The following is a 54,510-nucleotide window of genomic DNA, read 5'->3' as shown; positions in this document are numbered from 1 at the left end:
GATCATGAAGTTAGCGGCGTTCGGCGTCCGATTTGTCGCCGCCAACTTCATGATCGACGGAGCTGTCCAGGGCGGGCTGACGCGGGGCGCGCTCGGCGCGCCCAGCCGGCGGGGGTGGGGGCCGCTGAGCCTGGGCGATCATGAAGTTGGCGGTGTTTGGTGTCCGGTTTGTCGCCGCTAACCTCATGATCGACGAGGCCGGGCCGGGCTGGGCTGGGGTGGGTGCGTCCGTCGCGCGAGGGCTGGGGAGATCTTGGTACGGGGTGGCCCCTCTGGGGGCGCGATTCTTCCAAGATCTCTTCCGCGGGGCGGCTCGGAGCCGCTTGGGGCGTGGGAATTGCGAGGGCTGATGCCTTCTGCAAGATCGCGGTCTGTGTCATTCTCCCTACGGCGAGCCACGGGGCGGGCCGCTCGCCGCCGGTGGCCGAGGGAGGGTCGGTGGCTGAGGACGACGTCGCACGGAGCGGGATCCGAGTCGGGGGCTGGCTGCCCACGCCGGACGAACCGGCCGACGCCCCGGAGCGGCCCGCAGGTCCACGTCGCCTGCCCGGTGACACCGATCCCACCGTGCCCCGCACGGTGACCCGCCGGAACGCGGACCGTCAACCGGCCGATCTGGACGATCTGGTGCCTGCGGGGAACCTGGAACCGCCCGGTACCGCTGTCTGGCCGCCTCCGCGCAATTCCGGCCCGGCGAACCACGATCTCCCCGCCGCAGGCGCACTCGCGGCTGGTCCCGTAGCGCACGACCCCCTGGGGGCGGCTACCGTCGCACCCGATCCCCTCGGGCCCGGCGCATTCCCGGCTGATCCCGTCGCACCCGGCTCGCTCGCGCCGGCGCCGCCCGCCCCGGGCTCGCTCGCGCCGGGGGCGCTCGACCCAGGCCCGCTCGCCTCCGGGACGTCCGCGCCGGTGCCCGAGCCGCGTCCGAGTCTGCCCGACGGCCGGGTTCCGCTGGTCGGGCCGGCCCCGATCGGCCTGCACCTGTCCGGTCCGTCGCCGGCCCGGCCGGTCACCGCCCACAAGCCGGGCGATCCGGTCGACCTCGGGCCGCTGCAAGAGACGGGTGCGGAGGCGAGACCGGGTCGTCACTCCGCCCGGGAGAGTCTCCGGGCACGTCTGACCGGCCTGACCGGCCTGACCGGTGGGCTCGGCGTCCGGCTGCGCTCCGCAACCCGGGCGGCGAAGACCCGGCTGAGCCGGATCCTCGCCCCGATCGCCGGCCCGCTGCGACCCCCGCCCGATGCCCCGGCCACCCGGGTCGCCACCGCACGGGCCCGCCGTCGGCGCCGGCGCGCCGTGCTGACGGCAATCACGCTGACCGGGCTGGTGGCGGCGCTGGCATACGCGGTCCGGTCACCCACGCAACCCCCGCTGACCGGGGGAACCGCGCCGGTGGCAGCACCAAGCGAACAGGCACCCGGCGGGCAAGCCCCAAACAACCAAGCCCCGAACGAGCAATCGCCAAACAACCAAGCCCCGAACAACCAAGGCCCGAACGAGCAAGCCCCGAGCGGGCAGCCATCGAGCGACCAAGCACCGAGCGATCAGTCGCCGGCCACCGGCGACCCGGTCGCACCCGGCGTACCGCTGCTCGACGTGGACCTGGCACCGTTGCCGGGGGCGCTGTCGCTCACCGCGCTCGGTACGCGGGACTGGCGGCACTGGGGCGGCGCCGGCGCGGACAGCTTCCACCGCAAGGCGAGCGGTACCGGCGAGATCCAGGACCCGGGCGGCGAGCGGCTGGAGCACAACGCGGGCGCCTGTGATCTCCGGTGGACCGACGGCACACCGACGGCGCGTCAGGACGGCACCCGGGCGGGTGTCTTCCAGCGCGGCGCCGGGAAGAGCTTCACGCTCGGGGTTGCCGGGAGCGGGGATCTGCGGACGGTCCGGTTGTTCGTCGGCACGTTCTCGGCCGGTGCGCGGCTCGACCTGTCGCTGTCAAGCGGTGGCGATCCCGCCGTCCGCGAGGTCGCCCTCGCCGCGGGCGACCGCTTCTACCAGTACGTCATCCGCTTCCGGGCGGCCCCGGGGGAGCGGTTGCTGATCAGGTGGCACGCCCTGACGGTGACCGGCGGGCAGAACGACGGGGTGGCGTTGCAGGCGATCACGGTAAGCTGAGCGACCGGTCCGGCGAGCGGTCGTCAGGTAACGAACTGGAAACGCCCGTCACTCGACATATGGCGCAAAGGGCCGTGCGGTGACACCGTGAAGCCCGTCGCACACCTGTCGTATCCAGCGGTGTCGTGACCGAAGTGGAGGGTGTGGTGGGCCAGGAGGACCGTCCGCGTACCGGCCCCGGCTCGCACCGGCACGGCCTTCCGCGTACCCGGTCCGCGTTGCGCCGACTGCGCCGCCGGCGGCGGCTGGTGCTGGAAGGGCTGGCCGCGTTCCTCTGCCTGGCGATGCTGGCGGTCTACCTCGGCGTCGAACGGCACGACACGCCTGGCGAGGAGCACGCCGGAGTGCCGGTGGCGCCGCCCGGCCGGGTCGGGCTGCCGAACGAGGCCGACGACACAGTGGTCAATCCGGGGCTGCGTCCCCGGCAGAGGCCACCGTCGCCGAGTCCGACGCCGTCCACGCCGTCGCCGTCACCGACGCCCGCGCCGCCGCCGACCGTCGCCGTGACCCGCGCCGAGGTGCCCGCCACCGTGGACCTCACCGCCGCCGGCCCCACCGACTGGGTCCACTGGGGCCTGACCGGCGCGGACCGGACGGTCCGCAAGCGGGGTGGCTCCGGCGAGATCCGCGACGAGGGCGGCCGGGGGCGGCGGGAGAGCTTCAAGAACAACCCCGAGGCGTACGCCTGGCGTGACGGCAACCCGGTCGCGTCGGCGAGCGGAACCATGACCGGCGTCTACACCTGTCACCGGGGCAGCGGGTTCAACCTGTCGGTGGCCGCCGACGGGCAGCAGCGCACGGTGCGTCTGTACGCCGGGCTCTGGATGGCCCGTGGCCGCCTCGACGTGCGTGTCTCCGGCGGCGGCCCGGTGACCACGCTCCGGATGGAGGACCCGCACACCGCGCTCACCACCGAGTTCACGGTCAGGTTCCGCGCCCCGCGCGGCGCGAAGCTGCTGCTGAACTGGACGGTGGAGGAGTCGCTGGGCGACTGCGGCAACGTGAGCCTCCAGGCGGTGGCGTTGCGCTGAGCGGGGACAGTTTGTCCGTCGCGTGCCGGGCGGGGCGTCGTACGTTTCGGATGTCCCGTCCGACCATCCTCTGTGGAGGCCCGACCGATGACCGGCCCTGCCCCCGTCGCCCCCGCCCGTCCGCGCACCGACTGTGACGTGCTGCGCGAGATCCCGATGCCGCCGTACGTCACGGTCGAGGACGTCCAGTTCGCGGTGCGGGCGGTGGTGGTGCACGCGCCGCGGGCCTGGTCGGGCGGGACGATCTGCCGCAACGACGCCAGCCCGCACCCGTGCCGGCTGCACGTGTGGGGCCGCCGGGTGCTCACGCTGCGCGGACTGCCGTCGGCCGAGATCGACGCGCTGGTCGAGCGCGGTGACCCCGCGGCCGACCCGCGTCCGTACCGCCCCGGCGCCTGAGCACCGGGGCGGCCGGGCCGGTCAGCAGAGCGCGGGCTTCACCCAGGAGCACTCCCGCCCCTCCGGTACGCGCGGCGACTCGGGCGCGGCGGGCACGGTCCGCCGGGCGGTCGCCGTCTCCTTCTCGGTGTACGAGGCGAGCGCGATCGCGATCTGGTCCTCCAGCCCCTTCACCGACGAGGTGAGGTAGTTGTTCAGCACGATCGAGAAGGCGAGCAGCCGCCCGTTGGCGTCGGTGACGTAGCCGGAGAGCGCCGACGCGCCGGTCAGGCTGCCGGTCTTGGCGTGCACGTTGTTCGCGGCGGCGGTGCCGCCCATCCGGCTGCGCAGCGTCCCGCCCACGAACCGGTCCGGGTTGCCGGCCACCGGCAGCGCGGCGTACCAGGTGTCGAACCACGGTTCGGCGCGGACCGCCGAGAGCAGCGTGACGAACTGGGCCGGCGGGACGAGGTTGCGCCGGGACAGCCCGGACCCGTCGCGCTGGCGCAGCGTGCCGGTGTCCACGCCGGCGTCGCCCACGTACCCGCTGATCGCGGACAGCCCGGCGGCCCAGGTGCCGGATCCGGAGAGCTGCCGGCCCAGTTCCTTGGTGAGCACCTCGGCGTGCCCGTTGTTGGAGAGCTTGAGGAACGGCACCATCAGGTCGGCCAGCGGCATCGAGTCGTGCCGGGCGAGCGGCTTGGCGGTATCAGGGGTGGCGGTGCCGAGCACGGTCCGGCCGAGCACCCGTACGCCGTGGCGGCGCAGCGCGGAGCGGAACACGTCGGCGGCGTACCCGGTCGGCTCCCACACGGTCACCCAGTCGCTCTCGGCGGCCTGGCCGACCGCGATCTGGCCGGTGACGACCACCGTGTTGCCGCCGTGCTCACGTTCGAAGGAGATGGTGGTCTCGCCGTCGGCGACCGTCTCGGCCCGGTTGTCGATCCGCAGCCAACCGTTGTCCGGGGTCATGGTGATCTTCGGCCGGGTGCCGGCCCGGGTGCCCGGGGCGGCGTGCACGATCACGGTGCCGGCGTCGTAGTCGGTGTCCGGGGCGACCGTCAGCGCCGACACCTGGGCGGCGTAGTAGTAGGGCTCGTCGTCCCAGGTCCAGTCCGGACCGAGCCGGCCCTTGTCGTACCGGGTGTCGTCGGCGACCAGGTCGCCCGCGACCACGCGTACGCCCGCCGCGGCGACCTGCTCGGCGAGCCGGTCGTAGTCGGCGGCGAGGATGGTGGGGTCGCCGCCGCCGCGCAGGTAGAGGTCGCTGGAGAGGATCCCGGCGCGGCGCGGCCCGTCGGCGCTCACCTCGGTGGTGAAGCGGTGACCCGGTCCGAGCAGTTCCATCGCCGCCGCCGAGGTGAACAGCTTGGTGTTGGAGGCGGGGATGAGCCGCCGGGTGCCGTTGCGGTCGTAGAGCGTGCGGCCGGTGGCGGTGTCGACGACGACCACGCCCGCCTGCGCCCCGTCGAGACGGCTGTCGGCGAGGACCGCGTCGATTGTGGCGTTCAGCCGGGTCTGCGCCGGGGTGGGCGCTTCGGCCGTGGCGGTGGTGGTGCCGGCGGCGGCCGCGGTGGCGACCAGCGCCAGCACCGCGAGTGCCCGGGGAAATAGGCGACGATGCATGGGAAGATGCTGCCACGGAGATTTCCTGCGGAAAAGACTCCGGAGTGAAAGGTTATTTGCGGCCACCGGCGGGGGTGCCGCAAACCCGCGGTGTTCCCGCTTCGGGCCGGGGAAAACTCCTGCTCACCGAGGAGCGGCCGATCATCGGGTTCCGTTTGACGGATGACCGGGCAGCGGGCACGGTGGGGGTGAGGGCCGTGCAACAGCCCTGCTTCCAGTGCGGCGAGATGGTGTCTCGCCCGCTTCCGGGTCGCGAGCCGACCGCGTGGGCCGTGTCGCCCGCGAAACCCGACACCCAGCCATGAGGAGTTCAGCCATGCTGACCATGACCGACAACGCCGTCCTGGTGATCCGTGACCTCGCCGCCCAGCAGGACGTCGCCGACGCGGGTGGGCTGCGCATCGCCGCCGACACCGACGCCGGTTCGCTCTCGATCGAGCTGGTGCCGCAGCCGGTGCAGGGCGACCAGGTGGTGGACACCGAGGGTGCGCGCATCTTCCTCGACTCGGACGCGGCCGAGCTGCTCAACGACACGTCGGTGGACGCGATGGTCGACGAGGAGGGCGTGGTCCAGTTCGGCTTCACCGAGAAGGAGTGAGTTCAGCCGGCGCGCTGGTCCGGTTCCGGCCGGACCAGCGCGGCCAGCACGTGCGCCAGGTGGTGCGACGTGCTCCACGCGATCCAGTTGGCCGGTGAGCCCGCGCCGGCGCCCCGCCGGGCCCGCCGGACGATCTCGTGGTCGCCCCAGGAGAAGCCGGCCCCGGCCGGCGACCAGTGCGGCGCGGCGGTGAGCGTGCGGCACAGGTCGGCGAACCGCTCGTCGCCCCGCCCGCCCCGCCGCGACCAGCGGTAGACCCACCACGCGTCGTCGGCGGCCCAGCGCAGCGTCGGTGTCCGGTCGCCGGGCTCGTCCGCGTCCCGCACCGCGCAGCCCACGCCGTAGTCGCCGTACCCGAGGCGCAGGTCGGCCAGACGCCGCCAGAGCGACCAGTCGTAGCGGTCCACGCGGACCGGTTCGTCCACCGGCAGCCGGGACAGGGCCGGCGGCATCCCACCGGCCGCCGTCGTCACCGATCGCCAGGCGTGCCGCCGGGCCCACTGCGCCGCACGCCGGATCCGTGGCTCGGCCAGCCGGACGTCGGCCCGGCAGCACACGTCCCCGGCATCGAGCAGCAGGTCGCACTGCTCGGGCAGCAGACCCGTCACCCGCCACACCCGTTCCGCCGCCGCCGTGGCGGCGTCCGGCCCGGCCCGGTCCGGGCCGAGGCGCAGCCGGACGACCGCGTGGTGCGCCCAGGCCCGGGCCGCCGCGCCGTGCGCGGCCAGCCGCCGGTCGCTGTCCGCGAGACCGATCACCGGCACCAGCGGTACGCCCCAGCGGACCGGGTCGTGTTCGGTGGCGTCCGGCAGGGCCGACACGTCGACGGCGGGCAGCAGCCCGGCCGGAAGGCGTCTCAGGGCGTCCACGATGGACGGTGTGTCGGCCGGGACGTCGAGGACCGGTGCGAGCAGCGCGGTCGAGGTGTCGTCGAGCCGGGTCAGCGCCTCCAGCTCTCCGCGCCGTGCGGCCAGCACCGGGCGGTAGACCGGCGGTCGACCTCGGAGCGGCTGCACCATACTTCAATGTAGCCAGATGATTGCGCTGCGTCATGACTTCCGGGCGGCTCCGGTGTGACGAGCGGCCGCCCCAACCCGCGGTCAATCGATGATCAGGTAGACGTTTCCGCAGCTCAGAGCCGTCCAATGTCCTTGATCGGACAGTTCTTCGGGTGGTTGCCGGGCGGTGCGCCGACATAGCGTCGGAATCATCGAGGGTGATCGCCGACGATCGCCCGGAAGCGTACGAACGCCTCCGGCCGGCGTAACCGGCGGGAGAGAGGATCACCATGCCCAGCCGTAGAGCAAGGAGGGAAACCACCGGCCAGCCGATCCCGAGCATGCGGGAGGCCGCGCGCGCCGACACCGAGATCAACTCGTGTTCGCCGGTCGGGCTGCCGGCCACCGCGCGCATGCTGTTCGCCGTGGTCGACGCCAACGGAAGGCTCGTCCGCGGCCTCGGCGCCACCTCGGCCACCCGGCTCGCCGTCGGGATGTACCAGGTCGCGTTCGACCAGGACGTGGCCGGAGCGGCGTACGTCGGGACGGTCGGCCCCGCGACGGCCAACGGGCTGGTCCCGCAGGGTGTCATCACGGTGGCGCCGCGCTCGGGCATCGCCAACGCGGTGTTCGTCGAGACGCACGGCACGAGCGGGCACGCGGACCGCCCGTTCCACCTGGCCGTGCTGGCCTGACCGGACCCGCAGACGAGCGCACGGCGCCGCACGACCTCCGGTCGTAACGTCGCCGCGCTCCGGCCGTCTCCCACCACCGCAGCCGTACGGCGGTACGCCGGCGGGGACCTGGCTCGACCGGCCCAGCAGTGCGCCGGTCTTGTCGGCAGCACATGCCCCTTCCGAGGGCATCCAAACCGGATCGGCGTGGGGAATTCCACCATCTGCGACTCCCGGCGTGGCGGGCGCGTGATCGGGGTATGAGCGGGCCATGGAGCATTTCACGATCGCGACAGTCGCCGAGAAGAGTCCCGACTTCCGCCGCGTGCTCTGGACCGGGGAGCACACCCAGCTGGTCATCATGACCATTCCGCCGGGCGGCGAGATCGGCGAGGAGGTCCACGAGGGCATCGACCAGATCCTCACGTTCGTCAGCGGCACCGGCGAGGCGCGGGTGGCCGGGGAGAAGAAGGAGGTCGTCTCCGGCGACCTGGTGGTCGTGCCGGCCGGCACGAAGCACAACTTCGTCAACACCGGGCCGAACCCGCTGGTGCTCTACACGGTCTACGGCCCGCCCGAGCACGCCGACGGCGCGGTGCACAAGACGAAGGAGGAGGCGGACGCCGCCGAGGAGGCGGGCGAGGACGAGCCGCCCACCTCCTGACCTCCGGTCGAGCGGGGCGCCACGACCTCGCCTGTCACACGGGCGCCCCGCTGTGCACCAGGCCCGGATACTTGACGCCGGCTCCGGTGTTGAGCACCACCACGCGCTCACCCGGCCGGATCCACCCGCCCGCGCGCAGGTGCCGGGCCGCGGTCAGGCAGGCCGCGCCCTCCGGGCAGAGCAACAGCCCCTCCCGGGCGGCGAAGTCGCGCAGGTCGGTGAGGATCTCCGCGTCGTCCACAGCGATCGCGGTGCCGGCGCTGTCCCGCAGCGCCGACAGGATCAGCTCGTCGCCGAGCGGGGCGGGCACCGTGATGCCGAACGCGACGGTGCGCGCGTCCTCCCACGGGGTGGCGCGGTCCTCGCCGGCCGCGAACGCCCGCACGATCGGCGCGCACCCGGTGGACTGCACCGCGACCAGCCGGGGCAGCCGGTCCTCCACCCAGCCCAGCTCGCGCAGCTCGTGCAGCGCCTTGTGGATGCCGATCAGCCCGACGCCCCCGCCGGTGGGATAGACGATCACGTCGGGCACCTGCCAGCCGAGCTGCTCGACGATCTCGTACCCCATGGTCTTCTTGCCCTCCAGGCGGTACGGCTCGCGCAGCGTGCCGGCGTCGAAGATCCCGCCGTCCGACCCGGCGATCAGCTCGGCGATCTCCCGGCCCGCGTCGTTGATCAGGCCGTCGATCAGCCGCAGGTCGGCGCCGGCGGCCAGGCACTCCTCGCGACAGATGGTCGGCGCGGCCAGCGGCATGGCGATGGTCGCGCCCATCCCGGCCCGCGCCGCGTACGTGGCCCAGGCCGCGCCGGCGTTGCCGTTCGTGGGCATGGCGATCCGCCGCACGCCCAGCTCCCGGGCCCGGCTCACGCCCACCGACGCGCCGCGCGCCTTGAACGACCCGGTCGGGGTCAGCCCCTCGTCCTTGACGATCAGGTCCGCGATGCCGATCTCGTGCCCGTACGCGGGCGCGCGCCACATCGGCGTCCAGCCCTCGCCCAGCGTGGTGACGAACCGGGGGTCGGCCACCGGCAGCAGCTCCCGGTAGCGCCACAGGTCGGCCGGGCGCAGCCCGAACTGCTCCGGGGCGACCGTGGCGGCCACTGCGGCGAGGTCGTAGCGGGCCAGCAGCGGCGAGCCGCAGCCGCACAGGTTCTGCAACACGTCGGCCGGGTGTTCACGGCCGCAGCGCGGGCACTCCAGGTGCGTCAGGTGCACGGTGGTCCTCAGCTCGCGTCGATGCTCAGCCAGTGCCGGCTGCGCCGGCCCGGCTCGTACGGGGAGTCGAGGCGTTTCGCCACCACTCCCGGGAGCCCCTGCTCACGGGCGGCCCGCAGGGCGTCCGCACCGACTCCCGGGAACCACGGCGGAGTCTGCCAGTGCGGACCGGCGAGCGCCAGACCGTCGAGCAGGTCACGGCGTTGCGCGTACGGCACGTCGAGGCTGGACACGCCCTCCAGCCAGAGCAGGTCGACGGCGAGGAACTGCCCGTCGCGCCGGGTCGGCGGACGGACCCGCCCGGCCGGGTCGATCCGCACCAGCACGCCGTCGAGCACCGCCTCGGCCGGGGCCAGCGCCTCGGCCATCGCCCGCGCCCACGGATACTCCCCGGTGATCTCCGTGTCGTCGCCGTCGAGCAGCCGCAGCCGGCCGCCCGAGACGTACGCCATCGCGCGCACGCCCGCCCAGCGCAGCTCGTACCCCCAGGCGGCGGCGTCGCGCGGCAGCCGCCCGCCGTCGGCGGGCCGCATCGGGCGGACCAGCTCGGGCATCGGCGTCCAGCCCTCCGGCGCCGGGTCGGTGCGCCTGATCATCCAGTCCCGGCCCCGGCCGCCGGTGGCGAACAGCACGTACCGGCCCTTCGTGCGCTCGCCGTCGAGCACCACGATCACCTCGTCGTCGCGCCACTTCTCCGCGCGGTAGGTGCCGGTGTCGTGCACGGTCATCCGCCCGCCGCCGTACTCCCCGGCGGGGATCTCCCCGTGGAACGTCAGGTACTCCATCGGGTGGTCCTCGGTGTGCACGGCCAGGTGGTTGCGGCCCGGGTCGCGGGGCAGGCCGCGCGGCACCGCCCAGGAGGCCAGCACGCCGTCGTGCTCCAGCCGCAGGTCCCAGTGCAGGCTGCGGGCGTGGTGCTGCTGGATGACGAAGCGGGGCGCGCGCCGCGCGGACCGCTTCCGCCCGGCAGCCCGCTCGGGCACCGGTTCCGGCGTACGCGCGGCGTCCCGTTTCCGCCGGTACTCCTCCAGCCGGTCCGCCATCCCCGCATCCTCCCCCAGACCCGCCGTGCGCGCCGGGATGCCGGTGTGTGTGCGGCGAACCGGGGTAGAACGGGGGACATGGACAGCGACCAGCCCACCCTCCCGCTCACCGGCGACGTCCGGATCCCGCTGCTCGGCTTCGGCACGTGGCAGGCCACCGGCGAGGCCGGGTTCCAGGCGGTGCTCGCCGCGCTGGACGCCGGCTACCGGCACATCGACACGGCCACCATGTACGGCAACGAGAAGGAGGTCGGGCGGGCGGTCAGGGAGAGCGGGCTGCGCCGCGAGGACGTCTTCATCACCACCAAGCTGCCGCCGGACCGGGTGGGCCGGGAGCGGGAGACCATCGAGGCCAGCCTGGCCGCCCTGGACACCGACTACGTCGACCTGTGGCTGGTGCACTGGCCGCCGTCCGCGCCGGGCGACAGCATCCCGGTGTGGCGGGAGATGCTCGCCGCGCGGGACGAGAACATGGCGCGCACGGTCGGCGTGAGCAACTACTCGATCGGGCAGATCGACGAGCTGATCCAGGCCACCGAGGAGACGCCGGCGGTCAACCAGATCCGGTGGAGCCCGTCGCTGTACGACAGGCAGACGTACGCCGCGCACCGGGACCGGGGCGTGGCGCTGGAGGGGTACAGCCCGTTCAAGACCAGCGACCTGTCCGACCCGGTGCTGGTCCGGATCGCCCAGGCGCACGACGTGTCGCCGGCCCAGGTGGTGCTGCGCTGGCACATCGACCACGAGATCATCGTCATCCCGAAGTCGGTCACGCCGGAGCGGATCCGGGCCAACGTCGACGTGTTCGGGTTCTCGCTCACCGCCGAGGAGATGCGCGACATCGACGCCCTCGCCGTGTGCGGTGGTCAGCCCCGGGCGCAGGTGGAGCCGTTGAGCGTGAAGCTGCTCGGCGCGGAGTAGCTGCCGTTCAGCGTCGCCTGGTAGCCGAAGCTGGTCGACGCCCCGGGCGCCAGCGTGCCGTTGTAGCTGGCGTTGCGGGCGGTCACCGCCGAGCCGCTCTGGCTGACAGTGGCGTTCCACGCGTTGGTGACGGTCTGCCCGGAGGGCAGGTTGTAGTTCAGCGTCCAGCCGTTGATCGTGCCGGAGCCGGTGTTCTTGACCGTCACGTCGGCGGTGAAGCCGTTGTTCCACACGTTCGCCGCCTTGTAGGTGACGGTGCAGGACGCGCCGCCCGACGGCGGGGGCGTGGTCGGGGCCGACGTGGTCGGCGGTGCCGACGTGGGCGGCGGGTTCGAGCCGGTGTTGACGCTCTGCGAGAACGAGTTCACCGCCAGCCCGACGCCGCCCTGCCACGGCTCGAAACCGGCCTGGATGCTGGTCAGATACCAGTCGTTGGTGATCGCACCCCGGTTACGGGTGTCGTTGATGAACGCCAGCGCGTCGAAGCTGAGGCTGGGGATGGCCGACGGCGACAGGTACGAGATGACGTTGTTGGAGCCGTTGCTGCCGCGCCAGACCTCCCAGGTGCGGCCCGCGATGCTGGCGGTGCCGACCGGCGAGCCGATGGGCTGGATCGAGCCCTGCCGGTTGAGCCAGATCATGATCTCCATCTGGTTCACGCCGTCGCGCTTGGGCGACGGGTCGAGCCAGATGTCGTACGACGCGTTGAAGATCGCGCCGCTGACGTAGTTGTAGCTGATGCTGGACGGCGCGCTGCTGATGTTCTTCACCTGCACCGGCAGGTTCGTGCCGGGTGAGCAGTTGGTGTAGTGGCAGCCCACGAAGATCGACGGGTACGCGACCGGCGCCCCGTTGGTCGGCGCGGAGCCGTCCGCCCGGGTGATGGAGAAGCCGGTCGAGGTGACGTTGATGCACTGCTGGGCGGTGGTGCCCCAGCGGTTGTTCTGCACCACGTACTTGCCGCCGATGGTGGTCGAGCCGTACTGCTCGCAGATCTGGGTGTCGGCGGAGGCGGTGCCGCCGAGCGCGACGGCGACGAGGGTGCCGGCGGCGAGCAGTCCGGCCGCCGCGAGGGCCCTGAGTGGACGCTTCATGATGCTCCTTGGCTCGGCGCGGGGACGGCGCCGGTTCGGTCGGTGGTACGGGCGGGAGCGCTCCCACGATGCAAGGAATACATTTACATGCCTCGAATCATTGCGCAAATGCGCCGGGCTCGTTAACGCTCCGCGTCCGGCCGGTGGCGCCAGGGGTCGCCGCGAGCGTCCCCTTCCCCCAGATGGAGGCGGGATTCCTGCCGGTGGGACGGGGTGCGCCGCCGACCGGCGTCCCGCGCCGGGGCGCACGGGCACTTCCGCCACCTGGTTGCGGCGAGTAATGTCTTGCCTCCAACGCGTTCCGATCCCCCTCCGGAGGCGTACCCCGTGATGGGTGGTTCCCCCCTGCGCATCCTCGTCGTCGGCGCGGGCATCGCCGGCCTCGCCGTGGCCCGGGCGCTGCGCCTGGCGGGGTTCCGGCCCGACGTCACCGAGCGGCTGCCACCCACCGAGTCGATCGACTCCGGCCTCTACCTGCCGGGCAACGCCGCCCGCGCGATGCGCCGGCTCGACCTGGACGGGCCGCTGCGCCCGCTCGGCCAGGTGATCCGCCGCCAGCGCTTCCTCGACGCCGCCGGAGCGCCGCTGTGCGAGGTCGACCTCGACGCGCTCTGGGCCGGTGTGGGGGAGTGCCGGGCGCTGCCCCGGGCCGAACTGCACCGGGTGCTGCTCACCGGCGCCGGCGGCGCGGTGCGCCACGGCGCCGAGGTGAGCACAGTCGACCCGCTGCCCGGCCGGGTCGCCGTCGGCTTCACCGACGGCACCAGCAGCGAGTACGACCTGGTCGTCGGCGCCGACGGGCCCCGCTCGGCGGTACGGACGCTCGCCGCGCTCGGCGGACCGCCACGCCCCGCCGGGCAGGTGGTCTACCGCGCCCTGGTGCGCGGCGGCCCCCGCATCGCGGACTGGACCGCCCTGCTCGGCCAGCGGGCCGGGTTCCTGGTGGTGCCGCTCGGCGCCGGGAGGCTCTACTGCTACGCCGACGAGGCCGGCACCGACCTGCCCGCCGACCCGCTCGCCCGCCTGCACGAACTGTTCGGCTCCTACGGCGGGCCGGTGCCCGAGGTGCTGGCCGCGCTGGAGACCGTGTCCGTCGAGCGCACCGAGGAGGTCGAGCTGGGACGCTGGTTCCACGGCCGGGTGCTGCTCGTCGGTGATGCCGCTCACGCCACCGCGCCGACCCTGTCCCAGGGCGCGGCCATGGCGCTGGAGGACGCCGTCGTGCTCGCCGAGTCGCTGCGGGCCGCCGGCAGCGTCGACGCCGCGCTGATCGCGTACGAGAGCCGTCGCCGCCCGCGTACCCGCTGGGTGCGGGACCGGACCCGGGACCGCAACCGCACCCGCGACGTCCCGCCGGCGCTGCGCGACCCGTTGCTGCGCGGACGCGGCGGGCGGATCTTCCGGGAGCACTACCGGCTCCTGACCGGCCCCCTCTGAAGGGCGGGAGATCGTAGCCGCCCACCCCACGCGGCGGGGCCACCTACCGGGGACTATCCTCCTTGCGGATGACGGCTGCGCCGATGACCAGCGCGCCGAGCGGGACAACCAGAACCGGAGGCCACTCGTGACCACCGTCGCACCCAAGCCGGTCGTGACCCGGCCCTGGCCGGTCCGCGAGCCGGTCAAGGGGTCGGCCATCGCGCGGCTGCTGCGCACCACGGACGCGAAGCAGATCGGGATCATGTACATGGTCACCGCGTTCGTGTTCTTCATGATCGGTGGCCTGATGGCCCTGATCATGCGCGCCGAACTCGCGCGACCGGGCCTGCAGTTCCTGTCGCCCGAGCAGTACAACCAGCTCTTCACGATGCACGGCACGATCATGCTGCTGTTCTTCGCGACGCCGATCGTGTTCGCCTTCGCGAACTACGTGGTGCCGCTGCAGATCGGCGCGCCGGACGTGTCGTTCCCCCGCCTCAACGCGTTCGCCTACTGGCTGTACCTGTTCGGCGGCACGCTCGCCACCGCGGGCTTCATCGCCCCGGGCGGCGCGGCCGACTTCGGCTGGACCGCGTACACGCCGCTGAGCACCGCCGACCACGCCCCGGGCGTTGGCGCCAACATGTGGGTCGTCGGTCTGGCCATCTCCGGTCTGGGCACGATCCTCGGCGCGGTCAACCTGATCACCACGATCCTGACCCTGCGCGCGCCCGGCATGACCATGTTCCGGATGCCGATCTTCACCTGGAACATGCTGGTCACCAGCCTGCTGGCGATCCTGGTCTTCCCGCTGCTGGCCGCCGCGCTGTTCGCGCTCGCCGCGGACCGCCTGATGGGCGCCCACGTGTACGACCCGGCGACCGGCGGGCCGATGCTGTGGCAGCACCTGTTCTGGTTCTTCGGTCACCCCGAGGTGTACATCATCGCGCTGCCGTTCTTCGGCATCATCAGCGAGATCATCCCGGTGTTCTCCCGGAAGCCGATCTTCGGCTACAAGGGCCTGGTGGCCGCCACCATCGCCATCGCCGCCCTGTCGATGAGCGTCTGGGCGCACCACATGTTCGCCACCGGCCAGGTGCTGCTGCCGTTCTTCAGCTTCCTGAGCTACCTGATCGCCGTGCCCACCGGTATGAAGTTCTTCAACTGGATCGGCACCATGTGGCGGGGCCAGATCACGTTCGAGACGCCGATGCTGTTCTCCATCGGCTTCCTGGTGACCTTCCTCTTCGGTGGTCTCACCGGTGTGCTGCTGGCCAGCCCGCCGCTCGACTTCCACCTGCACGACTCGTACTTCGTGGTGGCGCACTTCCACTACGTGCTCTTCGGCACGATCGTGTTCGCCGTGTTCGCCGGCATCTACTTCTGGTTCCCGAAGATGTTCGGCCGGATGCTCGACGAGCGGCTCGGCAAGATCCACTTCTGGCTGACCATGATCGGCTTCCACACCACGTTCCTGGTGCAGCACTGGCTGGGCAACGAGGGCATGCCGCGCCGGTACGCCGACTACCAGGCCGCCGACGGCTTCACCACGCTGAACACGATCTCCACGATCGGCGCGTTCATCACCGGTATCTCGACGCTGCCGTTCATCTGGAACTGCTGGAAGTCGTACAAGACCGGCCCGGTCGTCGAGGTCGACGACCCGTGGGGCCACGGCAACTCGCTCGAGTGGGCCACCAGCTCCCCGCCCCCGCTGCGCAACTTCGACCGCATGCCGCGCATCCGCTCCGAGCGGCCGGCGTTCGACGCGAAGTTCCCCGAGCTGGCCGCCGGTCAGAGCCTGGCCGGTCCGCCCGAGGGTGGTGCCAAGCCGCTGACCAGCGAGGTCAACGGTGGCGCCAGCTACCAGGAGGACACCGCAGGCAACCTCGACCAGCGCTGACGCACCAGTTCAAGGCCGGGCGCCGCACTCCCTAACGGGGGCGCGGCGCCCGCCCTTTTCCCCTCCCGCCCTGCCCTGTCCCCGGTGAGGGCGGGGGCGCGGCACCAGTTCGGGGAAGTGGTGGTGTCCGGGGTGCGTGGACCTAGCCACTTCCCCGTTCTGGTTTCGCCCCGCCTCGGGCGCTCCGGTGATCAAGGGGTTTGGGTCGTCTTGGCCTGACTGAGGGGACGTCAACTCCTTGGTCAACTTCCGGGAGCGTGGGGTTCCGGCCGGGGCCGTCGCGCGAAGCCAGCTCGGGGGAGTGGTGGTGTCCGGGGTGCGTGGACCTAGCCACTTCCCCGTACTGGCTTCGCCCCGCCTCGGGAGGACACGGACTCCTTGATCACGCCGGGCGGGGGTCAGCGGGAGGCGAGGGCCAGGTCGGGGTCCACGGGCGGGGCGTCGACCGGGGTGCGGCGGTGGCGCAGCTCGATCGGGAGCACCGCCAGCGCCACCAGCGCGCCGATCGCGCCAGTGACCACGAAGCCCCACACGGGCGCCGTCGCGTCGATCACCGCGCCGGCCAGCGGTGCGCCGAGCGCGATGCCCACTGTCACGGCCGAGCCGTGCAGGCCCATGGCCAGGCCCCGGACCGAGGGCGGGGCCAGTCGGCTGACCGCGTCGGAGGTGGACGCGATGGTGGGGGCGCAGAGCGCACCGGCCGGGATCAGCGCGAGGCAGAGCAGCCACCAGTGCGACCCGCCCAGCCCGACCGGGATGGTGGTGAGGCTCAGCGCGGCCATCAGTGCCAGCGGGGAGAACGAGCGGCGTACCGCGCCGTAGGCGAAGCCACCTGCCAGCGACGCGACCGCCCAGGCGGCCAGCACGGCGCCGGTCCAGCCGACCTCGCCACCGGACCGGAGCACGGCGACCACCGCGACGTCGGTGCCGCCGAGCACCAGCGTGGCGGCGAGACTGACCGCCAGTACGGCGAGCAGGCGCGGGGTGAGCCACTCGCGGCGGTGCACCGGGCGCGGCGGCCCGGCGGGCTCGTCGGCGGCCCGGATCGGCGGGTTGAGCAGCCAGAAGCAGATGCCGGAGGCGACGATCCCGGCGCCGACCGCCCAGAGGGTCAGGCGCGGCGTGACGGCGGTGGCCAGGGCCACGGCGAGCGCCGGGCCGACCATGAACGACAACTCCACCGCCATCGAGTCCAGCGCGTACGCGGGGCGGCGCTTCTCGACCGGCACGAGCGCGGCGATCGACTGGCGGACCATCGAGAAGATCGGCAGGGCGAGCAGCCCGGCGAGGAACGCGGCGGGGAGCAGCACCGGGTACGGCAGCGTGGGCGCGGCGGACCAGAACAGCGCCTCGGCGACGGTGGTGAGCACCAGGACCGGCCGCAGCCCTCGGCGGTCGATGAGCCGACCGAGCAGCGGGGCGCCGAGTGCCGCGCCGATCGTGGACGCGGCGCCGACCAGGCCGGCGGCGCCGTAGCCGCGGCCCAGGTCGAGCACCACGTAGAAGGTGAGCGTCACCCCGGTGGCGGTCAGCGGCACACGGGCCAGCACCGACACCAGCAGCAACGATCGGAGACCGGGCAGCGCGAGCGCTTCCCGGTAAGGCTTCAGATTCACGACGGACCGTACCTCCGGCGCCATCCTGGGGCCGGGGTACGACACCCGCAACCGATTACCCGGTCAAGCGGTCCTGATCACAGGCTCGCCCACCATGGTCACCCCGGCGCCGTCGAGCGCCCGCAGCGCCACGTCGAGCGTGTCCGGCGCGACAGCGGCGGTCAGGTCGAGCAGCACCGTGGTCCGGAAGCCCTCCCGGGCGGCGTCCAGGGCGGTGGCGCGCACGCAGTGGTCGGTGGCGATGCCGACCACGTCGACCCGGTCCACGTCGTGCCGGCGCAGCCAGTCGGCCAGGCACTCGCCGTCGGGGGCGTGCCCCTCGAAACCGGAGTACGCGGCCGCGTGCTCGCCCTTGTGGAAGATCGTCTCCACCCGGTCGGTCGCCAGTTCGGGGTGGAACTCGGAACCGGAGGTGCCGACCACGCAGTGCCGGGGCCAGGAGTCGACGTAGTCCGGCGGGTCGCCGAAGTGCGCGCCCGGGTCGACGTGGTAGTCCTTCGTCGCGACCACGTGGTCCCACCGGTCCGGCTCGGCGGCGAGCAGCCGGGAGATGCCGGCGGCCACGCCGGCTCCGCCACCGACCGCGAGGGAGCCGCCCTCACAGAAGTCGTTCTGCACGTCCACGATGATCAGGGCGTTCGCCATCTGACGGGTTCCTCCTCAGCTCGCGGGTACGACGGTCACCGGTACGGCCGGATCCCCGGCGGAGAGCTTGAGCCCCTCCCATGGGATGGAGATCAGGCACTGGCGCAGGTGGTCCCGGGACTCCTCCAGCGTGGGCAGCGTCTCCGGCTCGCCGGACACCACGTACGAGTGCTGGAGCAACCGGTCGTTGGGCTGCCGGTCCGGCACGCCCTGCGGCACGATGACCTCCTCGGTGGCGGTGCCGGTCGGCTTGTGCCGGCGGACCGCGACCTTCCGGCCGCCGATGGTGGCCTTGTGCTCGGAGCGCTTGACCACCGGCCGCCCCTCCACCTCGACCAGCTTGTAGACCAGGCCGGCGGTGGGCGCCCCGGAGCCGGTCACCACGGCGGTGCCGGCGCCGTACATGTCCACCGGTTCGGCGGCGAGCGCGGCGATGGCGTACTCGTCGAGGTCGCCGGAGACGATGATCTTCGTCTCGGTGGCGCCGAGCGAGTCGAGCAGCTCGCGGGACTGCTGGGCGATCACCGCGAGGTCGCCGGAGTCGATCCGGACCGCCCGCAGCTCCGGCCCGGCCACCGCGATGGCGTTGCGGATGCCCTGGGCGATGTCGTACGTGTCGACGAGCAGCGTGGTGTCCTTGCCCAGCGTGGCGACCTGGGAGGCGAACGCGGCCCGCTCGTCGTCGTGCAGCAGCGTGAAGGCGTGCGCGGCGGTGCCCGCGGTGGGGATGCCGTAGCGCTGCCCGGCGGCCAGGTTGGAGGTGAACCGGAACCCGGCCAGGTACGCGGACCGCGCCGCGGCGACGGCGGCCTCCTCGTGCGCCCGGCGGGAGCCCATCTCGATCAGCGCCCGGCCCCGGGCGGCGGTGACCATCCGGGCCGCGGCGGCGGCGACCGCGCAGTCGTGGTTGAGCACCGACAGCACGAGCGTCTCCAGCACCACGCACTCGGCGAACGTGCCCGACACGGTGAGGATCGGGGAGCCGGGGAAGAACAGCTCGCCCTCGGCGTAGCCGTCGATGTCGCCGGTGAACCGGTAGTCGGCCAGCCACTGCGCGGCCGGCTCGTCCACCACTCCGGTACGGCGCAGGAAGTCGATCTCCGCCGGGTCGAACCGGAAGTCGCGGATCATCTCGATCAGCCGGCCGGTCCCGGCGACCACGCCGTACCGGCGCCCGGCCGGCAGCCGCCGGCTGAACACCTCGAAGACGCAGCGTCGGTCGGCCGTGCCGTCACGCAGGGCCGCGCTGACCATGGTCAGCTCGTAGTGGTCGGTCAGCAGCGCGGGACGAAGGGTGCTCACCGCCCCAGCCTAGAGTTCAGCCCGGGTCCGCGCCGTCGTGCCCCGGCATGGACCGCAGTGCGGCCCGCAACTCGCCGCGCCCGGCGACGCCGAGTTTGCTGTAGACGCGCTGGAGGTGGTTCTCCACCGTGCGCGTGGACAGGAACAGCCGTTCGGCGATGGCGCGGCTGGTCACGCCGTCCGCGGCGAGGCGGGCGATCTCCCACTCCCGTTCGCTGAGCGTGGGGCGCAGCAGCCGCAGCGCCGGGGTGGAGATCTCGTCGCAGCGGCGCAGCAGATCGGCCAGGCGTTCCCGGATCGGCCCGGTGGCGCCGCCCCGGACGTGTCGTGTCCGGTGCAGCGCCAGGGCGGTCGCCTCGGCCGCGTACACGGTCAGTTCCCGGTCGGCGAAGCCGTCGGCGACGGCGAGCAGCGCGTCCGGGGAGCCGTCGACTGCGGCCCGGCCGAACCGGGCGACGAGGGGCGGCAGCACGCCGTCGACCTGCTCGGAGAGTTCGGCCAGGCGCTGCGCCACGGTGCGCCGGCCACCGTCGGTGCAGGTCGGGCCGACCGGCGCGGCGGCCTGGTCCAGCCGGACCAGGTCGAGCAGGACGAGCAGCTCGTGCCCGGCCAGGCCGTCCTCGCGCAGCCGGTCGGCGAGCGCGCACAGGTGTTTGGTCGCGGCCGGCAGGTCACCCGTGGCGGCCTGGACCGCGCCCCGGGCCTGCTCCAGCCACGGGTAGAGCACGGCCATCCCGGGCGCGTGCGTCCGGTCCGCCTCGGCCATCGCCTCGGCCGCGTGCGTCGCGTCGCCGCGCAGCGCGGCGGCCTGGGCGCGCTCGGCGTGCGCGAGGCCCGCGTACACCCGGCTGGTGGCGAGCACCGCGCACGCCTCCAGGCTGGTCCGCAGCGCGTCGTCGCCGCGCCCGCGCAGCCGCGCCGCGTACGCCTGGAGGATGGCCAGGTAGCCGGTGCCGAGCCGGAAGTCGCCGGCCCCGGCCAGGTCGGCGAACTCGTCGGCGACGATCGCGTCGATGCCGGGCAGGTCGCCGGAGAGCGTCAGCCGGGTGCCCCGGGCCAGTTCCATGGCGAGCTGGAGGTAGGGCATGTCGGCCCGCCAGCACGCGGCCTCGGCCTGCACCCGGGCGATCGCGGTGGCACTGAGCTGGTATTGCCCCTGCGCGGCCTGCAGGTGGGCGAGTGTGCAGCGGGCCAGCTCCCGCGCTGCCATCGGGGCGGCGGGCCGGTCCAGCACCTCCTGGGCCAGCCGGACCGCGACGTCGACGTCGAGCCGGTGCAGCCGCATGATGGCCTCGAAGGCGCGTACGCGGGCGCGGTCGGCGGGGTCGCTCAGCTCCTCGCCGCGCGCGGCGATCTCCTCCACAGTGGACTCGCGGTTGAGTCCCCAGTAGCTGACCATGCCCCGGACGGTCAGCCACCGGCTGCGCCGCCGTTCGTCGTGGATCTCACCGGCGACCTGGTCGAGCACGCCGAGCGCCTCGTCCGGCCGGTCGCCGAACATCAGGATGGTGGCGAGCAGTTCGGCCGCGTCCGTGCCGCCGCCGGCCTCCAGCGCGGCCCGGGCCAGCCGGGTGGCCAGCGGCACGTCGTACCGGCCGAACGCCTGCACCGCCGCTTCGAGCAGCAGGGCCACGTCCTGCGCCGTACCCGAGTCGAGCCGCCACACCGCGACGCGCAGCAGGTCCTCCCGGCGGCGCTTGCCGACCTGTTCGAGCAGCCCGGCCAGGGTGGCCTGGAGCCGGCGGGTGCGGCTGACCGGGCAGTGCCGGCGCATCACCTCGCCGTAGAGCGGGTGCGCCAGGCGGACGTTGAGCCGCCGGTCGTCGTGGACCAGCGCGATGAGCCCGCGTTCCTCGGCGGTCTCCACGTCCGCCGGGTCGACCGCGCGTTCCAGCAGTTGCAGGCCCAGCGGCTCGCCGAAGGCGACCAGCTCGACGACCGCACGGACGCCGGGGGTGAGCTGGCCGATCCGGGTGTCGATCAGTTCGGTGAGGCTGGGCGCCAGTTCCAGCCGGCCGGTCCACGTCCAGATCCCGTACCTGCGGTTCAGCTCGTCGTCGGCGGCCAGCACCAGCTCCCGCAGCAGCAGCGGGTTGCCCGCGGAGAGCTGGAACAGCCGGTCCGAGGAGCCGGCGTCGACGGGACCGCCCAGGATGGCGGCGAGCAGCCCGGTGGTCTCGCTGCGGCACAGCGGGGCCAGCTCGACCAGGTCGGCCAGGTCGTCGGTCCAGAGTGCGCGGATCGGCAGCGGGACCTGTTCGCCGTTGCGCAGCGTCCCGATGACGTACGCGTTCTCCGAGCGGGCGACCAGGTGCACGAGCGCCGCCGAGGGCGGGTCGAGCAGATGCGCGTCGTCGATGGCGAGCACGATGGGCCGGCCGGCGGCCTGTTCCTGGAGCACGTCCATGGCCCAGCGCAGGATCCCGGCGGGGGACAGGCCCTGCGGCTGCGAGGCGGGCAGCACCTGGACCAGCCCGCCGAACGGCAACGCGGCGGGGGTGGCGCTGGCCGCGATGGACCAGATCGCGTACCGCTCGGGGGAGAGCGCGGCCACCCCCTCGCGCAGCAGCCGGCTCTTGCCGACCCCGGCGTCGCCGCTGAAGAGCAACCCGCGCCCCTCCGGGCCGCCGACCGCCGACAACAGACGGTTGAGTTCATCAGTACGGCCGACGAACTCCCACCTACTCATCGATGCAGCATATCGACCGTGTTCCGTCCGCGTCCGCACCGTCACGCAGTGAAGTTGAGTAATCTGTTCATTACCCGTGAGTACCGGATGTGTTGGTTGTCGGATGGCCGACACCCGTACTCTTCCGGCAGTCCCTGCAACCAGGGAAAATCTGCGACCGGTACCCCGGTCGCCCGACCGGGAGGCCCACCTGATGACACCAGGTCCGCTCCCTTCGGTCGACGTGCCCGACCCAGGCCGGCAGGCCGAGCCACCCGGATCCGCCTCGCTGCCGACCCGGCTCGGGGTGACCGCGCCCGGGCCGGACGAGCCGATGGCGGTGGTCGTCGCCGGTCCGGCCGGCGCGAACCGGCGTGAGCTGATCGCCGGCCTGCTCGGGGTCGAGGCCGCGACGCTCGCCGTGCCGCCGGGAAGCAACCTGCTGGTCCAGCACGCCGCCACCGCGACCCGCGCCGCGTACGTCCCGGGCTACCGCCAGCCGCACGCCTACGGTGCCGACCCGCTCGCCGCCGGTCCGGCGCTCGCCCGGGCGCCGCGCCGGGTCGAACTGAGCCTGCCCGATCCGCTGCTGCGCCACTTCGCGGTGCTCGACACGCCGGACACCGGCACGCTCGGCGTGGCCGGCGGCCGGGTGCTGCGCGACGCCGTCGGCCGGGCCGGCGCGCTGCTCTTCGTGATCTCCGCCGACCAGGCGTTCAGCGCGGCCGAGCTGCACCTGCTCGCCGAGGTGGCGCGTGCCCGGGTCGAGGTGTTCTTCGCCGTCACGCCCGGCGTGACCGGCCCGGCCGCGCCGGGCGACGGCGCGCGGGCCCAGGACCGGGCGGCGTCCGGCCCGAACGGGTCGGCCCGCCGGCTCGACCCGGTGTCGGTCTCCATCGAGGCGCACCGCGCGGCGCTGCTGGCCGCGGTGCCGGCGCTCACCCCGGCCCGGTGGTTCCCGGCCCGCCGCGCCGAGCTGCCGCAGCTGCGCCGCGCGCTGGTGGGCTGGGCCGCCGACGAGGTGCTGCGTCGCGGCAGCGCCCGCCCGCCGGTGCCGGCCGGCGCGCACGGCCGGGTGCCGGTGCTCGCCGGCGTCGAGCCGGGCGAGCTGGCCGACCGGATCGACCGTCAGGCCCGCGCCTGCGCCCGCCGGATCCGCCAGCACCTCGCCCTGGAGCTCGCCAACATCCACCTGCGGGTGGTGCAGGAGATCGTCTTCGGGGTCGGCTGCGCCGGCCTGCCGCAGATGCTCGACCGCGAGCTGGAGGCGCTGTCGCTGCTCGCCACCGCCCAGTGCGACGAGGCGGTGCGGGGCCTGGTCGACGAGGCCGCCGCCCGGGTCTTCGGCGCGCCGCTGGCCGAGGGCGTACGCCGGCGGATCATCCACGCGGTGCGCTGGGGCCTGGCCGACCACCCGGACGCCCCCGAGCTGGACCGGGTGCTCCTGGTGACCAGCACTGCCGGGGTCGCCGGGCTGACCGGCGCCGGCGCCCTGGACGCGCTGGCCGGGCTGCCCGGCGCGCAGCGCGACGAGGTGCTCCCACCGGTCGGCGTCGCCCTCAACGGCGGCTGCTGGCAGCACTGGCGGGCACCCGGCAACAACGACCCGAACGCCGCTCGCTCCTGGGCCCAGCGCGCGTTGCGCGAGGTCGAACTCGAACTGTCCCGCGAGGTGTCCCGCCGCTTCGAGGTGATCCGTCTCTCGCTGGGCGCGGTGCTCGCCGATGCGGTCGACCACGGCATCCTGCTTGCCTGACCACGGCGCCGGCACAGGGCGACCCGGGCTCGCGTACGCGGCCCGGGCGGGTGACGACGACCCGCGCGCGGTTCCGGTTCATCGGTTCCCCGGATCCGGTGGCACGATGGGGGGCATGGCGGCTCCACAGGTTGCGCCGGTCGAGACGCCGGACACCGAAGAGGTGCCGGTCTCCGACCGGCCATGGGTGACCATCGTCTGGGACGATCCGGTCAACCTGATGACGTATGTGACCTGGGTGTTCCAGAAGCTCTTCGGGTACAGCCGGGAGAAGGCGGAGCGGCTCATGCTGGACGTGCACCACAAGGGCAAGGCCGTGGTCTCCAGCGGCGCCCGGGAACGGATGGAGCACGACGCGGCGCAACTGCACGCGTACGGGCTCTGGGCGACGGTGGACCGCTCATGAGCATGTTCCGCCGCCGGGGCGACCACTACGTGGCCACGTTCGCGGTCGACGAGGTCCGGGTGCTGCGCAAGGTCGCCAACGAGGTGGTCGGTCTGCTGACCGACGGCTTCGACCACGGCGACCCGGTGGTCGGGCGGCTGTTCCCCGACGTCTACCCGGACGACGACGCCGGCACGGCCGAGTTCCGCCGCTACACCGAGGGTGACCTGAAGACCGGCAAGATCGACCAGGCGGGCGCGGTCCTCGCCGCGCTGCCCGACGGGGACGCCGGCGGCGAGGTGCGGCTGGACGCGGAGGCGGCCGAGGCGTGGCTGCGGGCGCTGAACGACGCCCGGCTGGCGATGGGCGTACGCCTGGAGATCAAGGACGGCACCGACCTGGGCGAGGAGCTCGACGACGCGGTGGCCGCGGACCCGGGTTCGTCCCGGGTGTTCCAACTGTCGGTCTACGCCTATCTCGGATATCTCCAGGAATCCCTGCTCAACGCGCTCATCGACTGAGTGGTGACGGTTGCCACCTCGCCGCCCGGGAGGGCCAGGCGCTAGGCTTGGCGGCGTGCTGAGCATCGACCGGTCGATCATCGACGCGATCGTCGCCCACGCGCGCCGGGACCACCCGGACGAGGCGTGCGGCGTGGTCGCCGGTCCCGTCGGCAGCGACACCCCGACCCGGCACATCCCGATGGACAACGCCGCCCGCTCCATGACGTTCTACGAGTTCGACTCGATGGAGCAGTTGCGGGTGTGGCGCGAGATGGACGACCGCGACGAGGAGCCGGTCGTCATCTACCACTCGCACACCGCGACGGAGGCCTACCCGTCGCGTACGGACGTCTCCTTCGCCGGCGAGCCGGGCGCGCACTACCTGCTCGTCTCGACCCGCGAGCCCGACACCGAGGAGATCCGCTCCTTCCGGATCGTCGACGGCGTGGTCACCGAGGAACCGGTGGAGATCGTGGATGCCGCCGTGGACCCGAACGCCGTCCAGTCCTACATGTTCGGGCAGAGCCCGGCGACGGTCGACTACGAGTGTTCCGACCGCTGACCTTCAGCGCCGGCACCTTCCTTTTCCCGTCACCTGGCACGATCCCGAACGAGGAGCACGAGACACCATGGCCATCGAGGTTCGCATCCCCACCATCCTGCGCAGCTACACCGGCGGCGCGAAGGTCGTCGAGGGCAGCGGCGACACGCTCGCCGACCTGATCGCCGACCTGGACTCCCGGCACGGCGGCCTGAAGGCCCGCCTGGTCACCGACGCGGGCGCGCTGCACCGGTTCGTCAACGTCTACGTCAACGACGAGGACGTCCGTTTCCTGGGCGCGCTCGACGCCAAGCTCAACGACGGCGACAGCGTGACCATCCTGCCGGCCGTCGCCGGTGGCGCGTTCGGCTTCGCGGCCGCCGCGGCGATCGCCTCGCACGCGGTCTCCACGCGCGCCGCCCGCTGAGGGGGCCCGCGATGGCGCGGTACGACAGCCTGCTCGACGCCTGCGGCGGCACACCGCTGGTCGGGTTGCCCCGGCTCTCGCCGACGGTGCCCGAGGGCGCGCCGCCGGTGCGGCTCTGGGCCAAGCTGGAGGACCGGAACCCGACCGGCAGCATCAAGGACCGCGCGGCCCTGTTCATGGTCCGCGCGGCCGAGGAGTCCGGCCGGCTGCGTCCGGGTGACACGATCCTGGAGCCGACCAGCGGCAACACCGGCATCTCGCTGGCCATGGTGGCGAAGCTGCGCGGCTACCGGCTGGTCTGCGTGATGCCGGAGAACGTCTCCACCGAGCGGGTGCAGCTGCTCCGCATGTACGGCGCGGAGATCATCTTCTCGCCGGCCGCGGGCGGCTCGAACCAGGCGGTCGCGACCGCGAAGCAGATCTCCGCCGAGCACCCGGACTGGGTGATGCTCTACCAGTACGGCAACGAGGCGAACGCCCGGGCGCACTACGAGACGACCGGGCCGGAGCTGCTCCAGGACCTGCCGGGCATCACCCACTTCGTGGCCGGGCTGGGCACCACCGGCACGCTCATGGGCACCGGGCGCTACCTGCGGGAGAAGGTCGAAGGTATCCAGATCGTGGCGGCCGAGCCGCGCTACGGCGAGCTGGTCTACGGTCTGCGCAACATCGACGAGGGCTACGTGCCCGAGCTGTACGACGCCGGGGTGCTGTCCCGCCGCTTCTCCGTGGGCACCCGGGACGCGGTGCTGCGTACCCGGCAGCTCGTCGAGGTGGAGGGCATCTTCGCCGGGTTCTCCACCGGCGCCATCCTGCACGCCGCGCTCGCGGTGGCGCACGAGGCGGTCCGCGACGGCCGCCGCGCGGACGTGGCGTTCGTGGTCTGCGACGGCGGCTGGAAGTACCTGTCGACCGGCGCGTACGGCGGCACCCTCGCCGACGCGGAGGAGGCCCTGGACGGTCAGCTCTGGGCCTGACGGACCGATGGCCGGTCCGGTCGGTGGCGTGCCCGCCGGCCGGACCGCCGGTCTCGTCCGGAGCGGACGTGTATGGGTGTCACGTTGATGACAACTTCCGGCAGATGATTCTTGCTCGACCGGGGCGACGCGTAGGCTGCGCAGCGTGGCGAGCGCGTCGGTAGAGATCATCGGCGGGGCCGCCGCCGGCGCATCGACTACTCATCGTGAGATCGAGGCCACCGGATGAGACTGACCGTCCTCGGCTGCGCGGGCAGCTTCCCGGGGCCCGAATCCCCCTGTTCGGCCTATCTCATGGAAGCCGACGGCTTCCGGCTTCTGATCGACTTCGGGGCGGGGTCGCTCTCCACGCTCCAGCGTTACGTCGGGCTGCACGCCCCCGACGCCATCCTCCTCACCCATCTGCACTGCGACCACATGTTCGACGCCGTGTCCTACGTGGTGGTACGCCGGTACGCGCCGGACGGCCCGTACCCGCCCCTGCCGATGTACGCCCCCTCCGGCGCGCCCGACCGGCTTGCTGCCGCGTACGGGCAGGAGGAGGGCTCGGTGGAGGACGTCTACCAGTTCTACGGCCTCCAGCCGGGCACGTTCCCGATCGGCCCGTTCTCCGTCACCGTCGACCGGATGAACCACCCGGTCGAGACGTACGGGGTGCGGCTGGAGCACGGCGGCCGGGTGTTCTGCTACTCCGCGGACACCGCGCCCTGCGAGGCGCTGCTGCGCCTGGCCCACGACGCCGACGTGTTCCTCTGCGAGGCGAGCTACATGGACGGCGTGGAGAACCCGCCGGACCTGCACCTGACCGGCCGGGAGGCCGGCGAGGCGGCCACCAAGGCGGGCGTGGGACGGCTCCTGCTCACCCACCTCGTACCGGCCTGGGGCAGCGAGTCGCAGACCGTGGAGGCGGCGGCCGGGGCGTACGCCGGGCCGCTGGACGTGGTCCGGCCCGGCGCCTGCTACGACGTCTGAGCCCGGCGGCGGCCGGGTCGTGTCGGCGGGCACCGGCGGGCGGTGCGATCACCGCACCGCATAGGGTGCAGGCATGGCGCGACCTGACGGGCGGCGGCCCGACCAACTCCGACCGGTGACCCTGACCCGGAGCTGGAGCACCCACCCGGAGGGCTCGGTGCTCGTCGAGTTCGGTGCGACCCGGGTCCTCTGCACGGCGAGCGTCACCGAGGGCGTGCCCCGCTGGCGCAAGGGCTCCGGGCTGGGCTGGGTGACCGCGGAGTACGCGATGCTGCCCCGGGCCACGAACACCCGATCGGACCGGGAGAGCGTCCGCGGCAAGGTCGGCGGGCGCACGCATGAGATCTCCCGGCTGATCGGCCGCAGCCTGCGCGCCTGCGTCGACCTGAAGGCGCTGGGCGAGAACTCGATCGTGCTGGACTGCGACGTGCTCCAGGCCGACGGCGGCACCCGTACCGCCGCGATCACCGGCGCGTACGTCGCACTGCATGACGCGGTGACCTGGCTGGCCGAGCGCAAGGCGCTGGCCGGCAAGGTGGAGAAGGTGATGCACCGCTCGGTGGCCGCGGTGAGCGTCGGCGTGATCGGCGGCGAGCCGATGCTCGACCTCTGCTACGCCGAGGACGTCACCGCCGAGGTCGACATGAACGTGGTCTGCACCGGCACCGGCGACTTCGTCGAGGTGCAGGGTACGGGCGAGGCGGGCGTCTTCGCCCGCGACCAGCTCGACGCGCTGCTCGACCTGGGCGTGGCGGGCTGTCTGGAACTGGCCGACGCGCAGCGGAAGGCGCTCTCGTGAACAAGGTCCTGCTCGCCACCCGGAACCGGAAGAAGCTGGTCGAACTCCAGCGGATCCTGGACGGCGCGCTCGGCGCGCACCGGATCGCCCTGCTCGGCCTCGACGACGTCGAGGAGTACCCGGAGCTGCCGGAGACCGGCCTCACGTTCGGCGAGAACGCGCTGATCAAGGCGCGGGAGGGCTGCCGGCGTACCGGCCTGCCGACCATCGCGGACGACTCCGGGCTGGCGGTGGATGCGCTCAACGGCATGCCGGGTGTGTTCAGCGCCCGCTGGTCCGGCCGGCACGGCGACGACCACGCCAACCTCCAGCTCGTGCTGGACCAGGTCGCCGACGTGCCGGACGAGCATCGGGGCGCGGCGTTCGTCTGCACCGTCGCGCTGGTGCTGCCCGGCGGCAAGGAGCACCTGGTCGACGGCCGTCAGTCCGGCCGGCTGCTGCGCGCGCCGCGCGGCGACGGCGGCTTCGGCTACGACCCGATCTTCCTGGGCGACGGCCAGGAGCGGACGAACGCGGAGTTGACGCCGGAGGAGAAGGACGCGGTCAGCCACCGCGGCAAGGCGCTGCGGGAGCTGGCCAAGCTGGTCGCGAAGGTGCTTCCGCCCGCCGCCTGACCCGCTCCCGGACGCCGGCCGGGCACCGCTTGGACGCCCGGCCGGAGGGTCGGTATCGGCCGGCTCAGCCGAGCGGGCCGATCTCCCGTTCGATCGCCGCGCGCAGCTCCGGGCCGCGCACCACGTCCCGCGCGGCCTCCATCAGCGGCGCGAGGAACACGTCCGGCCCCGGCTCGCCGATGGTGCCGCCGAGCGCGTCGAGCGCCGCCCGCCCGGCCGGTGACGGCGTCAGCGGCGCGCGGAGCTGGAGTCCGCGTACGGCCGCCAGCAGTTCCACCGCGAGCAGGCTGGTCAGGTTGTCCAGCACGGTGCGGAGCTTCTTGGTGGCCGCCCAGCCCATCGAGACGTGGTCCTCCTGCATGCCGCTGGTCGGCAGCGAGTCGATCGAGGCGGGCGCGGCGAGCCGGCGGTTCTCCGCCACGATCCCGGCGGCGGTGTACTGGGCGATCATCAGCCCGGAGTTCACCCCGGGGTCCGGGGAGAGGAACGCCGGCAGGTCACGGTTGCGGGCCACGTCGAGCAGCCGGTCCACCCGGCGCTCGGCGATCGCGCCCACCTCGGCGGCGGCGATGGCCAGGTAGTCGGCGGCGAAGCCGAGCGGCGCGCCGTGGAAGTTGCCGGTCGACTCGACCCGCCCGTCCGGCAGCACCACGGGGTTGTCCACCACCGACAGCAGCTCCCGGCCGGCCACCACCTCGACGAAGTCGAGCGTGTCCCGGGCCGCGCCGGCCACCTGCGGGGCGCAGCGCATCGAGTACGCGTCCTGCACCGCGTGCGCCAGGTCGTCGCGGTGCGAGTCCATCACCGCCGAGCCCTGCAACAGCCGGTGGATGTTCGCCGCCGACGCGGCCTGGCCGGGGTGCGGGCGGATCGCGTGCAGCTCGGGCAGGAACGGCCGCTCCGACCCGAGCATCGCCTCGATGGCCAGCGCCGCCGTCACGTCCGCCATGGCGAACAGGTGCCGGGCGTCGGAGACGGCGAGCAGCAGCATGCCGAGCATGCCGTCGGTGCCGTTGATCAGCGCCAGCCCTTCCTTGGCGGCGAGCGACACCGGCTTCAGCCCGACCCGGTGCAGCGCGTCGGCGGCCGGGATGCGGTCCCCGGCCGGGCCGAGCACCCAGCCCTCGCCGAGCAGCACCAGCGCGCAGTGCGCCAGCGGCGCCAGGTCGCCGGACGCGCCGAGCGAGCCGTGCTCGGGCACCCACGGGGTGACCTCGTGGTTGAGCAGGTCCACGAGCGCCTCGGCGACCAGCGGGCGGACCCCGGAGCGGCCGAGCGCCAGCGAGCGGACCCGCAGCAGCATCATGGCGCGTACCACCTCGCGCGGCATCGGCGCGCCCACCCCGGCGGCGTGCGAGCGGATCAGCGCGTGCTGAAGCTCGGCCCGGCGCTCCGGGGCGACGAACGTGTTGGCGAGCGCGCCGAAGCCGGTGGAGACGCCGTACACCGGGCGGCCGGCCGCCTCGATTCCGTCCACGATGGACCGGGAGGTGGCCATCGCCTCGGTGGCGGCCGGGTCGAGCACGACCTTGGCGGTGCCGCGGGCCACCGCGAGCACGTCGGCGGCTGTGACGCCGGTGGACAGGATGGTCACTGTGGTCATCGCGGTACTCCGTTGTGCAGGACCTGGCGGATCAGTGGCACGCCCGGCCGGTAGGCCAGGTGCAGGTGGGACGGGGCGTCGAGGATGATCAGGTCGGCCCGCGCCCCCGGGGTCAGTCGCCCCACGTCGGTGCGGCGCAGCGCCGCCGCCCCGCCGGCGGTCGCGGCCCACACCGCCTCCGCCGGGGTCATCCGCATCTCGCGTACGGCGAGCGCGACGCAGAACGGCATCGACGACGTGTACGACGAACCGGGGTTGCAGTCGGTGGCCAGCGCGACCGTGACGCCCGCATCGAGCAGCCGCCGGGCGTCCGGGTACGGCGACCGGGTGGAGAACTCGGCGCCGGGCAGCAGCGTGGCGACAGTCTCCGAACCGGCCAGCGCGTCGACGTCGGCGTCGGTCAGGTGGGTGCAGTGGTCGACGCTGGCCGCTCCCAGCTCCACGCCGAGCCGCACGCCCGGCCCGGGACCGAGCTGGTTGGCGTGCAGCCGTACGCCCAGACCGGCGGCCTGCCCGCAGGCGAGGATGGCCCGCGCGTGGTCGGCGTCGAACGCGCCCCGCTCGCAGAACACGTCGATCCAGCGGGCGTACGGCGCGGCGGCGGCCAGCATCGGCCCGCACACCAGGCCCACGTAGTCGTCGGGACGGTCGGCGTACTCGGCGGGGACGACGTGCGCGCCGAGGAACGTGGTGTCGCCGGTGAACTCGGCGGCGATCCGCAGCGAGCGGGCCTCGTCGGCGACGTTGAGGCCGTACCCGCTCTTGATCTCGACGGTGGTGGTGCCCTGCCGCAGCATCTCCGCGCGCAGCCGGCCCACAGTGGCGCGCAGGTCGTCGTCGGAGGCGGCGCGGGTGGCGCCGACGGTGGTGCGGATGCCGCCGCCGGTGTACCGCTCACCGGCCATCCGGGCGGCGAACTCGGCCGCCCGGTCCCCGGCGAAGACCAGGTGGGCGTGGCTGTCCACGAAGCCGGGCAGCACCGCGGCGCCGCCGGCGTCGATCCGCCGGTCGGCGGCGGGCGCGTGCCGGGCCGGACCGGTCCAGACCACCTCGCCGTCCTCGACGAGCAGGGCGGCGTCGCGGCGGACGCCGAGCGGGTCGCCGTCGCGACCGTCGTTGGTGACCAGCTCGCCGATGTGGTCGACGAGCAGGCTGCCGCGCGTCACGAGTCCTCCTTCGCGGTCACCGCCGCGATCGCGTCGCGCAGCTCGGTGGGCACGTCCACGGTGAGGTGCCGGCCGCCGTCCACCACGGGCCGGCCGTCGACCACGACGCTCGTCACGTCGGCGGCGGTGGCGGCGAAGAACGCGCCGACCGGCGGCACCCCGGCGGTGCGGGCGCTGTCCAGCCGTACCGTGACCAGGTCGGCGCGCTGCCCGACGGCGAGCCGGCCGGCGTCGCCCCAGCCCAGCGCGGCGTGCCCGCCGACGGTGGCGGCGGTGACCAGCTCGACCGGCTTGAAGTGCCCCCGCCGCCGGGTACGCAGCCGCTCGTCCATTTCGACCGCGCGGGCCTCCTCGAACAGGTCCACCACGGCGTGGCTGTCGCTGCCGAGGCTGAGCGGGCTGCCCGCGTCGGCCATCCGGCGTACCGGGCCGATCCCGTCGGCCAGGTCGCGTTCGGTGGTGGGGCAGACGCAGACCCGGGTACGGCTGTCGCCGAGCAGCGCCACGTCGGCGGCGGTCGGGTGGGTGGCGTGCACGGCCGTGGTGTGCGGGCCGAGCACGCCGTGGTCGGCCAGCAGCCGCGTCGGCGTGCACCCGTGCACGGCCCGGCAGGCGTCGTTCTCGGCCGGCTGCTCGGACAGGTGCACGTGCAGCGGCAGCCCGTTGCGGTCGGCCCAGCCGGCCACGGTGGCGAGCTGCTCGGCCGGGACCGCGCGCACCGAGTGGATGGCCGCGCCGAGCCGGACGTGCTCGTCGGCCGGGCGGAACGCGTCCACCCGCTGCGCCCAGCGCAGCGCGTCGCCGTCGCCGAACCGGCGTTGCGGCCCGGCCAGCGGAGTGCCGTCCACGCCCCCGGCCAGGTACGCGGTGTCCAGCAGCGTGAGCCGGATCCCGGCGTGCGCGGCGGCCTCCACGAGCGCGGCGGACATGGCGTTCGGGTCGTCGTACGGGGTGCCGCCGGGACCGTGGTGCAGGTAGTGGAACTCGCCCACGCAGGTGATCCCGGACAGCGCCATCTCCGCGTACACGGCGCGGGCCAGCGCCAGGTAGGAGTCCGGGTCGAGCCGGATCGCGACGGCGTACATCAGGCTGCGCCAGGACCAGAAGTCGCCGCGCCCGTCGTGGGTGCGCCCGCGCAGCGCCCGGTGGAACGCGTGCGAGTGGGCGTTGGCCAGGCCGGGCAGCGTCAGCCCGGGCAGCCGGACCGCGTCGGCGAGCACCTCGACCCCGGCGCTCGGTGGACCGTCCACGGTCAGCGGGGTGACAGCGGTGAGCCGCCCGTCGGTCGCCTCGATCAGCACGTCCCGGGTGGGCTCGGCGCGGTCGGGCAGCCAGGCGTACTCGGCCAGCCAGCGGGTCAGCGGCATGCCAGCTCCTCCAGCACCCGGGCCAGGGCGGCCACCCCGGCGGCGCAGTCGGCGTCGGTGGCCGCCTCGGCGGGGGAGTGCGACACCCCGGTCGGGTTGCGCACGAACAGCATCGCGGTGGGCAGGTGCGCCGCCAGCACACCCGCGTCGTGCCCGGCGCCGGTGGGCAGCACCGGCGCGCCGAGCAGCGCGGCCAGCCGGTCGGCCAGCCCGTGGTCGAACGCGACGAGCGGGGTCGCCGACTCCTGCGTGCAGGTCAGCGCGGTCCCGTCGCGGCCGGCCCGGTCGGCGGCCTTGGTGCGGACCGCCTCGACCAGACCGTACAGCGTCTCCGCCTCGGCCGCCCGCGCGTCCAGCCAGCCGGTGACCCGGGACGGGATCGCGTTCGTGGCGTTCGGCTCGACCGACACCCGGCCCACCGTGGCGTGCGCGTCGCGCAGCCGGGCCTCCTTGTTCGCCGCCAGCACGGTGAACGCGTAGGTGAGCATCGGGTCGCGGCGGTCCGCCATCCGGGTCGTACCCGCGTGGTTGCCCTCGCCGGTGAAGTCGAACCGCCACCGGCCGTGCGGCCAGATCGCCGACGCCACAGCGACCGGCGCGTCCAGGTCGACGAGCGCGCGGCCCTGCTCGACGTGCAGCTCCACGAAGGCCGCGAAGCGGCCGAGCAGCGCCGGGTCGGCGCCCGCCGGCCGCTCGCCCAGCGCCTCGGCGAAGGTCGTCCCGGCCTGGTCGCGCAGCCCGGCCGCGCGGTCGACGTCGATCTCGTCGGTGAGCAGCCTCGACCCCAGGCAGGGTACGCCGAACCGCGCGCCCTCCTCCTCCACGAACGCGGCCACCACCACCGGCCGGTCCGGGGTGACGCCCGCGGCCCGCAGCTCGTCCACGGCGAGGAACGCGCTGACGATGCCGAGCGGACCGTCGTACGCGCCGCCGTGCGGCACCGAGTCGAAGTGGCTGCCGGTCAGCACCGCGTCCCCGGCCGCCGGGTCGCCCCACCAGCCGAACAGGTTGCCGTTGCCGTCCTGCGACACCGGCATGCCCCGCCGGTCGGCCTGCTCCCGGAACCAGGCGCGCAGCGTGCGCTCCGGCTCGGTGAGCGCGTAGCGCAGGTAGCCGCCGCTGCCGGCGTCCCGCCCGACCGGGGCGATCTCGTCCCACAGCACGCGGAACCGCTCCGCCAGGTCGGTCACAGGTCACCCTCGGTCATGGGAACGCGCACGCCGGTGCGCTCGGCGACCTCGCGGGCGTCGTCGTAGCCGGCGTCGACGTGCCGGATCACGCCCATCGCCGGGTCGTTGGTGAGCACCCGCTCGATCTTCTGCCCGGCCAGCGCGGTCCCGTCGGCCACGCAGACCTGGCCGGCGTGGATGGACCGGCCGATGCCCACGCCGCCGCCGTGGTGGATGGACACCCAGGACGCGCCGCTCGCGGTGTTGACCAGCGCGTTCAGCAGCGGCCAGTCGGCGATCGCGTCGGAGCCGTCAGCCATCGCCTCGGTCTCCCGGTAGGGGCTGGCCACGCTGCCGCAGTCCAGGTGGTCCCGCCCGATCACCACGGGCGCGCTCAGCTCGCCGGAGGCCACCATCTCGTTGAACCGCACCCCGGCGCGGTCGCGCTCGCCGTAGCCGAGCCAGCAGATCCGCGCCGGCAGGCCCTGGAACGCGACCCGCTCGCCGGCCATCCGGATCCACCGGGCGAGGGACTCGTTCTCCGGGAACAGGTCGAGGATGGCCCGGTCGGTGGCCGCGATGTCCTTCGGGTCGCCGGAGAGCGCGGCCCAGCGGAACGGGCCCCTGCCCTCGCAGAACAGCGGCCGGATGTACGCGGGCACGAACCCGGGGAAGTCGAACGCCCGCTCGTACCCGCTGAGCTTGGCCTCGCCCCGGATCGAGTTGCCGTAGTCGAAGACCTCCGCGCCGGCGTCCAGGAAGCCGACCATCGCCTCCACGTGCTTCGCCATCGACGCCCGCGCCCGGTCGGTGAACTCGGCCGGCTTGGCCGCCGCGTAGTCCCGCGCGTCGGCCGGCTCCACGCCCTCCGGCAGGTACGACAGCGGGTCGTGCGCGCTGGTCTGGTCGGTCACGATGTCGATGGCCACACCCCGGCGCAGCAGCTCCGGGAAGACGGTGGCCGCGTTGCCGACCACTCCGACGCTGAGCGCCCGCCGGTCCCGCTTCGCGGCCAGCGCCCGCTCCACCGCGTCGTCGAGCGAATCGGCGATCTCGTCCAGGTAGCGGTCGTGCGCCCGCCGCTCCAGCCGGGCCCGGTCCACGTCCACGATCAGGCAGGCGCCGCCGTTCATGGTGACCGCGAGCGGCTGCGCCCCACCCATCCCGCCGCACCCGGCGGTGAGCGTCAACGTGCCGGCGAGCGTGCCCTCGAAGCGCTTGGCCGCGACCGCGGCGAACGTCTCGTACGTGCCCTGGAGGATGCCCTGGGTGCCGATGTAGATCCAGGAACCGGCGGTCATCTGCCCGTACATGGTCAGGCCCAGCGACTCCAGCCGGCGGAACTCCGGCCAGGTGGCCCAGTCGCCGACCAGGTTGGAGTTGGCCAGCAGCACACGCGGCGCCCACTCGTGGGTGCGCATCACCCCGACCGGGCGGCCCGACTGCACGAGCATCGTCTCGTCGTCGCGCAGGTCGGTCAGCGTCCGCACCAGCGCGTGGTACGACGGCCAGTCCCGGGCCGCCCTGCCGGTGCCCCCGTAGACCACCAGGTCCTCGGGGCGCTCGGCCACCTCCGGGTCGAGATTGTTCATCAGCATCCGCAGGGCGGCCTCCTGCGGCCACCCCTTCGCGGTGCGTGCGGTGCCGCGGGCGGCGCGGACGGGCTGGTGCATCTCGTACTCCTCTCAGCCGAGGAACAACTGGCGGCGGGCGGCGGACGACTCGAACGCCTCGAGCCGGTTCTGGGTCTCGGCCGGTGCGGCGTCGCAGATCGCCTGGAGCACCACCATGGCCAACGTCATCGGTGCGGTGTGCAGGTCGAAGACCAGGTCGGCGCCGACGGCGGCGGGCAGCACCACCTCGGCGTGCTCGGTGGCCGGACTCACCGGCGAGTCGGTGATCGCCACGACGGTCAGCCCGGCGTCCCGGGCCTCGCGCAGCGCGTCGAGGGTCTCCCGGGGGTAGCGGGGCAGCACGAACGCGAGCATCGCCGTGGCGCCGGCCGCGACGGCCTGGTCCAGGCGGTCGACCAGCATGCTGCCGCCGTCGTCGAGCACCCGCACGTCCGGGTGCACCTTCGCGGCGAAGTACGCGAAGTACGCGGCCAGCGGCGCGGCGGCGCGCAGCCCGAGCACCGGCAGCGGGCGGCTCGCCGCGAGCAGCTTGCCCACCTCGGCGACCCGGCCGGCGTCGGCGAGCTGCGCGGCGAGCCGGTCGAGATTGTCCCGCTCGGCGTGTACCGCCCGTTGCAGGGCGTTGCCGCCGGCCGGTCCGGCCGACCCGGTGACCGTGAGTTCCCGCAGGCGGCGGCGCAGCGCGGGGTAGCCGTCGTGCCCGAGCGCCATGGCGAACCGGGTCACCGACGGCTGGCTGACGCCCGCCAGCTCGGCCACCTCGGCGGCGGACAGGTACGCCGCCGCGCCCGCGTGCCGCACCAGGCAGTGGGCGATGCGGCGCTGGGTCGGGGTGAGCCGTACGCCGTGGAACAGGTCGAGCAGGCGGTCGGGGGAGGCCGCACCGCTTTCATTCACCCCGCGACTCTATGCATGAAAACTTTCAGAGCGCAAGAGTGGCCCGACCGCAGGGAGATCCGATGAGCGTGCTCTCTGTACTATCCGCACGGCGGGTGAGCAGAGGAGTGGGGCATGCAGCCGGAAGGTCCGTACAGGTTCACCGAGGTGCTGGGCGAGTGCCAGGTCGGCAGGGCCTGGGCCGCGCTCGACGGGCAGGACCGCGCGCTCACCGTGGCGGTCCTGGACGGTGCCGCGGCCGGCGACCAGCGCTGGCGCGAGGCGTTCACCAACGCCGCGAACGTGCTGGCCCAGACGCCCGGTGGCCACCGGTACGTCAACTCCGACTTCGCCGCCGGTCAGCCCTGGGTGGCGTATCCGTCCGAAGAGGACGGCGCGGCCGAGCGGCTGTTCCGCAGCTTGGGCATGGACTACCAGCGCATCGCCACCGCCGAGATCCTCCCGCCGCCCCCGCCGGTGTCCGCGCCGCCGCAACAGGTCTCGTCGCCGCCGCAGTTGCCGTGGAGCCCGCAGCCGTGGGCGATGACGCCGCAGCAGCCGGTCTCCGGCGCGCCCGTCTCGTCCGGCGCGCCCGTGTCACCCGGTGTGCCGGTGTCGCCGGGCATGCCGGTGCCGGCGATCCCGGCCCAGGCCAGCGCCCCGGATCCGCTCGTGCCCACCGGCGGTCCCCGGATCGCACCGGTCGCCCGCCCGCCGAAGAGCCGTACCGGACTGTGGATCGGGGGCCTGGTCATGGCGGCCGTGCTGGCCGGTGGCGCCGGCCTGCTGGCCGGGCGGTCGCTCGCCGACGGCGGCGAACCGTCCACTCCGGCGGCCAGCGCCTCCCCGGCGCTCTACGAGGCCACCCAGCAGTCGCTGAACAAGGCGAAGTTCGACGCCACGCTCATGCCGATCGCCGAGCCGTGGCTCGACGGGGTGGGCGGCTGCGCGATCAACACGGAGAAGAGCGGGCCCGGGCTCGCCGCGGGCGAGAAGCAGCACGTCTTCTGCCGCTACCTGGGCGTGTCGGTGCACTTCGCCGAGTACGAGTCGGCCGAGAAGAAGGAGGCGGCGCGCGCCTTCCGCCAGCAGATGGGCATCATCGGCCGCGCGCTCGCGCCGGGCATGCGGGAGGCCGGGCCGGCCACCGGCGGTGTCAGCGGGGCGCAGGGCAGCTACGTCGAGTACGCCGGCAACGGCCAGGACGGCCGCCCGGTCTGCGGCATCTGGTGGGGTCGCGACGACAACACCAGCGCGATCTACATGGAGACGCCGTGCGGGGCCGGGCTCGGCGGCAACTGGGACGCCCTGCGCGACCTCTGGCAGCGGCACAGCTAACGGACGCGGGCGCCGTTCGGCGGTGACACCAGGCAGACGTCGCTGCCCTTGGCGACGCCCGCCGCCAGGTCGAAGCGGACCACGCGCGCCCCGCTGAACTGCCGCTCGGTGACCGCCACGCCGCTGCCGCCGAGCCGGACGATGACGTCCCGGTTCGCCCCGTCGGCCCAGTCGGTGGCCTGGAACAACCAGACCCGGGACCGTCCGGGCAGGAGCGTCGACACGGTCTGCTTCGGACACCCGCCGGGGCCGGCGGCGACCACGTAGGCGTCTGCCGCCGGGCCGTACCAGGCCTGGGCGTTCCACGAGACGGTGGTGGCCAGCACCAGGTCGCCCGGGCGGCGCTTGTCCTCCAGGTAGCTCAGCGCGCCCCGGTAGTCGACCGCGTTGGCGCCGCCCCCCTGGGCGAAGGCCCGCGCCGGATGCACTGTCGCCACCACGGCGGTGGCCAGCTGCGGAACGGCGAGCGCGAGCACCAGCACCACCCCGACCGCCCACCTGATCCGGGCGGGCAGGCCGGCCCGCAGCGGCGGCGGCGCGACCGCGAGCGCGGCGAGCAGCAGGCACGCGGGCACCGCGTAGAGCGCCAGCCGGCCGTTGAACGGGTAGACCGACACGGCCGCGCCGGCCAGCCCGGCCGCCAGCGGCGTGAGCAGCACCAGCACGGCCACTGTGGAGAGCCGGCGCAGCCCGGCGGCCGTGCCCAGCACCAGCAGCGGTACGACGACCCACGCCGACCAGGCGACGAACGGCACCGTGGCGAGACTCCGGTACGTCGCCACGAGCCATTCCACAGTGGCGGCCAGGTCGGTGAGCGAGTGCGCCGGATAGATCGACTTCGCCCGCCAGTACGCGGCGAGCTGCGGATCGGCCAGTCCCGGCGCCAGGAAAAGCACGTACACCACGAGCGCCACCACGCCCCAGGCCGGCGCCGGAGCGAGGAACCGGCCCACCTCACGCCCCCTGCTCGCCCACTGGCGGTCCGGGCGGCACAGCGCGTACCCGGCCAGCAGCACGCCGAGCGCGCCGGTGACCGGAATGGACAAGGTGCTGACGAACGCCATGACCGCCGCGGCCGACCAGAACACCGCCGACCCGGCCCAGGTCGGGCCGGTCCGGACGAGCAGCAGCGCCAGCCCGATCACGAGCGTGACGCCGAACGCCTCGGCGCTGTACTGCTTCAGCTCGTTGGAGTAGCCGATCAGGAACGGGGCGACGGCGACCAGCAGCAGCGCCGCCAGTGCGGCGAGCGGCGGCAGGAGTGCCCGGCCGAGCCACGCCACGAGCGGCAGCAGCGCCAGCCCGAACAGCAGCGGCACCAGCCGGAGCGCCCGCTCACCGTCGCCGAACTGCTCGAACGCGAACCGTTCCAGCCACAGCCAGCCGGGCGGCGCCGACTGGCTGAACGCCAGCGGCTGTAACAGGTCCAGGTAGCCGCGCTCCCGGATGTTGTGCGCGACGTACAGCTCGTCGCTCCAGAAGCTGCGCGCGTACGCCCACTGCCGGATCCGCAGCACGGCGCCGAAGGCGACCAGCAGGCCCGCGACGGACCAGTACGGGGACCGGCTGAGCCGCTCCCACGCGAGCGCGACGAACGCCGCCGGCGTGCCCGGCCGCGACGGCACCGGCGTCGCCGACGCGGGCGCCATCGAGGGGGAGAAGGCCGGGCGTGTCACGGACACGGCGAGACGGTATCAAAGCGTCATTCACGTCAGCGGCCCCGCGACCGGCTCCGATCACCCGCTGCGGTCCGGGACGGACGGAACAGGGCTGCCGACCAGTCCGGCGGCCCGGCGGTGCCGGCGCGCCGGTCGCGGCAGGCCGACCAGGAACTCCGGGAACATGCCGAAGAACGTGCGGGCGCTGCGCAGCTCCAGCGTGTGCGCGCGGGACCAGCGCACCGAGTTGGTCGCGCGGGCCCAGTGGTGGGTCCACCGCACGTCACCCAGCACCGCCACCGGCATCCCGTGCCGCCAGGCGCGCAGCCCCAGCTCGTGGTCCTCGTAGTAGAGGAAGAACTCCTCGTTCCATCCGCCCAGCCCGGTGACGTCGGCGGTGCGGCCGGCCACCGCCGCGCCCATCACCCAGGCGACGTGGCGCGTCTCGCCGGGCGCGGCCACCAGCCGGTACGAGGCGTGCAGCCGGGACAGCGGCCACACCTTCCGGTTGCCGAGCTTCGCCGTCGCGTACGGGAAGCCGCGTCCGTTGGCCTGCGGTGTGCCGTCGGTGCCCAGCAGTTGCGGCGCGACCAGTCCGCCGTGCGTGTCCAGGTGCCGGGCCAGCGCGTCCAGGCCGTCGGGGTGTACCTCCAGGTCCGGGTTGGCGAACAGCACGTACCGGCCGGTCGCCTGGCGCAACGCGACGTTGTTGGCGCGGGAGAAGCCGACGTTCTCCGGCAGCCGGATCACCCGCGCGCCCAGCTCCTCGGCGACCGCCGCCGAGTCGTCGGCCGAGGCGTTGTCGACCACCAGCCACTCGTACGGCTTCGGGCCGCGCCAGCAGCGGCGCAGCGTGTCCGCCGAGTGGTAGGTGACCGTCACCACGGTCCACGGCTGTGCCGTCATCACGCCCTCCGAGCGGTCAGGTAGCCGAGCAGGGACGCGAACCCGAACCGCGACCCGGTCCAGCGGCGGCGGGCCGCCGGGCCTTCGGCCAGCCCGCGTCCGATGCCGCGCAGGAACGGGCCCAGCAGGCCCTGCCGGGCGCGCCGGGCGGCGAGCGCGAGGTGCGCCAGCGCCAGCACCGGCACCGCGACGAGCAGCAGCGGCCAGGTGAACGTGCGGGACGCGACCAGCAGCCGGTTGCGGGCCAGCAGGAACGCACGGAAGCCCTGCAACCGGGTGTCGCCGTCCACGCTGTGCCCGCCCGCGTGCGGCAGCACCACGTCCAGCCCGCGCGTGCGCAGCCCGGAGGCGTAGAGCCGGAACGCCAGGTCGGCGTCCTCGCCCCAGGCGAACAGGTGCTCGTCGAATCCGCCGAACCGCCGGTACAGCGCGGCCGGGAAGACCGCCGCGCCGCCGGACGGGCCGAGCGGGGCACGGCCCGCCGTGGCCCGCCTGTCGATGAACAGCGACACCGGGTTCAGGTCGATGCCCACGTACTCGCCGCCGTGCATGGCCAGACCGACCGCGATCGGGGCGTCCGGGTCGGCGGCGACGGCGGCGCAGATCCGGTCCAGCGCGCCGTCGGGCAGCCACACGTCCGGGTTGAGCAGCAGCAGGTGACTCGTGGTGACCGTCGCCGCCGCCCGGTTGCAGCCGGCCGCGAAGCCCGGGTTCGTGGCGTCGGGCAGGTACGCGTACCGGTCGGCGGGCAGGTGCCCGGCGATCACCTCGGCGCACCCGTCGGACGGCCAGTTGTCCGCGAAGACGAACCGGACCGGCAGGTCACCGGCGCTGCGTACCCAGGTCGGCAGCGTCTCGGCGAGCATGCCGGCGGACCGGTAGAGGACGGTGACCACGGTGAGGCCGTCGAACGTCATGCCGCGCTCCTGCCCAGCCGGTGCAGCACCCAGAGGCCGGGCACCAGGCTCAGCCAGGTCGGATAGATCAGCGGATACAGCTCGTAGACGCCGAACAGCGCGAAGTAGACGACGAACGCCCGCGCCAGCTGCCCGGCCGGCGCGCGGGAGAACTCGAACCACCGTTCGGTCGCGCCCACCGCCAGCCCCAGCGCGGCCAGGAAGAACACCGCGCCCAGCGGGCCGTAGTCGAGCAGCGGGATGGCCACGAACGTGGCCGTGTTCATCAGGTACGGCTGGCTGAGCTGGGACGTCAGCCCGTACAGGTCCGCCTTGCCGACGATCGGCTCGACGCGGGAGCCGAGGAACGTCAGCGAGTACGTGCCGTACCGGGGTTCCAGGTGCTCCCGCTGCGACCACACCCGCCCGAACGTCTCGGTGGACGAACTCAGCGACAGGTCCAGCGATCCGGCGCTGCTGGTCAGCGCGTTGCTGCCGTAGCGGGCCCGGAACTCGGTCTCGAACGCGCCGGTGCCGGCCATGGTGCGCTGCCCGCCGAGGAACACCGCCGCGCCGAGCGCCACCGCGCCGATCAGCAGCACCACCGGCGTACGCGCGGCCAGGAACGACGCGGCCCGTCCCCGGGTACGCCGGACCGACAGCGCCGCGATCAGCGCGGGCGCGATACCCACCAGCACCGAGTTCTTGCTCGCGCCGAGCGCCGCCCCGACGGTGAAGACGGCGGTCAGCGCGTAGTAGACCGGCAGCGCCCGGCCGCGCGCGGACAACGCGCGCAGCAGCGACACCGCCATGCCGAGCGTCCACGCCTCGGACAGCAGCCCGATGACCAGGTTCGACTGCTCGCGCAGCACCTGCCGGGCGGCGTCCGGGTTGTCGGCGAGCAGCGGCGGCACCGTCCCCCGGAACCGGATGGCCGCGGTCACCACCGCGACACCGAGCAGCACGGACAGGTACGTCAGCAGGCGCCGCTCGGAGGGCCAGGACAGCGCCGGGCGGGACCGGTCGCCGTCCTCGTCCCGCCTGTCGATCAGCCGCCGGCCCACCGCCCAGGCCAGCAGGAAGACCGTCACGTAACCGGCGAGCACCGGCAGCACGCCGCGACCGGCCCAGGAGTCGTACGGGCCGGGCAGCACCCGCACGGCGAGCAGCGCGGCGGTCCAGACGGCGGCGCAGGCGGCGAGCGCCCACATCCGCAGGCGCGCGGCGAGCAGCGTGCCGACCGCCAGCGCGAGCGCGACGGCGATCCCGGCGTCCACAGTCGCCAGCAGCACTGCCGCGCCCAGCGCGAACGGGATCCCGACCGACCAGAGGCGTCGCTCAGCGGGTGGCACGGGCGACCGTCCGGTACAGGTCGTGCCAGTCGTCCACGCATCCGTCGAACGAGTGCCGGTCCGCGTACTGCCGGGCCAGCTCGCGCCGCCGCTCGTCCCACGCGGCCGGGTCGGTGGCCGTCCGCACGGCGGCGGCCAGCGCCTGCGGCGTCAGCTCCGCCCGGTACGCGAGCACGCCGTCACCGGCGGCTGTCACCTCGGTCAGCCCGCCCGCGCCGGAGTGCACCACCGGCACACCCAGCGACATCGCCTCCAGCGCGCTGCGCCCGAACGCCTCCACCCGGGACGGCACCAGCAGGCAGTGCAGCCGTTGCAGGAACGGCGCGGCGTCGACGCGGCCGACCAGGTGCAGGTTCGGCCGCTCCTCGACCTCCACGGTGCCCGCGCCGGCGACCAGGAACTCCACGTCCGGCAGCGCCGCGGCGACGTCCGCCAGCAGGTCGGCGCCCTTCTCCCGTTCCAGCCGGCCGAGGAAGCCGACCCGGACCGGGCCGTCCGGCGCGAGGCCGCCGGTGTCGGTCACCTGCGGCCAGATGGCGGGCAGCGGATTCGGGATCACCCGCACGTCGCGGATCCGCCCGCGTACCCGGAGCTCGTGGGCCTCGAAGCCGGAGACCGCGACAGTCGCGTGCGGCCGCAGCCGCCGGAACATCAGGTCGGTGCTGATGTTGGCCTGCACCGCGGCCTTCGCGCGCAGCGTCTCCGCCGTGTCGCGGTACTGCCAGAGGCTGTTGTGCAGCGTCACCACGAGCGGCGTGCGGCGGCCCCGCACGCCCAGGCCGGCGCGGGCGTGCATCGCGGCGGAGAGCAGGTGCGCGCTCACCACGTCCGGCCGCAGTTCCTCGACGAGCGCGCGGATGCCGCGCGCGTACCCGAGGTCCACCCGCTTGGCCGCGCCCAGCGGACGCCACGGCACGCCCGCCTCCCGCAACCCCGCCGCCACCTCGTCGTCCGGGGTCGCGGCGACCACGTCGACGCCGCGGGACGCGAGCGCCGGCAGCATCTCGATCAGGAAGCGCTCGGCGCCGCCGAGCTGCCGCCGCCCCGACCCGCCGGTGGTGCAGACGAACAGCACCCTCATCGGACGCCCATGCCTTCCAGGGCGCCGCGGGCGATCGCCCGCCGCGCCGCCCCGCCGCCCACCGCCGCCCGGGCGAGCACCCCCAGCGTGTACGCGGAGCAGGCCACGGTGCCCCGCCACCCGGCCAGTTCACGGCTGGCCCGGATGAACTCCCGGGTCTGCCGGCGGGAGATCTCCTCGGCCGCCCACCGGCGCTTCGCGCTCGCGTCGTCCTCGTGCGTGACCACCGCGTCCGGCAGGTACGCCAGGCGCAGCCCCAGCCGGCGCACCGCCCAGCACAGCCGCAGATCCTCGGAGTAGAAGAACGACGACTCGTCGACCCCGCCGATCCGGTCCAGCGTCTCCCGCCGGATCGCCACGAACGGCCCGGAGAGCCAGTCGCCCCGCTCCGGCGGGGCCACGATCCGCAGCCGCGGGAACACCAGGCTGAGCCCGGTGGCGTGCGCGACGCCGGTGCCCACCGTGAGGAACCGGCCGGCGGCGGTCTGGTCCCGGCCGGTCGCGTCCAGGACCTTCGGGAACGCCGCACCTACAGCCGGGTCGTCCAGCTCGGCCACCAGCCGCTCGATCGCGCCCGGCCGCACCAGGATGTCGTTGTTGGACAGCACCACCCGGGACCGGGTGCTGTGCCGGACACCGAGGTTCATGCCCTTGGCGTAGCCGAGGTTCGTCTCCGAGCGCACGTACCGGGCGCCGGTCTCGGCGCACATGGCCCGCAGCCGGTCGCTGATCTCGGCGGCGCTGCCGTTGTCCACCACGACGGCTTCCACGCCGTCGGGCAGCGAGCGGACGCAGCCGTCGGTGCGCTCGAAGTCTTCCCAGGTCAACACGACGATTGAGACGTCCACCGCTAGGCCATCCGATTGACGAGGAGGTGCGTGGACCGCTGGAGTCGCTGCCGGGTGCGCAACGCGTAGACGCCGTAGGCGACAGACGACGCGACCGCGGCGCCGAGCGCGCCGGCCCACGGGATGAGCAGAACGTACAGCACCACCGACACCGACATGGTGACGAGGGCCACGGCGGTGGTGGCCTGCTCGCCCGCGCGCTTGAGCAGCGCCGCGCTCCACGTCTTGCCGGCCGACAACGCCAGCGTCCCGGGCAGCAGGAGCAGCCCGAAGAGCCAGGCGTCGCGGTAGTCGGGCGCCAGCACGCCGAGCACCGCCAGGCCGATCACGGCGAGCGCGGCGATCGGCAGCGCCGACCTGACGACCTCGCGGCCGTGGTCGCCGATGGCGTCCGGATCACGCTCGGCCAGGATCCGCTGCGCCCGTACCACCGCGCCGGACTGCGCGAACTCCAGCGCCGCCACCGCCAGCGCGAACACGCCGAGCGCGCCCGCGCCGGCGAAGCGGGCCACCAGGACCTGGCTCAGCCGGTACGTGAGCATCTGCGCGCACACCCCGACGTGCAGCCGGCCCACCGCGAGCAGGTCGGCGCGGTACTCGGTGCGCCCGGCCGTCGCCGCCGGCACCGGCCCGAACCGCCGCGCCCAGCCCAGCACCGCCACCCCGAGCACAGTGGCGGTGGCGACCTGGACGCCCAGCCACAGCACGCTCCACAGGCCGCCGTCGAGCCGGTGGCCCAGCCAGAGCAGCCCGTACCCGGCGACCAGCACCGCGCCGCCGAGCGCCCGCATGGTGTAGACGAACCAGAACCGCTTGAGGCGCAGGCCGAGCGACGCAGCCGTGTTGAACACGGTGAGCGCGCAGCCCGCGCCGATGCCCACCGGGTGGCTGCCCAGCCCGGCCAGCGTGGTCAGCAGCGCCGCGGCCAGCGCGGTGAGGCCGAGCGAGACGGTGAGGATGCCGGCGATCCACACGCGACCGCGCGACATGATCCAGCCGGCCGGACGGGACAGCAGGAACGTGTCCACGGACAGGCCGCCGAGCGCCGCGCCCACTGTGGCGCTCACCATGTTCGCCGCGAGTTCACCGCGTTCGGCAGCGGGCAGCGTCACCGACACCAGCGCGGCGAGCCCGGTCAGGCCCAGGGCGACCAGATAGAGACGCTCGGGGGAGACGATCCGCCGGACCCGGCCTAACACCCGGCGCCCAGGCGCCGGCGCCGGCCGCGAGCCGGCCACGCGGAATCCACTCGTCTTCCCCCAAGATGCGCGGATGTGTGCGGGCCTGTTCTACCCGACATGAGCGCCGTTGCGCAATGGATCCGGCGGGCGGGTACGCCCGTGGCGTCCCGCCGCCGGTAGGGTGACGCGTCGTGGACCTCGCCCACTTCCGTGACACGATCGGCAGGCGGTGGCCGATCGTGCTGGCGCTGACGCTGCTGTGCGGCGCGTTCACCGGGGTCCTCGCCGAACGCCGGCCGCCGGTATACCGGGCCGAGACCCAGATGGTCGTCACGTTCGCCGCCGAGAAGTCGGCCGCCCCGCAGCCCCGCCCGCCGGCCGACGAGGCGGGCCGGTTGATGCAGCGGCGGGTCAAGACGTACGCCACCATGATGAACACGCCCCGGCTGACCCGCCCGGTGATCGACTCGCTCGGACTGCCGTACACCACCGACGACCTGGCCGGCCGTGTCGTCGCCTCGTCCACTGTCGACTCCCTGGCGATCGACGTGGCGGTCACCGACCGGTCCGCCGGCACCGCCGCGGCGATCGCCGCAGCGCTCGCCGCCGAACTGCAACGGATCGCCGAACGCGACCTGCCGCCCGCCGGGCTCGGGCTCAAGGCGCAGGTCGAGGTGGTACGGGCCGCCGCGCCGCCGCCGCGTCCCGAGCCGGTGCGGTGGCAGTGGTACGCGGCCGGCGGCGCGCTCGGCGGCCTCGCCGTCGGGGTAGGGATCGCCCTGGTGCTCGGCTACCGCCGGGCGGGCACGCCGGTGGGCGAGGACGTCCGGACGCTCTGGGCGACAGTGGCCCGCCGCCGCCCGCCGGCTCCGGCGGCTTCGGACGTGGTGGCCTCGGACACGGCGGCTTCGGAGGCGGTGGCTCCGGACACGGTGGCTCCGGACACGGCGACCTCGGACACGGCGGCTTCGGGCGCGGCGGCTTCGGGCGCGGTGGCCGATGACTCGGCCGGGGTGCCGGGTCAGAGTGACGGCCGCGTGGCCGACGCTTCCGTGAAGGAGCGGCAGGCGTCGTAGCCGGGCAGCAGCCCCGCGTCGCGCGCCTGCGCCAGGCGCGGTGCCGCCGCGTCCCGCTCGGACAGCAGCAGCGGCGTCGCCGCCGGCCAGTCGATCCCGAGATCCGGGTCCAGCGGATGCACTGTGTGCTCGGCCGCCGGGTTGTACGTGGCGGAACAGAGGTAACTGAGCGTCGCGTCGTCGGTGAGCGCGCAGAACCCGTGCCCCAGCCCTTCGGCCAGGTAGACGGCCCGCCGGTCGGTGTCGTCGAGGCGTACCGCCTCCCACCGGCCGTACGTCGGCGAGCCGACCCGCACGTCCACCACCACGTCCAGCACCGCCCCGCGTACGCAGGTGACGTACTTGGCCTGGCCGGGCGGTACGTCGGCGAAGTGGATGCCGCGCACCACGTCCCGCGCCGACACGGAGAGGTTGGCCTGCGCGAGCCGCAGCGGATGGCCGACCGCCTCGGCGAGCCGGTCGAAGCGGTACCACTCCAGGAACAGGCCCCGCGGGTCGCCGTGCTGGCGCGGGGTCACCTCCCAGGCGCCCTCGATGCTCAGCGGACGGATCTTCACGACGCGCTCCCCGAAGCGGACCGCTCGGCCAGCAGACCCAGCAGGTATTCACCGTAACCGCTGCGCGTCAGCGGGTGGGCCAGCATCCGCAGCCGCTCGTCGTCGATCAGCCCGGACCGCCAGGCGACCTCCTCGACGCAGCCGATCTTCATGCCCTGGCGTTCCTCGATCACCCGGACGAACTCGGCGGCCTGCATCATCGACGTGAACGTGCCCGTGTCCAGCCACGCGGTGCCCCGGTCGAGCACCGTCACTGTCAGCTCGCCCCACACCCGGTACGTCTCGTTGATCGCGGTGATCTCCAGCTCGCCCCGGGCGCTCGGGGTCAGCTTGCGGGCGATGTCGACCACCCGGTTGTCGTAGAAGTAGAGGCCCGGCACCGCGTACCGGGACCGGGGGTGCTCCGGCTTCTCCTCGATCGACAGCACCCGGCCGGCGTCGTCGAACTCCACCACGCCGTAGTCCTGCGGGTTCGCCACCGGGTACGCGAAGACCCGCCCACCGGCCGGTTCGCCGTGCTGGGCGAGCTGCCGGCCGAGCCCGACGCCGTGGAAGATGTTGTCGCCGAGGACCAGCGCCACCGACTCGTCGCCGATGAAGTCGGCGCCGAGCAGGAACGCCTGCGCGATGCCCTCCGGCCGGGGCTGCTCGGCGTACGCCAGGCTCAGCCCCCACTGGCTGCCGTCGCCGAGCAGCCGCTCGAACTGGGCCCGGTCGTCCGGCGTGGTCACCACCAGGATCTCCCGTACCCCGGCCATCACCAGAGTGGAGAGCGGGTAGTAGACCATCGGCTTGTCGAACACCGGCATCAGTTGCTTGGAGACGGCCCGGGTGATCGGCCAGAGCCGGGATCCGGTGCCGCCGGCGAGAAGGATTCCACGCACCCGCGGAGACTACCCGCGGGGCCACCGCCCCCGTGGCCCGTCGACGTTCCGCCCGGCCTGCCCGTACGGCGTAGACTCCACGACCCGTGAGGATCCTCGTCACCGGCGGCGCCGGCTTCATCGGGTCGGAGTACGTGCGGATGCTGCTGGGCGTCCCCGGTGGCGACGCGGCCGGGGTGCCGGTGGAGGGCCCCGACGCGCTCACGGTGCTGGACAAGCTGACCTACTCCGGCAACCTGGCGAACCTGGCCCCGGTACGCGACGACCCCCGGCTGCGCTTCGTCCGCGGCGACATCTGCGATCCGGCACTGGTCGACGAGGTGGTGCCCGGGCACGACGTGATCGTCCACTTCGCGGCCGAGTCGCACGTGGACCGCTCGATCACCGGCGCCGCTCCGTTCGTCACCACGAACGTGCTCGGCACCCAGACACTGCTGGACGCCGCGCTGCGGCACGGCGTGCGCCGGTTCGTGCACGTCTCCACCGACGAGGTGTACGGCTCGATCGACTCCGGCTCGTGGACGGAGAGCTGGCCGCTGGCGCCGAACTCGCCGTACTCCGCCTCGAAGGCGGGGTCGGACCTGCTGGCGCTGTCCTACCACCGCACTCACGGCCTGGACGTCGTGGTGACGCGCTGCTCCAACAACTACGGGCCGTACCAGTTCCCGGAGAAGGTCGTCCCGCTGTTTGTGACCAACCTGCTCGACGGCGGCACCGTGCCGCTCTACGGCGACGGCGGCAACGTCCGCGACTGGCTGCACGTGCACGACCACTGCCGGGGTGTGGCGATGGTGCAGGAGAAGGGGCGGGCCGGCGAGGTCTACCACATCGGCGGCGGCACCGAGCTGACCAACCGGCAGCTCACCGAGCGGCTCCTGGCGGCGTGCGGGTCCGGCTGGGACCGGGTCGTGCCGGTCACCGACCGCAAGGGCCACGACCGCCGCTACTCGCTGGACATCAGCAAGATCAGCAACGAGCTGGGGTACGCCCCGAGCATCGACCTCGACCGGGGCCTGGCCGAGACGGTCCGCTGGTACCGGGACAACCGGGCCTGGTGGGAGCCGCTGAAGACGGCCGGCCACTGATGACCCGGGTGCTCGTCACCGGCGCGGGCGGGATGCTCGGGCGGGACCTGCTCGCCGTGCTGCGGACCCGGCCGGACCTGTCGGTCACCGCCGCCGCCCGCGCCGACCTCGACGTCACCGACGCCAACGCGGTCCGGGACGCGGTCGGCGGGCACGACGTCGTGCTCAACGCCGCCGCGTGGACCGATGTGGACGGAGCCGAGACGCGCGAGCGGGACGCCACAGCCGTCAACGGCGACGCGGTGACCACCCTGGCCCACGCCTGTGCCGGTTCCGGCGCGCGTCTCGTGCACGTCTCCACCGACTACGTGTTCGCGGGCGACGCCACCGAGCCGTACCCGGAGGACGCCCCGACCGGCCCGGTCAACGCGTACGGGCGCGGCAAGCTCGCCGGCGAACTGGCGGTGGCGCGGCTGCTGCCCGAGACCGGATACGTGGTGCGTACCGCCTGGCTCTACGCCACCCACGGGCGCAACTTCGTCACCACCGTGCTGCGGCTGGCAGCCGAGCGCGACCGGCTCGACGTGGTGGACGACCAGCACGGGCAACCCACCTGGTCGTACCGGCTCGCGGAGCGTCTCGTGGCGCTCGCCGACGCGGCGCTCGCCGGCGACGCGGCGCCCGGGACGTACCACGGCACCGCCGCCGGCGAGACGACCTGGTACGGCCTGGCCCGCGCCGTCCTCGCCCTGCGCGGTCTCGACCCGGACCGGGTCCGGCCGACCACGAGCGACCGCTTCCCGCGCCCGGCGCCGCGCCCCCGCTACAGCGTGCTGGCGCACGACCGGTGGGCGGCGGCGAAGCTGCCGCCGCCGGGGGACTGGTACGCGGACCTGGCCGAGGCGCTCAGCGCCCCCCGCCCCGGAACACCTCGGTGACGGTACGCAGCACGATCTTGATGTCGAGCCAGAGCGACCAGTTCTCGACGTAGTAGTTGTCGAACCGGGCCCGGTCCGAGATCGGCGTGTCCCCGCGCAGGCCGCTGACCTGCGCCAGCCCGGTGAGCCCGACCGGCACGCGGTGACGCATCGCGTATCTGGGGTATTCGATGGAGAACTTCTCCACGAAGTACGGCCGCTCCGGCCGGGGCCCCACCACGCTCATCTCGCCGCGCAGGATGTTCCACAGCTGCGGCAGCTCGTCCAGCGAGGTGCGCCGCATGAACCGCCCGATCGGACCGACCCGCTCGTCGTGCGCGATGGACCAGGTGGTCTGCGACTCGTGCTCGTCGGCCGGGCGCATGGACCGGAACTTGATCACGTGGAACGGCTTGCCGTACCGGCCGATTCGCTCCTGGCGGAAGAACACGCCCCGGCCGCCGTCGAGCAACGTGGCGACGGCGCAGAGCAGCAGCAGCGGGCTCAGCAGCACCAGGGCGGTCACCGCGAACACCACGTCGGAGGCGCGCTTGAGCCGCCACCTGGGCCCGGTCAGCGTGGTGTCGCCGATCTTGATGATCGGGATGGCACCGATGTGGTCGGGGTAGCCGCCCTGCGACCGCGACCCCCACAGGCGCGGCACCGCCCACAGGTCACAGCGGGAACTGACCGGACGCAGCAGCGCCTCCATCAGGTAGGCCTCGGAGCAGTCCGGGTCGGCGATGACCAGGACCTCGCACTCCAGCATGTCGGCGAGCTTCTCCAGGTCGTCGATCGTGCCGATGAGCGGCAACGCGCCGATCCGCGGCCGTGACGGGGCGTCGACAGCGCCGACGAACCGCAGCCCGTACTGCGGGTATCGGCGCAGCAGCCGGGCCAGCTCACCGCCGATCGGGCCGCCGCCGATCACTATCGCGTTGTGCTCCACCCACCGCCGCTTGCGGGCCAGCAGGATGAGCCGGCTGTTCAGCGCCCGCCCGACGATCACCAGGCCGGCGGAGAGCGCGACGCCGCGCATGAACCCGCTCACGTGCGGCACCGAGTCGTGCCGGAGCGCCGCGATGATGGCACCTACCGCGCCGGAGGCCAGCAGCCGGCCGCCGAGGCTCGGCAACTCGTCCAGGATGCTGATGTGCCGGCGCGGCCGGTAGAGCCCGCCCGCGGCGAACAGGCCCACCGTGAGCGCGGCGTTGAACAACGTGCCGCGCCAGTAGTCCTGCGTCAGCAGCAGCGGCGCGAGCAGCGCCGCGACGTCGATGGGCGCGGTCACCATCCAGGCCCGCAACCGGCGGGTACGCGTCGACGCCCGCGAACCCGCGTACGGCAGCACTGTCGTCGTGTCCAGGCCGCCGTCCATCGGCGCGTTCATGGCCACACCGGACGGTGGCGCGGACGGATGCTCGAACGCCGGCAGGCGTGGCATGGTCGATCCTTCCCCGTGGCGCCCCCGGCCCGGATGCAGAGACCGACGGCGATCGCAGGATACGAGTGGCCCCGCCCCGCCGCCAGCACCGGCATGACAGATCGACGTCCTACTTTCCGCTGATGGCGAGGATCTCGGGGACCGAGTCGCGGCGCACCGCGTCGAACAGCGTCTTGGAACGCGCCGGATCGGGGAACACGACGCTCTCACTGCCGACCCGGCCGGTGCCCTTCACCGGGCAGGTGAAGAACGTCAGGTTGCCACCGCGGAGGCCACGCATCTCCATCGCGAGATCCACCAGCGACAGTGACTTGTCGACGGCCACCGAGTCCGACGTGGCGCGGACGAACGAGTTCAGCTTGGCCGGGTTGGTCAGCACGCCGCCCGAGGCCGCCTTGTCCAGAATGGCCTTGATCACCTGCTGCTGGTGCCGGATCCGCGCGAAGTCGCCGTCGGGGAAGGCGTGCCGTTCCCGCGCGTAGTCCAGCGCGGCGGCCCCGTCCATGGTCTGCCGGCCCTTCTCGAAGGTCCGCGTGCCGATCAGCGAGTACTTCGTGGTGAAGCCCTTCTCCACGTCGATCTCGACCCCGCCGAGCGCGTCGATGATCTCCTTGAAGCCGGCGAAGTCGACCATCGCCACGTTGTCCACCCGTACGCCGCTGAACTTCTCCACCGTCTGCACCATCAGCGGCACGCCGCCCCAGGCGTACGCGGCATTGATCTTCGCGTCGCGGCCGCCGCGGCCCTCCTTCGACTTGGGGACGGCCGTCCAGGTGTCCCGGGGGATCGAGATGAGCTGTGCGCTCGACCGGTCCTTCGGCAGGTGGGCCAGGATGATCGTGTCGCTGCGCGAGCCGCCGGTGCTCTCCGGATCGCGGGAGTCGCTGCCCAGGATCATGATGTTCATGGCGCCCTTGGCCTCGACCTGCGGCCGCGACTCCTCCGGTACGCCCTCGAAGGCGTCGACCCGCTCGATGGACTTGTCGACCGAGCGGTAGTAGAGGCCACCGGCCAGCGCGCCGCCGCCGGTGAGCAGCACCACCGCCAGCAGCACGATCAGGGCGATCCGCCGGCCCCGGCGGCGCCGGGGCGCCTTCTCCTCCACGGACCCGCCCGGCTCCACATGAGAGCCCTGCGTACGCGGGTCGGAATCGGTGAGCTGGTGGCGATCTGACATGCCGCGATGCTACTGATTCGCGTCGCACCGTGTGGACCCGCGCCCGGACGGTGACGCCCCCGGCGGCGGCGCGGCGACGGAGCGGGGTGGCCGCTCCGGGCCTTGCCGCCGGGCCCCGCCGGATCGATGATGGTGCGGAAGGCCAGGTCGACCGAGGAGTCGAGATGCAGGTCATCCACCAACCGCGGGTGGCGTGGGACGCCGCCCGGGTCATCGGCGGCGCGATCCACGACGAGCACCTGTTCGGCTGGCTGCGCGGCGAACTCGGCGCCCTCATGGGCCCCGCCACGGCAGCGGCCCTCGACGAGACCCGTGAGCGGGTCCGCTGGGCCGGCGACGCCCGGCTGCTCGCCGAGACCGGCGTGTGGCGCGTCCGCCTGGAGGACTCGCTGCGGCAGCACCCCGACCTCGCCGTCGGGCTGGCCGGTGTCGTCTCCACCGCCCGCGGGCAGCGCCCGGTTTAGCTTTCGCTTAGCTCGCTTGTCCGGCGGCACACCGGTCCGGCAGCATCGACCGGCGTGACCGACGGCACCGCACCCCACCCGCCGGCCGCCGGCGACGCGCCCGGAGCCGCCACCCCGGACGGTCGACGCCGCGCCGCCACACGCCGTCGCCGCCTGGCCGCCGCCGGTCTGGTGTCCGTCGCCGCCGCGGTCGCGGTGACCCTCGCGGTACGCGGCGGCGCCGCCCCCGCCTGCGCCGCCCCGCCGCGCGCTGCCGTGGCCGCCCTCGCCCCCGCGGCCGCCGCCCTCCCGCCCGGCGCCGCACTGCCGGTGGCTGCCGCCCCGCCCGTCGGCGGCGCGACGCGCAGCGGCAAGGCGACCTTCTACGACTCCGAGGGTGCCGGCGGCAACTGCTCCCGGCCGGCCGCGCCCGCCGACCGGATGTACGTCGCTCTCGGCCCGGACGAGTACGCCTCCGGCGCCTCCTGCGGCGGCTTCCTCGACGTCACCGGCCCGCGCGGCACCGTCCGGGTCCTGGTGATGGACCAGTGCCCGGAGTGCGCGCCGGGTCACCTCGACCTCTCCGCCGAGGCGTTCGCCCGCATCGCCGATCCGGTGCAGGGGGTGGTGAAGGTCAGCTACCGCGCGGTGGTGAACCCGAGGCTGCCCGGACCGCTCACCTTCCGGATGAAGGAGGGCTCGTCGCAGTGGTGGTTCGCCGTCCTGGTCGGTGACCACGGCAACCCGCTGCGCTCGGTCGAGGTGCGGCAGAACGGCTCGTGGCGCGCGGCGCAGCGGCAGGACTACAACTACTGGCTGATCGAGTCAGGGGCCGGTCCCGGCCCGTACGAGATCCGGGTCACCGACGTGTACGACCATCGCGCGACCGCCACCGGCATCCGGATGCTCCCCGGCCAGGTGCAGCGCAGCAAGACCCGCATGTACGACGCCAACCCCGCCACCCCCAGGCCCACCCCGAAGAAGCCGAGCCCCACGCCCCCGAGCCCCACCCCCAGCC

50 protein-coding genes are annotated in these 54,510 nt (G+C 73.8%); 24 read left to right on the top strand and 26 right to left on the bottom strand.

The genetic code is table 11. The features are described 5' to 3' along the window. Nucleotides 1-1,599 precede the first annotated feature (1,599 nt). The 3 genes from M8C11_RS27050 to M8C11_RS27040 all read left to right on the top strand — a co-directional run bounded on the left by M8C11_RS27050 (nucleotide 1,600) and on the right by M8C11_RS27040 (nucleotide 3,554). Nucleotides 1,600-2,124 (top strand): hypothetical protein, encoded by a 525-nt coding sequence (locus M8C11_RS27050; protein WP_252454165.1) that lies wholly within the window; start codon nucleotides 1,600-1,602, stop codon nucleotides 2,122-2,124. A gap of 125 nt (nucleotides 2,125-2,249) precedes the next feature. After that, entirely contained in the window at nucleotides 2,250-3,155 is a 906-nt protein-coding gene (locus M8C11_RS27045; RefSeq protein ID WP_252454163.1) for a hypothetical protein, read from the top strand. Nucleotides 3,156-3,242: 87 nt separating this feature from the next. Further along, complete coding sequence (locus tag M8C11_RS27040) at nucleotides 3,243-3,554, top strand: hypothetical protein (RefSeq protein ID WP_013284338.1); 312 nt, start codon at nucleotides 3,243-3,245, stop codon at nucleotides 3,552-3,554. A 21-nt stretch (nucleotides 3,555-3,575) separates the two neighbouring features. Here the strand turns inward: M8C11_RS27040 and dacB are convergent, their stop codons facing one another. Further along, nucleotides 3,576-5,159, bottom strand: coding sequence for a D-alanyl-D-alanine carboxypeptidase/D-alanyl-D-alanine-endopeptidase (dacB, locus tag M8C11_RS27035; protein ID WP_252454161.1), 1,584 nt, complete (start codon nucleotides 5,157-5,159; stop codon nucleotides 3,576-3,578). A gap of 316 nt (nucleotides 5,160-5,475) precedes the next feature. Between dacB and M8C11_RS27030 the strand changes: the two genes are divergently transcribed. Continuing rightward, nucleotides 5,476-5,757: an iron-sulfur cluster biosynthesis family protein gene (locus M8C11_RS27030; protein ID WP_013284340.1), complete on the top strand. Its 282-nt coding sequence runs from the start codon at nucleotides 5,476-5,478 to the stop codon at nucleotides 5,755-5,757. Nucleotides 5,758-5,759: 2 nt separating this feature from the next. Here M8C11_RS27030 and M8C11_RS27025 read toward each other — a convergent pair whose 3' ends face one another. Further along, nucleotides 5,760-6,776: a beta family protein gene (locus M8C11_RS27025; RefSeq protein ID WP_252454160.1), complete on the bottom strand. Its 1,017-nt coding sequence runs from the start codon at nucleotides 6,774-6,776 to the stop codon at nucleotides 5,760-5,762. Nucleotides 6,777-7,045: 269 nt separating this feature from the next. Here M8C11_RS27025 and M8C11_RS27020 point away from each other — a divergent pair, with 269 nt between their 5' ends. Together M8C11_RS27020 and M8C11_RS27015 are read left to right on the top strand one after the other, a co-directional pair. After that, complete coding sequence (locus M8C11_RS27020; RefSeq protein ID WP_252454158.1) at nucleotides 7,046-7,450, top strand: hypothetical protein; 405 nt, start codon at nucleotides 7,046-7,048, stop codon at nucleotides 7,448-7,450. Nucleotides 7,451-7,700: 250 nt separating this feature from the next. Further along, nucleotides 7,701-8,093: a cupin domain-containing protein gene (locus M8C11_RS27015; RefSeq protein ID WP_013284343.1), complete on the top strand. Its 393-nt coding sequence runs from the start codon at nucleotides 7,701-7,703 to the stop codon at nucleotides 8,091-8,093. Nucleotides 8,094-8,127: 34 nt separating this feature from the next. Here the strand turns inward: M8C11_RS27015 and M8C11_RS27010 are convergent, their stop codons facing one another. Continuing rightward, a complete protein-coding gene (locus M8C11_RS27010) occupies nucleotides 8,128-9,309 on the bottom strand; it encodes a threonine synthase (protein ID WP_252454156.1) in 1,182 nt (393 codons plus the stop codon). 8 nt (nucleotides 9,310-9,317) lie between these two features. After that, nucleotides 9,318-10,352 (bottom strand): DNA polymerase ligase N-terminal domain-containing protein, encoded by a 1,035-nt coding sequence (locus tag M8C11_RS27005; RefSeq protein WP_252454154.1) that lies wholly within the window; start codon nucleotides 10,350-10,352, stop codon nucleotides 9,318-9,320. A 78-nt stretch (nucleotides 10,353-10,430) separates the two neighbouring features. On the opposite strand from M8C11_RS27005, the gene M8C11_RS27000 reads away from it, so the two are divergent. Beyond that, the gene (locus M8C11_RS27000; RefSeq protein ID WP_252454152.1) at nucleotides 10,431-11,273 is read left to right on the top strand and encodes an aldo/keto reductase; all 843 of its coding nucleotides are present in this window, start codon (nucleotides 10,431-10,433) and stop codon (nucleotides 11,271-11,273) included. Here the strand turns inward: M8C11_RS27000 and M8C11_RS26995 are convergent. Continuing rightward, entirely contained in the window at nucleotides 11,219-12,367 is a 1,149-nt protein-coding gene (locus M8C11_RS26995; protein WP_252454150.1) for a cellulose binding domain-containing protein, read from the bottom strand. The genes M8C11_RS27000 and M8C11_RS26995 overlap by 55 nt on opposite strands. A gap of 330 nt (nucleotides 12,368-12,697) precedes the next feature. Between M8C11_RS26995 and M8C11_RS26990 the strand changes: the two genes are divergently transcribed. Both M8C11_RS26990 and ctaD read left to right on the top strand, forming a co-directional pair. Continuing rightward, on the top strand, nucleotides 12,698-13,804 hold the full coding sequence (locus M8C11_RS26990; protein WP_252454148.1) for an FAD-dependent monooxygenase: 1,107 nt from the start codon (nucleotides 12,698-12,700) through the stop codon (nucleotides 13,802-13,804). Between the two features lie 127 nt (nucleotides 13,805-13,931). Then, nucleotides 13,932-15,689: a cytochrome c oxidase subunit I gene (gene ctaD, locus M8C11_RS26985; RefSeq protein WP_013284349.1), complete on the top strand. Its 1,758-nt coding sequence runs from the start codon at nucleotides 13,932-13,934 to the stop codon at nucleotides 15,687-15,689. Between the two features lie 398 nt (nucleotides 15,690-16,087). On the opposite strand, the gene M8C11_RS26980 is transcribed toward ctaD, so the two are convergent. From M8C11_RS26980 to M8C11_RS26965, 4 genes are read right to left on the bottom strand one after another with little or no spacing between them, the layout of a single operon-like run. Beyond that, a complete protein-coding gene (locus tag M8C11_RS26980) occupies nucleotides 16,088-17,329 on the bottom strand; it encodes an MFS transporter (RefSeq protein WP_252454147.1) in 1,242 nt (413 codons plus the stop codon). Nucleotides 17,330-17,368: 39 nt separating this feature from the next. Beyond that, on the bottom strand, nucleotides 17,369-17,950 hold the full coding sequence (locus tag M8C11_RS26975; protein WP_121683031.1) for an isochorismatase family protein: 582 nt from the start codon (nucleotides 17,948-17,950) through the stop codon (nucleotides 17,369-17,371). Between the two features lie 15 nt (nucleotides 17,951-17,965). Then, nucleotides 17,966-19,252 (bottom strand): nicotinate phosphoribosyltransferase, encoded by a 1,287-nt coding sequence (locus tag M8C11_RS26970; protein WP_120571413.1) that lies wholly within the window; start codon nucleotides 19,250-19,252, stop codon nucleotides 17,966-17,968. Nucleotides 19,253-19,268: 16 nt separating this feature from the next. Beyond that, nucleotides 19,269-21,941: a LuxR family transcriptional regulator gene (locus tag M8C11_RS26965; RefSeq protein WP_252454146.1), complete on the bottom strand. Its 2,673-nt coding sequence runs from the start codon at nucleotides 21,939-21,941 to the stop codon at nucleotides 19,269-19,271. Nucleotides 21,942-22,164: 223 nt separating this feature from the next. Here M8C11_RS26965 and M8C11_RS26960 point away from each other — a divergent pair, with 223 nt between their 5' ends. The 9 genes from M8C11_RS26960 to rdgB all read left to right on the top strand — a co-directional run bounded on the left by M8C11_RS26960 (nucleotide 22,165) and on the right by rdgB (nucleotide 28,894). Then, the gene (locus M8C11_RS26960) at nucleotides 22,165-23,676 is read left to right on the top strand and encodes a hypothetical protein (protein ID WP_252454145.1); all 1,512 of its coding nucleotides are present in this window, start codon (nucleotides 22,165-22,167) and stop codon (nucleotides 23,674-23,676) included. Between the two features lie 115 nt (nucleotides 23,677-23,791). Beyond that, nucleotides 23,792-24,082: an ATP-dependent Clp protease adapter ClpS gene (gene clpS, locus M8C11_RS26955; protein ID WP_018786685.1), complete on the top strand. Its 291-nt coding sequence runs from the start codon at nucleotides 23,792-23,794 to the stop codon at nucleotides 24,080-24,082. Next, entirely contained in the window at nucleotides 24,079-24,582 is a 504-nt protein-coding gene (locus M8C11_RS26950) for a DUF2017 domain-containing protein (RefSeq protein ID WP_013284356.1), read from the top strand. The genes clpS and M8C11_RS26950 overlap by 4 nt, the downstream gene beginning before the upstream one ends. A gap of 55 nt (nucleotides 24,583-24,637) precedes the next feature. After that, a complete protein-coding gene (locus tag M8C11_RS26945; RefSeq protein ID WP_013284357.1) occupies nucleotides 24,638-25,126 on the top strand; it encodes a Mov34/MPN/PAD-1 family protein in 489 nt (162 codons plus the stop codon). Nucleotides 25,127-25,193: 67 nt separating this feature from the next. Next, entirely contained in the window at nucleotides 25,194-25,532 is a 339-nt protein-coding gene (locus M8C11_RS26940; protein WP_047892373.1) for a MoaD family protein, read from the top strand. A gap of 11 nt (nucleotides 25,533-25,543) precedes the next feature. Beyond that, nucleotides 25,544-26,509: a PLP-dependent cysteine synthase family protein gene (locus M8C11_RS26935; RefSeq protein WP_091329858.1), complete on the top strand. Its 966-nt coding sequence runs from the start codon at nucleotides 25,544-25,546 to the stop codon at nucleotides 26,507-26,509. A 225-nt stretch (nucleotides 26,510-26,734) separates the two neighbouring features. Beyond that, nucleotides 26,735-27,481: an MBL fold metallo-hydrolase gene (locus M8C11_RS26930; RefSeq protein WP_252454144.1), complete on the top strand. Its 747-nt coding sequence runs from the start codon at nucleotides 26,735-26,737 to the stop codon at nucleotides 27,479-27,481. 73 nt (nucleotides 27,482-27,554) lie between these two features. Beyond that, nucleotides 27,555-28,280 carry a ribonuclease PH gene (rph, locus tag M8C11_RS26925; RefSeq protein ID WP_252454143.1) on the top strand — a complete coding sequence of 242 codons (726 nt, stop codon included), beginning with the start codon at nucleotides 27,555-27,557 and terminating at the stop codon, nucleotides 28,278-28,280. After that, on the top strand, nucleotides 28,277-28,894 hold the full coding sequence (gene rdgB / locus M8C11_RS26920; RefSeq protein WP_120571409.1) for an RdgB/HAM1 family non-canonical purine NTP pyrophosphatase: 618 nt from the start codon (nucleotides 28,277-28,279) through the stop codon (nucleotides 28,892-28,894). Before rph ends, rdgB begins: the two co-directional genes overlap by 4 nt. A gap of 64 nt (nucleotides 28,895-28,958) precedes the next feature. Here rdgB and hutH read toward each other — a convergent pair whose 3' ends face one another. The 6 genes from hutH to M8C11_RS26890 are packed head-to-tail and all read right to left on the bottom strand — an operon-like array spanning nucleotide 28,959 to nucleotide 36,730. Then, entirely contained in the window at nucleotides 28,959-30,497 is a 1,539-nt protein-coding gene (gene hutH / locus M8C11_RS26915; RefSeq protein ID WP_120571408.1) for a histidine ammonia-lyase, read from the bottom strand. Next, a complete protein-coding gene (gene hutI, locus M8C11_RS26910; RefSeq protein ID WP_252454142.1) occupies nucleotides 30,494-31,663 on the bottom strand; it encodes an imidazolonepropionase in 1,170 nt (389 codons plus the stop codon). The genes hutH and hutI overlap by 4 nt, the downstream gene beginning before the upstream one ends. Further along, on the bottom strand, nucleotides 31,660-33,024 hold the full coding sequence (locus M8C11_RS26905; protein WP_252454167.1) for a formimidoylglutamate deiminase: 1,365 nt from the start codon (nucleotides 33,022-33,024) through the stop codon (nucleotides 31,660-31,662). Before M8C11_RS26905 ends, hutI begins: the two co-directional genes overlap by 4 nt. After that, on the bottom strand, nucleotides 33,021-34,220 hold the full coding sequence (locus M8C11_RS26900; protein ID WP_252454141.1) for an allantoate amidohydrolase: 1,200 nt from the start codon (nucleotides 34,218-34,220) through the stop codon (nucleotides 33,021-33,023). The genes M8C11_RS26905 and M8C11_RS26900 overlap by 4 nt, the downstream gene beginning before the upstream one ends. Continuing rightward, complete coding sequence (gene hutU, locus M8C11_RS26895; RefSeq protein WP_252454140.1) at nucleotides 34,217-35,872, bottom strand: urocanate hydratase; 1,656 nt, start codon at nucleotides 35,870-35,872, stop codon at nucleotides 34,217-34,219. The genes M8C11_RS26900 and hutU overlap by 4 nt, the downstream gene beginning before the upstream one ends. A gap of 12 nt (nucleotides 35,873-35,884) precedes the next feature. Then, nucleotides 35,885-36,730 carry a MurR/RpiR family transcriptional regulator gene (locus M8C11_RS26890; RefSeq protein ID WP_121683039.1) on the bottom strand — a complete coding sequence of 282 codons (846 nt, stop codon included), beginning with the start codon at nucleotides 36,728-36,730 and terminating at the stop codon, nucleotides 35,885-35,887. A gap of 114 nt (nucleotides 36,731-36,844) precedes the next feature. On the opposite strand from M8C11_RS26890, the gene M8C11_RS26885 reads away from it, so the two are divergent. Then, nucleotides 36,845-38,047, top strand: coding sequence for a hypothetical protein (locus tag M8C11_RS26885; protein ID WP_252454139.1), 1,203 nt, complete (start codon nucleotides 36,845-36,847; stop codon nucleotides 38,045-38,047). On the opposite strand, the gene M8C11_RS26880 is transcribed toward M8C11_RS26885, so the two are convergent. Genes M8C11_RS26880 through M8C11_RS26850 form a run of 7 tightly spaced genes read right to left on the bottom strand, consistent with a single transcriptional unit; the run spans nucleotide 38,044 to nucleotide 45,987 of the window. Further along, on the bottom strand, nucleotides 38,044-39,729 hold the full coding sequence (locus M8C11_RS26880) for a glycosyltransferase family 39 protein (protein ID WP_252454138.1): 1,686 nt from the start codon (nucleotides 39,727-39,729) through the stop codon (nucleotides 38,044-38,046). The genes M8C11_RS26885 and M8C11_RS26880 overlap by 4 nt on opposite strands. Nucleotides 39,730-39,783: 54 nt before the next feature. Continuing rightward, on the bottom strand, nucleotides 39,784-40,611 hold the full coding sequence (locus tag M8C11_RS26875; protein ID WP_252454136.1) for a glycosyltransferase: 828 nt from the start codon (nucleotides 40,609-40,611) through the stop codon (nucleotides 39,784-39,786). Continuing rightward, entirely contained in the window at nucleotides 40,611-41,528 is a 918-nt protein-coding gene (locus M8C11_RS26870; protein ID WP_252454134.1) for a glycosyltransferase family 2 protein, read from the bottom strand. Before M8C11_RS26870 ends, M8C11_RS26875 begins: the two co-directional genes overlap by 1 nt. After that, nucleotides 41,525-42,859, bottom strand: a complete 1,335-nt coding sequence (locus M8C11_RS26865; RefSeq protein WP_252454132.1) for a hypothetical protein — start codon at nucleotides 42,857-42,859, stop codon at nucleotides 41,525-41,527. The genes M8C11_RS26870 and M8C11_RS26865 overlap by 4 nt, the downstream gene beginning before the upstream one ends. Then, nucleotides 42,846-43,940, bottom strand: coding sequence for a glycosyltransferase family 4 protein (locus tag M8C11_RS26860; RefSeq protein ID WP_252454131.1), 1,095 nt, complete (start codon nucleotides 43,938-43,940; stop codon nucleotides 42,846-42,848). The genes M8C11_RS26865 and M8C11_RS26860 overlap by 14 nt, the downstream gene beginning before the upstream one ends. Next, the gene (locus M8C11_RS26855; protein ID WP_308212788.1) at nucleotides 43,937-44,788 is read right to left on the bottom strand and encodes a glycosyltransferase family 2 protein; all 852 of its coding nucleotides are present in this window, start codon (nucleotides 44,786-44,788) and stop codon (nucleotides 43,937-43,939) included. The genes M8C11_RS26860 and M8C11_RS26855 overlap by 4 nt, the downstream gene beginning before the upstream one ends. Nucleotides 44,789-44,790: 2 nt before the next feature. Continuing rightward, nucleotides 44,791-45,987 (bottom strand): lipopolysaccharide biosynthesis protein, encoded by a 1,197-nt coding sequence (locus M8C11_RS26850; protein ID WP_252454128.1) that lies wholly within the window; start codon nucleotides 45,985-45,987, stop codon nucleotides 44,791-44,793. Between the two features lie 173 nt (nucleotides 45,988-46,160). Here M8C11_RS26850 and M8C11_RS26845 point away from each other — a divergent pair, with 173 nt between their 5' ends. Then, nucleotides 46,161-47,045: a YveK family protein gene (locus tag M8C11_RS26845; RefSeq protein ID WP_252454127.1), complete on the top strand. Its 885-nt coding sequence runs from the start codon at nucleotides 46,161-46,163 to the stop codon at nucleotides 47,043-47,045. Here the strand turns inward: M8C11_RS26845 and rfbC are convergent. Further along, nucleotides 46,991-47,602 carry a dTDP-4-dehydrorhamnose 3,5-epimerase gene (gene rfbC, locus M8C11_RS26840; RefSeq protein WP_252454126.1) on the bottom strand — a complete coding sequence of 204 codons (612 nt, stop codon included), beginning with the start codon at nucleotides 47,600-47,602 and terminating at the stop codon, nucleotides 46,991-46,993. The genes M8C11_RS26845 and rfbC overlap by 55 nt on opposite strands. Further along, a complete protein-coding gene (rfbA, locus tag M8C11_RS26835) occupies nucleotides 47,599-48,486 on the bottom strand; it encodes a glucose-1-phosphate thymidylyltransferase RfbA (protein ID WP_252454125.1) in 888 nt (295 codons plus the stop codon). The genes rfbC and rfbA overlap by 4 nt, the downstream gene beginning before the upstream one ends. 86 nt (nucleotides 48,487-48,572) lie before the next feature. Between rfbA and rfbB the strand changes: the two genes are divergently transcribed. Together rfbB and rfbD are read left to right on the top strand one after the other, a co-directional pair. Beyond that, the gene (gene rfbB / locus M8C11_RS26830) at nucleotides 48,573-49,571 is read left to right on the top strand and encodes a dTDP-glucose 4,6-dehydratase (protein WP_252454124.1); all 999 of its coding nucleotides are present in this window, start codon (nucleotides 48,573-48,575) and stop codon (nucleotides 49,569-49,571) included. Beyond that, nucleotides 49,571-50,449 carry a dTDP-4-dehydrorhamnose reductase gene (rfbD, locus tag M8C11_RS26825; protein WP_252454123.1) on the top strand — a complete coding sequence of 293 codons (879 nt, stop codon included), beginning with the start codon at nucleotides 49,571-49,573 and terminating at the stop codon, nucleotides 50,447-50,449. Before rfbB ends, rfbD begins: the two co-directional genes overlap by 1 nt. Here rfbD and M8C11_RS26820 read toward each other — a convergent pair. After that, nucleotides 50,418-51,872 (bottom strand): sugar transferase, encoded by a 1,455-nt coding sequence (locus tag M8C11_RS26820; RefSeq protein ID WP_252454122.1) that lies wholly within the window; start codon nucleotides 51,870-51,872, stop codon nucleotides 50,418-50,420. The genes rfbD and M8C11_RS26820 overlap by 32 nt on opposite strands. A gap of 109 nt (nucleotides 51,873-51,981) precedes the next feature. Further along, nucleotides 51,982-53,049 carry an LCP family protein gene (locus M8C11_RS26815; protein ID WP_252454121.1) on the bottom strand — a complete coding sequence of 356 codons (1,068 nt, stop codon included), beginning with the start codon at nucleotides 53,047-53,049 and terminating at the stop codon, nucleotides 51,982-51,984. A gap of 164 nt (nucleotides 53,050-53,213) precedes the next feature. Between M8C11_RS26815 and M8C11_RS26810 the strand changes: the two genes are divergently transcribed. Together M8C11_RS26810 and M8C11_RS26805 are read left to right on the top strand one after the other, a co-directional pair. Beyond that, nucleotides 53,214-53,513 carry a hypothetical protein gene (locus M8C11_RS26810; RefSeq protein WP_252454119.1) on the top strand — a complete coding sequence of 100 codons (300 nt, stop codon included), beginning with the start codon at nucleotides 53,214-53,216 and terminating at the stop codon, nucleotides 53,511-53,513. Between the two features lie 54 nt (nucleotides 53,514-53,567). Next, nucleotides 53,568-54,510, top strand: a 943-nt coding sequence (locus M8C11_RS26805) for an expansin EXLX1 family cellulose-binding protein (RefSeq protein WP_252454117.1), incomplete at its 3' end; no start/stop codon positions are given.

This window comes from Micromonospora sp. CPM1 (assembly GCF_023896895.1).
Taxonomy (GTDB): Bacteria; Actinomycetota; Actinomycetes; order Mycobacteriales; family Micromonosporaceae; genus Micromonospora; species Micromonospora tulbaghiae.
The sequence above is the reverse complement of the archived record's forward strand: the minus strand, read 5'-3'. Positions and strand labels throughout refer to the sequence as shown.

Coding starts and splice junctions, on each gene's coding strand:
- M8C11_RS27040 (WP_013284338.1), top strand. CDS start 3,243: ATGACCGGCCCTGCCCCCGTCGCCCCCGCCCGTCCGCGCACCGACTGT.
- dacB (WP_252454161.1), bottom strand. CDS start 5,159: ATGCATCGTCGCCTATTTCCCCGGGCACTCGCGGTGCTGGCGCTGGTC.
- M8C11_RS27030 (WP_013284340.1), top strand. CDS start 5,476: ATGCTGACCATGACCGACAACGCCGTCCTGGTGATCCGTGACCTCGCC.
- M8C11_RS27025 (WP_252454160.1), bottom strand. CDS start 6,776: ATGGTGCAGCCGCTCCGAGGTCGACCGCCGGTCTACCGCCCGGTGCTG.
- M8C11_RS27020 (WP_252454158.1), top strand. CDS start 7,046: ATGCCCAGCCGTAGAGCAAGGAGGGAAACCACCGGCCAGCCGATCCCG.
- M8C11_RS27015 (WP_013284343.1), top strand. CDS start 7,701: ATGGAGCATTTCACGATCGCGACAGTCGCCGAGAAGAGTCCCGACTTC.
- M8C11_RS27005 (WP_252454154.1), bottom strand. CDS start 10,352: ATGGCGGACCGGCTGGAGGAGTACCGGCGGAAACGGGACGCCGCGCGT.
- M8C11_RS27000 (WP_252454152.1), top strand. CDS start 10,431: ATGGACAGCGACCAGCCCACCCTCCCGCTCACCGGCGACGTCCGGATC.
- M8C11_RS26995 (WP_252454150.1), bottom strand. CDS start 12,367: ATGAAGCGTCCACTCAGGGCCCTCGCGGCGGCCGGACTGCTCGCCGCC.
- M8C11_RS26990 (WP_252454148.1), top strand. CDS start 12,698: ATGGGTGGTTCCCCCCTGCGCATCCTCGTCGTCGGCGCGGGCATCGCC.
- M8C11_RS26980 (WP_252454147.1), bottom strand. CDS start 17,329: ATGGCGCCGGAGGTACGGTCCGTCGTGAATCTGAAGCCTTACCGGGAA.
- M8C11_RS26975 (WP_121683031.1), bottom strand. CDS start 17,950: ATGGCGAACGCCCTGATCATCGTGGACGTGCAGAACGACTTCTGTGAG.
- M8C11_RS26965 (WP_252454146.1), bottom strand. CDS start 21,941: ATGAGTAGGTGGGAGTTCGTCGGCCGTACTGATGAACTCAACCGTCTG.
- clpS (WP_018786685.1), top strand. CDS start 23,792: ATGGCGGCTCCACAGGTTGCGCCGGTCGAGACGCCGGACACCGAAGAG.
- M8C11_RS26950 (WP_013284356.1), top strand. CDS start 24,079: ATGAGCATGTTCCGCCGCCGGGGCGACCACTACGTGGCCACGTTCGCG.
- M8C11_RS26940 (WP_047892373.1), top strand. CDS start 25,194: ATGGCCATCGAGGTTCGCATCCCCACCATCCTGCGCAGCTACACCGGC.
- M8C11_RS26935 (WP_091329858.1), top strand. CDS start 25,544: ATGGCGCGGTACGACAGCCTGCTCGACGCCTGCGGCGGCACACCGCTG.
- M8C11_RS26930 (WP_252454144.1), top strand. CDS start 26,735: ATGAGACTGACCGTCCTCGGCTGCGCGGGCAGCTTCCCGGGGCCCGAA.
- rph (WP_252454143.1), top strand. CDS start 27,555: ATGGCGCGACCTGACGGGCGGCGGCCCGACCAACTCCGACCGGTGACC.
- hutH (WP_120571408.1), bottom strand. CDS start 30,497: ATGACCACAGTGACCATCCTGTCCACCGGCGTCACAGCCGCCGACGTG.
- hutU (WP_252454140.1), bottom strand. CDS start 35,872: ATGCACCAGCCCGTCCGCGCCGCCCGCGGCACCGCACGCACCGCGAAG.
- M8C11_RS26885 (WP_252454139.1), top strand. CDS start 36,845: ATGCAGCCGGAAGGTCCGTACAGGTTCACCGAGGTGCTGGGCGAGTGC.
- M8C11_RS26875 (WP_252454136.1), bottom strand. CDS start 40,611: ATGACGGCACAGCCGTGGACCGTGGTGACGGTCACCTACCACTCGGCG.
- M8C11_RS26870 (WP_252454134.1), bottom strand. CDS start 41,528: ATGACGTTCGACGGCCTCACCGTGGTCACCGTCCTCTACCGGTCCGCC.
- M8C11_RS26860 (WP_252454131.1), bottom strand. CDS start 43,940: ATGAGGGTGCTGTTCGTCTGCACCACCGGCGGGTCGGGGCGGCGGCAG.
- rfbD (WP_252454123.1), top strand. CDS start 49,571: ATGACCCGGGTGCTCGTCACCGGCGCGGGCGGGATGCTCGGGCGGGAC.
- M8C11_RS26820 (WP_252454122.1), bottom strand. CDS start 51,872: ATGCCACGCCTGCCGGCGTTCGAGCATCCGTCCGCGCCACCGTCCGGT.
- M8C11_RS26815 (WP_252454121.1), bottom strand. CDS start 53,049: ATGTCAGATCGCCACCAGCTCACCGATTCCGACCCGCGTACGCAGGGC.
- M8C11_RS26810 (WP_252454119.1), top strand. CDS start 53,214: ATGCAGGTCATCCACCAACCGCGGGTGGCGTGGGACGCCGCCCGGGTC.